This is a genomic window from Chitinophaga polysaccharea, from assembly GCF_902150045.1.
GTDB lineage: Bacteria > Bacteroidota > Bacteroidia > Chitinophagales > Chitinophagaceae > Chitinophaga > Chitinophaga polysaccharea_A.
The window spans coordinates 2306862-2364388 of record NZ_CABFVU010000001.1 but is presented as its reverse complement, the minus strand read 5'-3'; the positions used below and the strand labels follow the sequence as shown (position 1 = coordinate 2364388).

57 protein-coding genes (2 of these 57 cut by a window edge) are annotated in these 57527 nt (G+C 46.3%); 21 read left to right on the top strand and 36 right to left on the bottom strand.

Features of this window, described 5'->3' with window-relative positions:
- Positions 1-408, bottom strand: partial view of a GNAT family N-acetyltransferase gene (locus tag FN124_RS09625; protein ID WP_142684516.1) — the 5' portion only. It extends 117 nt beyond the left edge of the window; only the first 408 of its 525 coding nucleotides appear in the window; the start codon lies at positions 406-408; its stop codon lies beyond the left edge, outside the window.
- Between the two features lie 144 nt (positions 409-552).
- Positions 553-3372 (bottom strand): DNA polymerase I, encoded by a 2820-nt coding sequence (gene polA / locus FN124_RS09620; protein ID WP_142684515.1) that lies wholly within the window; start codon positions 3370-3372, stop codon positions 553-555.
- Between the two features lie 98 nt (positions 3373-3470).
- Between polA and FN124_RS09615 the strand changes: the two genes are divergently transcribed.
- Positions 3471-3800: an arsenate reductase family protein gene (locus FN124_RS09615; protein ID WP_142684514.1), complete on the top strand. Its 330-nt coding sequence runs from the start codon at positions 3471-3473 to the stop codon at positions 3798-3800.
- 72 nt (positions 3801-3872) lie between these two features.
- Here FN124_RS09615 and FN124_RS09610 read toward each other — a convergent pair whose 3' ends face one another.
- Entirely contained in the window at positions 3873-4820 is a 948-nt protein-coding gene (locus tag FN124_RS09610) for a glycosyltransferase (RefSeq protein ID WP_221887750.1), read from the bottom strand.
- A gap of 513 nt (positions 4821-5333) precedes the next feature.
- Between FN124_RS09610 and FN124_RS09605 the strand changes: the two genes are divergently transcribed.
- On the top strand, positions 5334-5582 hold the full coding sequence (locus FN124_RS09605) for a hypothetical protein (RefSeq protein ID WP_142684512.1): 249 nt from the start codon (positions 5334-5336) through the stop codon (positions 5580-5582).
- 118 nt (positions 5583-5700) lie between these two features.
- Positions 5701-6840: a formimidoylglutamase gene (locus FN124_RS09600; RefSeq protein ID WP_142684511.1), complete on the top strand. Its 1140-nt coding sequence runs from the start codon at positions 5701-5703 to the stop codon at positions 6838-6840.
- A 49-nt stretch (positions 6841-6889) separates the two neighbouring features.
- On the opposite strand, the gene FN124_RS09595 is transcribed toward FN124_RS09600, so the two are convergent.
- From FN124_RS09595 to FN124_RS09565, 7 genes are all read right to left on the bottom strand, one after another.
- Positions 6890-7294, bottom strand: a complete 405-nt coding sequence (locus FN124_RS09595; protein ID WP_142684510.1) for a lysozyme inhibitor LprI family protein — start codon at positions 7292-7294, stop codon at positions 6890-6892.
- Between the two features lie 65 nt (positions 7295-7359).
- Positions 7360-7764 carry a lysozyme inhibitor LprI family protein gene (locus FN124_RS09590; RefSeq protein WP_142684509.1) on the bottom strand — a complete coding sequence of 135 codons (405 nt, stop codon included), beginning with the start codon at positions 7762-7764 and terminating at the stop codon, positions 7360-7362.
- A gap of 1 nt (position 7765) precedes the next feature.
- The gene (locus tag FN124_RS09585; RefSeq protein ID WP_142684508.1) at positions 7766-8572 is read right to left on the bottom strand and encodes a class I SAM-dependent methyltransferase; all 807 of its coding nucleotides are present in this window, start codon (positions 8570-8572) and stop codon (positions 7766-7768) included.
- Positions 8573-8670: 98 nt separating this feature from the next.
- On the bottom strand, positions 8671-9951 hold the full coding sequence (locus FN124_RS09580) for a M16 family metallopeptidase (protein WP_260607384.1): 1281 nt from the start codon (positions 9949-9951) through the stop codon (positions 8671-8673).
- A 42-nt stretch (positions 9952-9993) separates the two neighbouring features.
- Entirely contained in the window at positions 9994-11232 is a 1239-nt protein-coding gene (locus FN124_RS09575) for a M16 family metallopeptidase (protein WP_142684506.1), read from the bottom strand.
- 69 nt (positions 11233-11301) lie between these two features.
- The gene (locus tag FN124_RS09570; RefSeq protein ID WP_185937144.1) at positions 11302-12171 is read right to left on the bottom strand and encodes a retropepsin-like aspartic protease; all 870 of its coding nucleotides are present in this window, start codon (positions 12169-12171) and stop codon (positions 11302-11304) included.
- Positions 12172-12232: 61 nt separating this feature from the next.
- Positions 12233-13462: an aspartyl protease family protein gene (locus tag FN124_RS09565; RefSeq protein ID WP_260607383.1), complete on the bottom strand. Its 1230-nt coding sequence runs from the start codon at positions 13460-13462 to the stop codon at positions 12233-12235.
- 134 nt (positions 13463-13596) lie between these two features.
- On the opposite strand from FN124_RS09565, the gene mqnC reads away from it, so the two are divergent.
- The 3 genes from mqnC (at position 13597) to FN124_RS09550 (ending at position 16206) form a co-directional block, all read left to right on the top strand.
- Positions 13597-14721 (top strand): cyclic dehypoxanthinyl futalosine synthase, encoded by a 1125-nt coding sequence (gene mqnC / locus FN124_RS09560; RefSeq protein WP_142684504.1) that lies wholly within the window; start codon positions 13597-13599, stop codon positions 14719-14721.
- Positions 14722-14902: 181 nt separating this feature from the next.
- The gene (locus FN124_RS09555) at positions 14903-15526 is read left to right on the top strand and encodes a hypothetical protein (RefSeq protein ID WP_142684503.1); all 624 of its coding nucleotides are present in this window, start codon (positions 14903-14905) and stop codon (positions 15524-15526) included.
- A gap of 137 nt (positions 15527-15663) precedes the next feature.
- Positions 15664-16206 (top strand): GNAT family N-acetyltransferase, encoded by a 543-nt coding sequence (locus FN124_RS09550; RefSeq protein ID WP_142684502.1) that lies wholly within the window; start codon positions 15664-15666, stop codon positions 16204-16206.
- Here the strand turns inward: FN124_RS09550 and FN124_RS09545 are convergent.
- Both FN124_RS09545 and FN124_RS09540 read right to left on the bottom strand, forming a co-directional pair.
- Positions 16203-17657 (bottom strand): amino acid permease, encoded by a 1455-nt coding sequence (locus FN124_RS09545; RefSeq protein ID WP_142684501.1) that lies wholly within the window; start codon positions 17655-17657, stop codon positions 16203-16205. The two genes, FN124_RS09550 and FN124_RS09545, sit on opposite strands and share 4 nt — an antisense overlap.
- Before the next feature lie 58 nt (positions 17658-17715).
- Positions 17716-18561, bottom strand: coding sequence for a hydroxypyruvate isomerase family protein (locus FN124_RS09540; RefSeq protein ID WP_260607382.1), 846 nt, complete (start codon positions 18559-18561; stop codon positions 17716-17718).
- 262 nt (positions 18562-18823) lie between these two features.
- On the opposite strand from FN124_RS09540, the gene FN124_RS09535 reads away from it, so the two are divergent.
- Positions 18824-19105 (top strand): hypothetical protein, encoded by a 282-nt coding sequence (locus FN124_RS09535; protein ID WP_142684499.1) that lies wholly within the window; start codon positions 18824-18826, stop codon positions 19103-19105.
- A 72-nt stretch (positions 19106-19177) separates the two neighbouring features.
- Here FN124_RS09535 and FN124_RS09530 read toward each other — a convergent pair whose 3' ends face one another.
- Both FN124_RS09530 and FN124_RS09525 read right to left on the bottom strand, forming a co-directional pair.
- Positions 19178-22042, bottom strand: a complete 2865-nt coding sequence (locus FN124_RS09530) for a TonB-dependent receptor domain-containing protein (RefSeq protein ID WP_142684498.1) — start codon at positions 22040-22042, stop codon at positions 19178-19180.
- 42 nt (positions 22043-22084) lie between these two features.
- Positions 22085-22873: a GLPGLI family protein gene (locus FN124_RS09525; RefSeq protein WP_142684497.1), complete on the bottom strand. Its 789-nt coding sequence runs from the start codon at positions 22871-22873 to the stop codon at positions 22085-22087.
- 194 nt (positions 22874-23067) lie between these two features.
- Here FN124_RS09525 and FN124_RS09520 point away from each other — a divergent pair, with 194 nt between their 5' ends.
- Positions 23068-24507, top strand: a complete 1440-nt coding sequence (locus FN124_RS09520) for a sensor histidine kinase (protein WP_185937143.1) — start codon at positions 23068-23070, stop codon at positions 24505-24507.
- Between the two features lie 17 nt (positions 24508-24524).
- Complete coding sequence (locus FN124_RS09515) at positions 24525-25211, top strand: response regulator transcription factor (protein WP_142684495.1); 687 nt, start codon at positions 24525-24527, stop codon at positions 25209-25211.
- On the opposite strand, the gene FN124_RS09510 is transcribed toward FN124_RS09515, so the two are convergent.
- Positions 25208-26044 (bottom strand): sensor histidine kinase, encoded by an 837-nt coding sequence (locus FN124_RS09510; protein ID WP_142684494.1) that lies wholly within the window; start codon positions 26042-26044, stop codon positions 25208-25210. The two genes, FN124_RS09515 and FN124_RS09510, sit on opposite strands and share 4 nt — an antisense overlap.
- Positions 26045-26146: 102 nt before the next feature.
- Here FN124_RS09510 and pheS point away from each other — a divergent pair, with 102 nt between their 5' ends.
- The 3 genes from pheS to FN124_RS09495 all read left to right on the top strand — a co-directional run bounded on the left by pheS (position 26147) and on the right by FN124_RS09495 (position 29163).
- Positions 26147-27175 carry a phenylalanine--tRNA ligase subunit alpha gene (gene pheS, locus FN124_RS09505; protein WP_142684493.1) on the top strand — a complete coding sequence of 343 codons (1029 nt, stop codon included), beginning with the start codon at positions 26147-26149 and terminating at the stop codon, positions 27173-27175.
- A 90-nt stretch (positions 27176-27265) separates the two neighbouring features.
- Complete coding sequence (locus FN124_RS09500) at positions 27266-28117, top strand: 3-hydroxyacyl-CoA dehydrogenase NAD-binding domain-containing protein (RefSeq protein WP_260607381.1); 852 nt, start codon at positions 27266-27268, stop codon at positions 28115-28117.
- Positions 28118-28167: 50 nt separating this feature from the next.
- Complete coding sequence (locus tag FN124_RS09495) at positions 28168-29163, top strand: NAD-dependent epimerase/dehydratase family protein (RefSeq protein WP_142684492.1); 996 nt, start codon at positions 28168-28170, stop codon at positions 29161-29163.
- Between the two features lie 162 nt (positions 29164-29325).
- Here FN124_RS09495 and FN124_RS09490 read toward each other — a convergent pair whose 3' ends face one another.
- The 13 genes from FN124_RS09490 to FN124_RS09430 all read right to left on the bottom strand — a co-directional run bounded on the left by FN124_RS09490 (position 29326) and on the right by FN124_RS09430 (position 42921).
- Positions 29326-29997, bottom strand: a complete 672-nt coding sequence (locus FN124_RS09490; RefSeq protein WP_142684491.1) for a hypothetical protein — start codon at positions 29995-29997, stop codon at positions 29326-29328.
- Positions 29998-30057: 60 nt separating this feature from the next.
- Positions 30058-31005 (bottom strand): UDP-3-O-(3-hydroxymyristoyl)glucosamine N-acyltransferase, encoded by a 948-nt coding sequence (locus FN124_RS09485; RefSeq protein WP_142684490.1) that lies wholly within the window; start codon positions 31003-31005, stop codon positions 30058-30060.
- Between the two features lie 565 nt (positions 31006-31570).
- Positions 31571-32929 carry an oxygen-independent coproporphyrinogen III oxidase gene (gene hemN / locus FN124_RS09480; RefSeq protein WP_142684489.1) on the bottom strand — a complete coding sequence of 453 codons (1359 nt, stop codon included), beginning with the start codon at positions 32927-32929 and terminating at the stop codon, positions 31571-31573.
- Positions 32913-33644, bottom strand: coding sequence for a sulfite exporter TauE/SafE family protein (locus tag FN124_RS09475; RefSeq protein WP_142684488.1), 732 nt, complete (start codon positions 33642-33644; stop codon positions 32913-32915). The genes hemN and FN124_RS09475 overlap by 17 nt, the downstream gene beginning before the upstream one ends.
- 42 nt (positions 33645-33686) lie before the next feature.
- The gene (locus FN124_RS09470; protein WP_142684487.1) at positions 33687-34124 is read right to left on the bottom strand and encodes a FixH family protein; all 438 of its coding nucleotides are present in this window, start codon (positions 34122-34124) and stop codon (positions 33687-33689) included.
- Between the two features lie 40 nt (positions 34125-34164).
- Entirely contained in the window at positions 34165-35550 is a 1386-nt protein-coding gene (ccoG, locus tag FN124_RS09465; RefSeq protein ID WP_142684486.1) for a cytochrome c oxidase accessory protein CcoG, read from the bottom strand.
- A 33-nt stretch (positions 35551-35583) separates the two neighbouring features.
- Positions 35584-36651, bottom strand: coding sequence for a cbb3-type cytochrome c oxidase N-terminal domain-containing protein (locus tag FN124_RS09460; RefSeq protein WP_185937142.1), 1068 nt, complete (start codon positions 36649-36651; stop codon positions 35584-35586).
- Positions 36652-36661: 10 nt separating this feature from the next.
- On the bottom strand, positions 36662-36841 hold the full coding sequence (locus tag FN124_RS09455; RefSeq protein ID WP_142684484.1) for a CcoQ/FixQ family Cbb3-type cytochrome c oxidase assembly chaperone: 180 nt from the start codon (positions 36839-36841) through the stop codon (positions 36662-36664).
- An 11-nt stretch (positions 36842-36852) separates the two neighbouring features.
- Positions 36853-38997 (bottom strand): cytochrome-c oxidase, cbb3-type subunit I, encoded by a 2145-nt coding sequence (gene ccoN / locus FN124_RS09450; RefSeq protein ID WP_142684483.1) that lies wholly within the window; start codon positions 38995-38997, stop codon positions 36853-36855.
- Positions 38998-39027: 30 nt separating this feature from the next.
- Positions 39028-39186, bottom strand: a complete 159-nt coding sequence (gene ccoS / locus FN124_RS09445; RefSeq protein ID WP_142684482.1) for a cbb3-type cytochrome oxidase assembly protein CcoS — start codon at positions 39184-39186, stop codon at positions 39028-39030.
- Between the two features lie 6 nt (positions 39187-39192).
- Complete coding sequence (locus FN124_RS09440; RefSeq protein WP_142684481.1) at positions 39193-39483, bottom strand: cupin domain-containing protein; 291 nt, start codon at positions 39481-39483, stop codon at positions 39193-39195.
- A 192-nt stretch (positions 39484-39675) separates the two neighbouring features.
- Complete coding sequence (locus FN124_RS09435) at positions 39676-42111, bottom strand: heavy metal translocating P-type ATPase (protein ID WP_142684480.1); 2436 nt, start codon at positions 42109-42111, stop codon at positions 39676-39678.
- A 99-nt stretch (positions 42112-42210) separates the two neighbouring features.
- Entirely contained in the window at positions 42211-42921 is a 711-nt protein-coding gene (locus tag FN124_RS09430) for a Crp/Fnr family transcriptional regulator (RefSeq protein WP_142684479.1), read from the bottom strand.
- Between the two features lie 54 nt (positions 42922-42975).
- Here FN124_RS09430 and FN124_RS09425 point away from each other — a divergent pair, with 54 nt between their 5' ends.
- The 7 genes from FN124_RS09425 (at position 42976) to FN124_RS09395 (ending at position 48747) form a co-directional block, all read left to right on the top strand.
- Entirely contained in the window at positions 42976-43572 is a 597-nt protein-coding gene (locus tag FN124_RS09425) for a pseudouridine synthase (RefSeq protein WP_142684478.1), read from the top strand.
- Positions 43573-43686: 114 nt separating this feature from the next.
- Complete coding sequence (locus FN124_RS09420; protein ID WP_142684477.1) at positions 43687-44562, top strand: YicC/YloC family endoribonuclease; 876 nt, start codon at positions 43687-43689, stop codon at positions 44560-44562.
- 15 nt (positions 44563-44577) lie between these two features.
- Positions 44578-45066, top strand: coding sequence for a gliding motility lipoprotein GldH (locus tag FN124_RS09415; RefSeq protein WP_142684476.1), 489 nt, complete (start codon positions 44578-44580; stop codon positions 45064-45066).
- Positions 45063-46082 carry a sensor histidine kinase gene (locus FN124_RS09410; RefSeq protein WP_142684475.1) on the top strand — a complete coding sequence of 340 codons (1020 nt, stop codon included), beginning with the start codon at positions 45063-45065 and terminating at the stop codon, positions 46080-46082. Before FN124_RS09415 ends, FN124_RS09410 begins: the two co-directional genes overlap by 4 nt.
- Positions 46083-46143: 61 nt before the next feature.
- Entirely contained in the window at positions 46144-46854 is a 711-nt protein-coding gene (locus FN124_RS09405; protein ID WP_079471554.1) for a response regulator transcription factor, read from the top strand.
- A gap of 223 nt (positions 46855-47077) precedes the next feature.
- Positions 47078-47884: a sensor histidine kinase gene (locus FN124_RS09400; RefSeq protein ID WP_142684474.1), complete on the top strand. Its 807-nt coding sequence runs from the start codon at positions 47078-47080 to the stop codon at positions 47882-47884.
- A 116-nt stretch (positions 47885-48000) separates the two neighbouring features.
- A complete protein-coding gene (locus FN124_RS09395) occupies positions 48001-48747 on the top strand; it encodes a LytR/AlgR family response regulator transcription factor (protein WP_142684473.1) in 747 nt (248 codons plus the stop codon).
- Here the strand turns inward: FN124_RS09395 and FN124_RS09390 are convergent.
- The 3 genes from FN124_RS09390 to FN124_RS09380 all read right to left on the bottom strand — a co-directional run bounded on the left by FN124_RS09390 (position 48742) and on the right by FN124_RS09380 (position 52334).
- Positions 48742-49491: a tetratricopeptide repeat protein gene (locus FN124_RS09390; RefSeq protein WP_185937141.1), complete on the bottom strand. Its 750-nt coding sequence runs from the start codon at positions 49489-49491 to the stop codon at positions 48742-48744. The two genes, FN124_RS09395 and FN124_RS09390, sit on opposite strands and share 6 nt — an antisense overlap.
- A gap of 52 nt (positions 49492-49543) precedes the next feature.
- On the bottom strand, positions 49544-51484 hold the full coding sequence (locus FN124_RS09385; protein ID WP_142684471.1) for a BatD family protein: 1941 nt from the start codon (positions 51482-51484) through the stop codon (positions 49544-49546).
- 148 nt (positions 51485-51632) lie between these two features.
- Complete coding sequence (locus tag FN124_RS09380; RefSeq protein ID WP_142684470.1) at positions 51633-52334, bottom strand: SDR family oxidoreductase; 702 nt, start codon at positions 52332-52334, stop codon at positions 51633-51635.
- A 96-nt stretch (positions 52335-52430) separates the two neighbouring features.
- Between FN124_RS09380 and FN124_RS09375 the strand changes: the two genes are divergently transcribed.
- Entirely contained in the window at positions 52431-53126 is a 696-nt protein-coding gene (locus tag FN124_RS09375; RefSeq protein WP_142684469.1) for a YjjG family noncanonical pyrimidine nucleotidase, read from the top strand.
- 81 nt (positions 53127-53207) lie between these two features.
- Here FN124_RS09375 and FN124_RS09370 read toward each other — a convergent pair whose 3' ends face one another.
- From FN124_RS09370 to FN124_RS09350, 5 genes are all read right to left on the bottom strand, one after another.
- Positions 53208-53426, bottom strand: a complete 219-nt coding sequence (locus tag FN124_RS09370) for a hypothetical protein (RefSeq protein WP_142684468.1) — start codon at positions 53424-53426, stop codon at positions 53208-53210.
- 28 nt (positions 53427-53454) lie between these two features.
- Positions 53455-54108, bottom strand: coding sequence for a phosphatidylserine decarboxylase family protein (locus FN124_RS09365; RefSeq protein ID WP_142684467.1), 654 nt, complete (start codon positions 54106-54108; stop codon positions 53455-53457).
- An 86-nt stretch (positions 54109-54194) separates the two neighbouring features.
- Positions 54195-55079, bottom strand: coding sequence for a phosphatidate cytidylyltransferase (locus FN124_RS09360; protein ID WP_142684466.1), 885 nt, complete (start codon positions 55077-55079; stop codon positions 54195-54197).
- A 108-nt stretch (positions 55080-55187) separates the two neighbouring features.
- Entirely contained in the window at positions 55188-55439 is a 252-nt protein-coding gene (locus FN124_RS09355; protein ID WP_142684465.1) for a putative signal transducing protein, read from the bottom strand.
- A gap of 28 nt (positions 55440-55467) precedes the next feature.
- Positions 55468-56415 carry a CPBP family intramembrane glutamic endopeptidase gene (locus FN124_RS09350; protein WP_142684464.1) on the bottom strand — a complete coding sequence of 316 codons (948 nt, stop codon included), beginning with the start codon at positions 56413-56415 and terminating at the stop codon, positions 55468-55470.
- 182 nt (positions 56416-56597) lie between these two features.
- Here FN124_RS09350 and dusB point away from each other — a divergent pair, with 182 nt between their 5' ends.
- Positions 56598-57527, top strand: partial view of a tRNA dihydrouridine synthase DusB gene (gene dusB, locus FN124_RS09345; RefSeq protein ID WP_142684463.1) — the 5' portion only. Its footprint extends 138 nt past the window's final position; only the first 930 of its 1068 coding nucleotides appear in the window; its start codon is at positions 56598-56600; its stop codon lies off the right edge, out of view.

Below are 57527 nucleotides of genomic sequence, written 5' to 3'. Positions count from 1 at the left end.
ATTATACTCTTCTTCGGTGTGGGCAATTACCCGGTGAACGTATGAGTGTCCGAATGCAAAACGGATAAGCCCTTCCGCCATTTCGGTTCCCAGTCCTCTTTCCCGGTAATCGGCGGCTATTTCATAGCCCATTTCCACCAGGCCGTCTTCATTGGGTTTGCCTTTAAAACCGCCGGCGCCAATTAAACGCTTATCCGCGCGGTGAATCACGAGGTAAAAGAACCAGCCCAGCATGGCAGGGTCGTTGCGCAACTTATCATATGCTACCAGTACCATTTCAGGATACTCTGTCCAACCTTCCGGAATAGAAATACCAAGCAGGTCGGCCAGGTGATCGTTGCCCTGTAATAGCAATTCGAAATACTCCAGTGAGCACGGCAACAATTGTAGTCGAGGTGTTTGGATCATGTTTGAAAACTAGTAAACTGTTTTGGGAAATACAATAGTGGCTTTTTGCATTTAATTCATTAGCTTTTAGCATTTAACAACCCACCGGAAGAAAATTTCCCGGGTCAGTTATTACCTGCTAAAAGCTATTGCTACAGCCAGATTTTAATGCGCTTCCAGCCAGTTGTTACCGGTGCCCATTTCCGCTTCAACCGGAACGGCCAGGGGCAAGGCGTTGCGCATGAGATCTAATATAAGGGGTTTAATAATATCCAGTTCAGAGCGATGCGCATCAAAAACCAATTCGTCATGTACCTGCAGGAGCATGCGGGACTTGAGATTTCGTTCCTTGAATGCTTTGTGTATGGCGATCATTGCCAGTTTTATCATGTCTGCCGCCGTGCCCTGGATGGGCATATTAATAGCATTCCTTTCCGCAAAGCCACGTACCACAGCATTGGAAGAGTTAATGTCCTTTAGCCAGCGTTTGCGTCCCAGCAGGGTTTGAACATATCCTTTTTCGGAAGCAAATTTTATCTGGTCGTCCATATATTTTTTAATAGACGGATACTGTGCGAAATAGTTATCGATCAGCATTTTGGCCTCGCTGCGGGGGATGCCGAGGTTTTCAGACAATCCAAAAGCGCTTACGCCATAAATGATTCCGAAGTTGACACTCTTTGAATTACGCCTCATATCCGGGGTAACGTCTTCCAGCGCTACGTTATACACTTTGGCGGCGGTAGCAGCGTGAATATCTATTCCCTGCTGAAAGGCAGCCATCATTTCTTTGTCTTCACTGATAGCGGCAATAATACGTAATTCAATCTGCGAGTAATCAGCAGAGAGCAACACGTATTCTTCGTTGCGGGGAATAAATGCTTTCCTGATTTCACGTCCCCGGTCTGTGCGGATCGGGATGTTCTGGAGATTAGGGTTATTGGAGCTTAAACGGCCGGTTACTGCTACTGCCTGGTTATAGGAAGTATGTATCCGGTTGGTACGTTTATTCAGCAATAACGGTAACGAATCTACGTAGGTGGATTTCAGTTTGCTCAGTTCCCTGAAAATAAGAATATCCTCTACTATTTTATGTTTGTTGGAAAGCTTCTGCAGTACGTCTTCGCCAGTGGCGTACTGGCCGGTGCGTGTTTTCTTTGCTTTGGGATCCAGTTGTAATTTTTCAAACAGTACTTCACCCAGTTGTTTGGGGGATGCCAGTTTGAAACGTACGCCAGCCTGCTCGTATACACTTTCTTCCGCCCGTTTGATCTCTTTTTCCAGTTCCCTGGAGTAATCTGCCAGTGCCTGGGTATCGAGGGCAATACCTTCATACTCCATATCGGCGAGCACTTTCACGAGTGGATTTTCAATATCGTAGAAAACGTTGTCCACCGCCTTTTCAGGCAGCATCGGCGCAAATTTTTCTTTCAGCTGCAATGTGATGTCGGCATCTTCAGCAGCATATTCTTTAATTTTTTCTATCTCCACATCCCGCATGTTGCCCTGGCCTTTCCCTTTTTTGCCGATGAGCGATTCTATGGAAACCGGCTCATACTGGAGGTATTGGGCGCTGAGCGCATCCATGCTCCTGCGGCCTTCCGGTTCAATCAGGTAGTGAGCGAGCATGGTATCGAACAGGGAAGTGGTAATTTCCATGCCATACCATTTCAGGATCAGCATATCATACTTGATATTCTGCCCGATGAGCACAATACTGGGATGCTGGAAGAGAGGGGTAAATTCATGAATGATGGCGCGTGCTGCTGTGTTATCTGCCGGCATGGGAATGTAGTAGGCAGATCCTCTTTTGAAGGAAAAGCTCATGCCTACAATTTCTGCTTCATTGGCATCCGTGCCGGTTGTTTCCGTATCAAAAGAAATTTCGGATTGCTGCAGTAATTGCTGTAGCAGGGCAGTCCTTTTTTCCGGGGTATCAATAACCTCGTATTCGTGAGGTGTATTATGAATATTTTTATCCGCCTGCAGGATATTGCCGGTTTCCACTGTTTCTTCCGTGGTCACGGTAACTTCTTCTGTAACTACGGTGGTGCCGAAAAGATCTGTTTGAACTACCCGTGCTTTGGCTTCCACACTGGCGCTGCCGGCAAATCCTTCTCCCAGTATCCTTTTGCCAAGTGTTTTAAATTCCAGCTCCATAAAAATGTCGGTGAGCTTTCCTTTATCACAATCTTTGATACAAAAATCCTCTTCGTGGAAGGTAACCGGTACATTGGTAATGATAGTGGCCAGTTCCTTGGAGAGCAGGGCATTTTCACGGCCCGCTTTAATCTTCTCTCCCATTTTACCGCCTATGGTATCGGCGTTATCCAGCACATTTTCGAGGGTGTGATATTGTGCCAGCAGTTTCATTGCTGTTTTCTCGCCAATGCCGGCAATACCGGGAATATTGTCTACGGCATCGCCCATCAGGCCGAGGATATCAATTACCTGGTGCACGTCCTGGATCTGCCATTTTTCGCATACTTCCTTCGGCCCCATGATTTCTTCCTTGTTGCCCATGTATGGCGGTTTGTAGATAAACACATTATCACGAACCAGTTGCCCATAGTCTTTGTCCGGGGTTACCATATACACGGTATAGCCTGCATCTGCAGCCTGCCATGCCAGTGTGCCTATTACGTCGTCTGCTTCATAGCCATCCAGTTCTACTACAGGAATATTGAATCCTTCAATGATCCGTTTTATATCCGGCAATGCATCCAGGAGGTCTTCCGGGGCATCTTCGCGATTGGCTTTATAATCAGTATAAGTTGTATGACGTTCGGTAGGCGCATGCGTGTCAAACGCAACGGCTATATGGGTAGGCTTTTCTTTGTTGATGAGGTCCAGTAAAGTAGTGGTAAAACCAAACTGCGCATTGGTGTTTCTTCCCGCGCTGGTAATGCGGGGATTCCTGATCAGGGCGTAATAAGCCCTGTAAATCAGCGCCATGGCGTCCAGTAAAAATAATTTCTTTTCCATTGCTAAACCTACATGATTTAATTTGAATCTGCAAAATTAAGATAGTACTACCATATAAGGTGAGGATGTAACTTTACAAATAAAAAAAATAAAAAAGAATGAATAAAATTTATCATTTGTCGACCTGCAGTACCTGTAAAAAGATACTGGAAGAAACGAAGGCAAAGGAGCGGGGATTTATATTACAGGATATTAAGAAAGAGAAGATCACCCCTGCCCAGCTGGATGAAATGAAAGCGCTTTCCGGCAGTTATGAATCCTTGTTCAGTCGCAGGTCGCAGCAGTACCGGCCAATGGGGTTGCATGAAAAAAAATTAACGGAAGATGATTATCGCAGCCTGATATTACAGGAGTATTCTTTTCTGAAACGCCCGGTAGCGATTACAAACGGAAAGATTTACACCGGCGCGGATGTAAAAAATATTTAAGGGAGATGTGACAGATACCATCTTGAGGAAGGCCGTCCGATGATCCGGACGGCCTCTTTTGTTGAAATAATATCAGAGGGATTGTACGAACTGCTGTACTACCTGTTTGTACTGGTTCATATCCTGTTCATGGTGAAAAGACCGGAAGGGGAAACGGGCCGCTTCGTCCAGTGCAGTTTTCAAATGAAAACGTTCCTGCGGAAGGGAATAGAAATACCCTTTCTCCATCAGGTATTCGCCCAGGTAAACCTGCTCTGACTGACCAGGTGTAGGGATAAGGATTGCTTTTTTATTCAGTTTGGCCAGATCCATCAGGGTAGTGTACCCGGAACGGCTTAATACCATATCAGAAGCCAGCATGGCCTCGTTCAGTTCACTGGCATTGAGGTGGTTAACCTGCGTAACCCCCGGGGCTACCTGTACATGCTGCGGGGTGCCTGGTTTACCGCTTACGATAAGTGCGGTGACAGATAGCTGTTTGATCTGGTCCAGTACCAGCTTTTCCAGGTTGGAGCGCTGTGGCTCGGGGCCGGAGATCAGTACCAGCAGGTCGTACTTTTTGGCAACGCCAGGTTGGGGCTCGAACCGGCTCAGGCAGCCGATATAAGTTACATGCCCTGGCAGTTGGCCGGGATGTGCCAGCTCGCCGGAGAGGTTATTGTTGCCGGCAAAATCGGGGATCCAGCAGGCGCTGTATTTGTTAATGAAACGATAATTTATTTTCTGCAGGGTTCGCTCTATCCAACCACCAAATGGCGTTTTAATGAGAAGCTGGTGCGTAATGAAAACAGTAGGTATATTTTTATGATATAAACCAAAACGGTTGTCTGAAATCACTGCATTTATTTGATACTCAGCTACTATCTTCTTCAGCCACCGCTGTTCATAGTTCACCGAGCGGAAAATCTTGGGTATTTGCTGGATGATTTTCAGCCCGAAAAACTGCCCTTTTTGTGCATACTGAATGCGGTACCCAGGTAACGGAAGTATGGTCAGTTGTGGAAATTCCTGCTGTAACAAGGCAGCATGTTTGCCTTCGGCTGCAATAAAAACCTGACAACCTGCGTTTAGCATTTCACGAATGAGCGGAATATCCCGGGTGGCGTGTCCAAGGCCCCAATCCAGGGGAACGATTAAAATTTTTCGGGACGGAATAATTGTGGACAAATATTTTAATATTTTTTACGAATTTAGCTTAAATTACAAAAGGGCATTGTTAAGAAAAGGTAAACACTTTAAAGAAGGGATTTAAAAATAGCCAAGTATATAACTGCAGTATGAAAAGTATAAAATGGATCGTAGTTTTTTTTCTTTGCGGATGTTTAGTGATGGAAGGATGTAAAGTTTTTAAGAAAAACGATTGCGGCTGTCCTACCATGAATAAAAAAAGAATGCACTGATAAGAAGATCTGTTTGATAGCAACGACGACTTTGACAACGACTGACAACTAACAATTTTTGCCTTATCTTTTTGAACTATCCTTTGATACCTTGGCCAAACATTATTTCGGGGAACAGTCAAATTTTTTATTCATGAAACCTGTAGATAGAGATTTATTAATCCTGCTACATGAAGATAGGTACACGGAACAGCAGATACAATCTGCGGTGAGACAAATCAGCGAAATGCTTTCGTTGATTGAGACGATGGATTATCTCTGTGCAGTTATGGAAGTTATGGATTGTAACAAGAGTCGGATTACCAACAAACGAACAGTGCTGGAAAAAGCAATTTCACGTAAGTCGCATAAGCCATTCGAATTTATTATTCACAAGAACTAGTAGCCTTACCTCTACAAAATTCCCGTTATAGTAGCTTTGACCGCTGCCCTTATCTGCCTGGTTTGCTTTTTTTTAAATTCTTGTTGTACGTTTGCCATCAAATAAACGCAAATTACTGATGGCAGATTTTTCGCATCTGCAGGATTTTTTACATCCTGTTTCAAAAGCATTTTTAAACGACGACCAGGAATACGACCCGTTCCAGGTAGGAGGCGTGGTGGATGCATACGAAGATGATCACCATCCGGATATAGATGCAGCTGATATTATTCTGCTGGGAGTTGGAGAGGAAAGAGGGGATGTATCTGGTAAAACAAACACCTACGGTCCTGATGCCATACGCAGAGAGTTCTTCAGACTTTATAACTGGCACCGCGATATTAAACTGGCGGATGTAGGTAACCTGCTGCCGGGCGCTTTCCTGGCAGATGCATATGCAGCCATGAAAACAGTAGTAGCGGAGCTATTAGCCGCCAATAAAACCGTAATTATCCTCGGCGGTTCCCATGATCTTACTTACCCGCAGTATAAGGCCTATGCGTCGCAGCAACTAATTATTGAAGCTACTGTAGCAGATGCGCTGATAGACCTGAAAGAAGACTCCAGTATACGCAGCGAGCGCTTTCTGATGGATATACTCACTGAACAACCTAATTACCTGCGGCATTATAATCATATCGGGTTCCAGAGTTATTTCGTACATCCGAGAATGTTAGAAACGCTGGATAAGCTCCGGTTCGACTGCTACCGCCTTGGCCGTATCCGGGAGAATATGGAGGAGGCTGAACCGGTACTGCGCCATTCAGATCTGTTCAGTCTTGATATCAACATTATCAGGCATACAGACGCCCCTGCCAACCAGCTTTCACCCAACGGCTTCAGTGGCGAAGAAGCCTGCTCCCTGGCCAGGTATGCCGGTATGAGCAGCCGTCTCTCCTCTTTTGGCATTTATGGCTATCGCCCTGAGAAAGATAAGGAACACTTAACTGCCCGGCAGATCTCGCAGATGATGTGGTATTTTATGGATGGTCGTGCAGTGAAAAATAAAGAAGCCCTGCTGGATGACCGCGACGCTTTCTGGGAATTTCATATAGCCTTCTCCGATATAGAAACCGTTTTTCTGAAGAGCAAAAAAACCGGGCGCTGGTGGATGCAGCTACCCGACAGCGAATTTGTGCCTTGTGCATATAACGATTACCTGATGGCCAGCAACAATGAAATGCCGGAGCGCTGGCTGAGGCACCAGGAGCGGCTTTGAATATATTTTTCACTCCGTACAGTGGCATTCATTGTACGGAGTGAAAATATTAAATACTGAGCAGGGTGGTTAGTCTTTCCCTGATAAAAGCAGCTTTATTATCCGTAGAGATCATCTCATCATCCAGTCCCTCCATGGTGCGTTTGTGCATCTTTTCCACCCGCTCATCTATCTTCTTAAAATACTCTTCTTTTTTTGTTTCCCATGCCTGTTGCTCTTCCTGCAGCAGCTGTTGTTTCCCGCTGTCAAGGCTCGAGTAGAGATGTTGAAGAGTGGTATTCAGTAAACTGTCCAGTTGCTTATAGTAGGTAACTGCACAGCTATACATGTCGCGGCTACTGCCAAGGCATTGCTGGTAGCGGTTTTCAAGTGTGTCCAGCGCTGTTTGTTGCGGTGATTGTGAATACGCTTTCGAACACAGAAATACCGTAAGAAAAATTATCAGGTTTCGCATAGGTACTGTGTGATCGTCAAATATACAAATTATATTTAATAAAATATTAATATTAACAATAGTGATTATTGGTTCCCCTGCTTATCCCCGATGGAACCGGTGCATACATCTCCCTGTGGGAGCCCATTTAGCCATACCCGCAGCGCTTCGGTACGCTGATTGGTAAGTTCGGTCATGTAATTGGCCCGGCACATTGGAAACACACTGCCATAGCTTTTAGCGGCAGCCGGGTACATGGCCTGAACCTGTGCATCACGGAATTGTATCCAGATCCGCTGCGCATCTTTCAGATTTTTGATGAACGCTTTGTTGGCCGCATAGTCTTTCAGTATCAGCTGGTAAATATCATTCAGCTTTTTATCGGCGTTTTTATATTCCTGGCCGGCCTGCTTATTCAGTTCGGACTGCGATTGTGAGAAGGCCGCCATGGCGCCTGAAATCAATAAAAGAAAGATAAAAAAAGATTTCATGTTATAACGGTTTGAAGAATTTAAATGCATATACCATTGGCAGCTTTCCTTCCATTCCCCGGATATAAAAGCGCCCGTTTTTTTCAATAGTGTTACTAAAACAATTATAAGGAGAAAAATCGACCTCCCGGAATATCTGCAGCTGCAGGCCCTGAGTAATTAAAGAGGAAACGATTTCACTCAATGGATGATTCCATGAATAGGACGCATGCCGGATGTTGCTTCCACCATCTGTATACGTGCCTTCTGTTTCCTCCACTATGGTTTGAGTGTTGAAATAGCTATAGATGATTTCTTTAAAATTATTATCAAACATCCAGATGGCAGGATGAAAATCTGCCATTACAAACGAGCCGCCGGGTTTCAGAAAATGATTCACTACAGCCGCCCACTTGTCGAGGTCCGGTAGCCAGCCAATGGTGCCATAAGAAGTAAATACCGTATCAAAAGCACCATCCACATGATCCGGTGTGCTGTAAAGATCGCAGCAAACAAAGCTGGCTTTTCCTTCAAGCCCCGACTGTTTGGTGAGTTCATTTGCAAGTGTAATAGCGGCATCTGAAAAGTCCACGCCTGTTACGACGGCTCCCATCCTGGCCAGTGATAAGGAGTCTTGCCCGAAATGACATTGCAGGTGAAGCACCCTTTTATCCTGCAGTGTTCCAAGTAAAGGTAACTCTATCTCTTTGAGCGAGTTTTTCCCGGCAAGAAATCCGGGGATATCGTAAAACTCAGAACCTGCATGAACGCCAGTACGCTGATTCCACAGTTCCTTATTGATAGTAATATAATCCGGTAAGGAATCCATTATAGTTGCGTTTAAATGTCGGGGATAATATAGGTTCTCCAAAAATAAAAGGTTCCCATTAATGGAAACCTTTTATTTTTTGTTAAAAATGTATTTTTTTAAATCACTACAAGCTCGTAAAAATCACCTGGTGTAAAATATTGCTGGGCCAGTTGCTGTAATTCTTCGGCTGTAATGGTTTTAATTGTTTTGATATTGTTATAGAAATAGCTTTCATCAAGATCGTTGAGAATAAGGTTTTTCCAGCGCTGGATCAGTTGGAATGCACCATCCAGGTCGCCAAGGATAGAGCCGATCATATAATTGCGCACAAGATCCAGTTCTTCTTTTGGAACAGGTTCCTGCTGGAGACGCTGCAGTTCTTTATAAATTTCATCGATCGTTGCTTCGCAAACATCACGGCCTGCCTCTGTTTGAATGTTCAGTGCGCTGGTTTGCCGGAAGTTATATAACTGGGAATAGATACCATATGTGTAACCTTTCTCCTCCCGGATGTTGCTCATCAGGCGGGAACCGAAGTAGCCGCCAAAAATAGTGTTCAACACCAGCATCTTGGGAAAATCGGGATGGTAGCGGTTAGGGAAATGACGTGCAACGCGCACGGCGCCCTGCACACCGTTTTCATCATTAAAGATCCGGAATTTTTTTTCCTCAGCCGGTTGTATAGGCAGGTCAAGTTTTACCAGGTGCGTTTCCCCATTCCATTTGGTGGTGCCAAAGTATTGGTTCAGCAGTTGGATCATGTTGGCTGGAAGGTTACCCGCTACAAAGATCTTACAGTTGTTGTAAGTATAGTGTTTTTTATAAAAGGCCTGCAGACCTTCGGATTGTAAGGCATCATACGCCATCATAGAGCTTACCCGGCCGTAAGGATGGAACTCGCCGAACAGGTATTTATCAATAAAGCGGTTGCCTACAAAGTCGCATTTGAGCAGGTTGACGGCCAGTTTTTGTTTCTGGTTCTGTTTATACAGGTTCAGTTCTTCTTCCGGAAATACGGGGTCGAGGATCACTTCCTGCAGCACCGGCAGCAGTACTTCCGTGTGTTTGGTAAGACAATGAAGTGTATAGGTGGCATTTTCATGGTATGCATTACGGTTAAGGTAAGCGCCATGATAATCTATGTTTTCGTTGATTTGCTGGGATGTGTGTTTACTGGTGCCATTTTTCATAAGAAAGTTGGTAGCAGTGGCTTCCAGGCTTTCGCTTTCATACCAGGTACCAGCGGGAAACACCAGTTCCAGCTGTAATGTTTCCTGTTCATCAGATTTCATTACATATACCGGAATGCCGTTGTCCAGTGTGTACTGTTCATACGGTTTCAGTTTTATATCGAAATCCACCGCATCTTTGATGGGAGGGGCAATCGTTCTGTTCATAATGTGTTATTTAAAGGGTGAGGGCTGGATGAAGCCACTGTGCTAGCTGGCAGCGTAATAGTAAATCGTATTTGAATTTTTTTCATCAAAAAGAAGTGCCGCTTCTTCATGGATGGCGGCAGCAGTTACTACCTCATAATTTTCAAATTCGCGGTTCATTAGTGCGGCATCGCCAAGCAGTTCATAAAAGGCCAGGTTGTTGGCGCGGTTCAGTAAGCTCATGTCTTCGAAGGCCAGTAAACTTTCCACACGGTTTTTTACTTTTTGCAATTCCCGTTCTGAGATAACTTCCTGTTGCAGTTTTTCGAGTTCCAGCTGGATCCCTTTTTCTGCATCTTTCATTTTAACGCCTTTTACCAGCTTTCCTTCTATGGTTAGTAAGCCGGCGTCGAGGCTGCCAAAATGATAACACTCAATATTACTGAATAGTTTTTTTTCTTTTACCAGTACCTGGTGCAAACGAGAGGAACTGCCGCCGCCCAGGATGTCGGAGATCAGGTCGGCTGCATAGTAGCGTTTATCCGTACGGGCGTACATGTGATAGCATTTGTACAGCGCATCCAGCGGAACATTGGCTTTTACCTCCAGTTTGTGCGCTGCGGTCTGTGGCGGTTCCACCGGCAGGTTGCGCTGATATTTTTCCCCTGAGGGGATATCGCCAAACCATTTTTCCGCGAGGGCTTTTACCTGGTCTACCGTAACGTTGCCGCCTACCGCAAGTATGGCGTTTACCGGGCGGTAATATTTAAAGAAAAATGCTTTTACATCTTCCAGCTTCGCATTCTCTATATGGGATAGTTCCTTCCCGATGGTCATCCAGCGGTAGGGATGCGTAGTGTACGACAGCTCCCGCATTTTATGCCATACATCTCCATAAGGTTTATTGATATAATGTTCCTTAAATTCTTCCGACACCACCTTACGTTGTACATCCAGGCTTTTTTCATCGAAGGCCAGGGAAAGCATACGGTCGCTTTCCAGCCAGAAGGCTGTTTCGATATTTTCTGCAGGCAGCTGGATGTAGTAATTGGTCAGGTCGCTGGTAGTGTAGGCATTATTTTCACCGCCGGCCATCTGTAAAGGTTCATCGTAAGAGGGTATATTGATGGATCCTCCAAACATGAGGTGTTCAAACAGGTGGGCAAAGCCCGTTTGTGCCGGATTTTCATCTCTCGCTCCTACATCATAAAGTACATTTAATACCGCCATTGGCGTAGTATGGTCTTCGTGCACAATCACCCTCAGTCCGTTTGCCAGCGTAAACTTATTATAATGGATCATATCTTTTTATTGGTCAATACGGTAAAAATAGGGAATTACCGTAAGCTTTTAGCCCAATCCAGCAAAAAGCTACTCCAGGTACAGCTCCTTTTTGTCGTAATTAATGATAAGGGTATAGTCTTTCCAGATATCATAGCCAATGGAGCCGGCTACTTCAGTAAATACCCCCAGGTCGTCGATGTCCTTACTGTAGCTTACCGGTACATTGGGAATGCTGCGGCCTCCCATTTCGAGTGAAGGCACGGAACTATTGATATAGTACAATACCTTCAGCATATCCTGTACGCGGTCTGTATTGATAGTGGGAAGCAGGGTATTGAGTTTGTATTTATCTACATAGGGCCAGTTAAAAAGGATACCATAGTCGCCACCGGTGGTAATATGATAATGACCGGGTAACCGGCGCCCATCCGGCAGCTGGATAGATGCATCAATCACAGGAGTGCTGAAGTTAAGTTGAAAATGCAGTAACCGGCCGGTATTTCCAACGGGTGTTTTCCCTGATTTATAAAGTACCAGTTGTTTGGAGCGGTAGTCTATTTTTACAATATACAGTTTCAGCAAGGCGATGCCTATGATCCCGTCCACAGGGCCAAGGGTGCTGAGGTTTTCCAGGTATACTTTCAGATACGGAATGCGGAGCTCTTTCAGGTAAATGGCATTGATGGTGGCCAGTTCTGTTTTGGCCATTGCGTTGTTGGTGCCGGTTAGAAAGGCATTGCCGGCATTTTTCAGCTGTAGTTTGGCGGCCGTATTGGTGTGCAATACAGTAACTTCCGCCCCGCTGTCAAAAATAAAATGAAGGGTATCTGCGCTACCGGAAACAACTACCGGAATAACCACCTGCCGGTTGATAAGCTCAAAGGGAATAACGGCTACCGGCTTTGAATTATCTGTTGCTGGTGCTGACGAGCCTCTGCGCTGGGCATGGGCAGGCATTAGGGCAAAGCTGTATAAGATGGTTACTGTCAATAAAAAGCGCCACATGACACAAATAACGTCAAAGAATACTTTTTATTGGCAATTTTTTAATGAGAAGTTCTTTATCACGGCTTATCAGGCAGGTAGCCCGGGTGCCTATATTTTTGAGCAGTTCGCGGAACAGCTGGAGGTTGGGGCCCAGGTTGTTGTTGATGCCCATGATAATATCGCCCGTGCGGAAGCCGGCCTTTTCAGCAGGCGATCCTTTGATGATATCGGTTACTTCTACCCTTCCGTCGATCAGGTAAATGATCAGGCCTGTGTAGGAATAGTCGAACATATCACGGAAATGTGTATTGGGCAGCATGTATATTTCCTTCTTGCTGTAATTGAGCGTTATGTTAAAACGGCGTAGCAAATCGTTCCCTATCATTCCGCCAAGAAAAGGATATGCGGTAACGTTGCTTTTATCGTCAAACACGTAAGTCGGCACATTCCGGAAGCTGTAATTGCCGATCCGGAATTCATTTACGGTGGTGAGCGACATGGTCATTTTGCCACCAAGGCCCTGGGCTTCCGTTTGTATGATCTTTTTGGCGCGGCGCCTTTTGCCCTGTAATACACTGCTATCGTTCACAAACTGGGAGGACAGTAACAGGCACATACCTGCGCCGGTATCGAAATAGTAGCGGTTGGTGATGGTGCGCACGGCGTTTTTCAACGGGGCGGATATTAACGGGATCTGTGTGAGAGATGGCCGTAATAGCTGGCCTCCTTTGGGATAAGTATATTTTCCTTTAGAGTAAATGATAATTTCTTCTGTATCATAGTCGATCGTAACAATATACCGGCTCAGCAAACTGTATCCGATGATGCCATCTACCTGTATGCCGTACACCTGGCTGATCAGTTCATAGTCGTTGATATGAAAATCAAGACTATCAACCTTCAGGCCGGGGAGCTTCAGAGAATGGTGCCGTGCAAAGGAAACGGGTTTAGAGCTGCCGAGCCCTTTGATGATCCGGTCGGAAGGTTCCATGGCTATGCCCAGCCTGAGACAGGTGGTTGTATCCAGTGAAATGCCTGCACTGCCGGTATCGAGGATAAACTGAAGGGTATCGGGGTAGTTGCTTACCAGTGCCTGCACAACTACTACTCCCCCATAGTATTGCTTGAAGTGGAAGCGGGTGATCAGCATAGCTTCGCGAGTACTATCGTTATCGAACGTGGCATTTCCGGCTTTAGTGCTCATTGATGTACCGGCGGCTGCCAGAAGCAGCATGAAGCGTAACAGAATTGGTTTAAGCATACGTGGTTGATGCAGGGAATGTGTATTGCTATAAATTTAACATTAAATAGTGTTCGTATAAAATATTTTTATTACAGGCGGTAATTGCCTAAATACTACCTTTGTTAAAGTTATTCAGGGTTAGAAAAATGCATATGGAACTTCAGGATTTATACAAAAAGGCGCAGAACTTTGAGTTTCTGACAGCAGCAGAGGGCGTTTACCTGTTTGAAAATGCTCCGCTGGCCGAATTAATGGAAATAGCCAATGAGTTACGCAAGCAGCAGGTTCCGCACGGAAAGGTAACCTGGCAGATAGACAGGAACGTTAATACCACCAATGTATGTACGGCAAACTGTAAGTTTTGTAATTTTTACCGTATTCCCGGCCACAAGGAGGCCTATATTACACCCATCGAAGAGTACAAAAGGAAGATCGATGAAACCCTTAAGTATGGCGGTGATCAGCTGCTGTTACAGGGCGGGCATCACCCGGAACTGGGCCTCAGCTTTTATGTAGATCTCTTCAAACAGCTGAAGCAGCTATATCCCGAGTTAAGATTACACACACTCGGCCCCCCCGAAGTGGCACATATTACCAAGCTGGAAAAAAGTACGCATATAGAAGTGCTTCGCGCGCTGCAGGAAGCGGGAATGGACAGTCTTCCCGGCGCCGGTGCAGAGATACTGAACGACCGTGTACGCCGTCTTATCTCTAAAGGTAAATGCGGCGCCCAGGAATGGCTGGATGTAATGCGCGCAGCACATAAGCTGAACATTGCTTCTTCCGCCACCATGATGTTCGGCCACGTGGAAACAGTGCTGGAGCGATTTGAGCACCTGGTAGACATCAGGCAGGTACAAAGCGAAAAACCGGAAGGGCATTACGGGTTCACCGCTTTCATTCCCTGGACCTTCCAGGATGTAGATACCCTGCTGGCAAGGATCCGTGGCGTACATAACATGACCACGGCTGAAGAATATATCCGCATGATTGCCATGAGCCGCATCATGTTGCCGAACATTAAAAATATCCAGGCGTCCTGGTTAACCGTGGGTAAGCAGGTGGCGCAGCTTTGCCTGCATGCCGGCGCTAACGATTTTGGTTCTATCATGATCGAAGAAAACGTGGTAAGTGCCGCCGGAGCCCCTCACCGATTTACCTACCTGTCTATACAGGAGGCTATCCGTGAAGCTGGTTTTGAACCACAATTGCGTACACAACTGTACAAATTCAGGGAACTGCCTGCAGCTATAGAAGAGCAGGTAATCAATTACTGATAAGAAGCATTTATACTTAAAAGGCATGCCCACAACGGCATGCCTTTTTTATTGTGTGTAAGCCATTCATTAGCAAATTATTAACAAGTCTCAAAGAATTGTTAAAACTATCATGTGCATGTTACAAATTGCCCGGTTCTACGTCTAATAGATATAAACTAATAAAACTAAAGGAGGGAATATGAAAAAGCTGGGTCTTATCATGGCAGGATTTGCAATCATGGCCATGGCAGCCTGTTCAAGCACCAAAGTAACGTCTTCCTGGCGTTCAAATGATGCACAGCAACTGCAAAAGGATAACAAAATAATGGTAATGGCGCTGGTACCTCAGAAAGACCGTACGCTGCGCAGTCAGATGGAAAATTATACTGTAACGGAACTGAGGAAAAAAGGGTATAATGCTGTATCCGCACTGCAAACCTATGGTCCCAACGACATGGCTAAAATGACAGAAAAGCAGGTGTTGAAGCAGTTACAGGGCAGTGATGTAAACCAGATCATGACTATTGTAATGCTGGATAAAGGCAGGGAAAGAAACTTTGTTCCCAATTATTCGCCCTACGGTTATTATGGCTTCTGGCCTTATTACTCAATGTGGTCATCCAGGATGTATGCTCCCGGATACTATACCTATAACACCAAATATCAATGGGAAGCCAACCTGTATGATATGAAGAGCGGACAAATGCTGTACTCTGTACAGTCGCAGTCTTTCGATCCGCCAACAACAGAAAGAATGGCCGTATTATATGCTCAGCAGGTAGTAAGAGATATGGCAAAGCAACAGTTGTTAGCGAAACAGTAAATGGTAATAAGTAGAGAATAAACAGCCGCTGGCTCTTAGTTCCATATAACAGGACTAAAGGTCAGCGGCTATTTACTGCGTGCTAATTGGATTTTACAGGAAATCGGTGTAAGTTTAGCACCCTTTTAAATCCAGTTATGTTCGAAATAACCGTTAATGAAGATATATACCTACGGCAATTACAGGCCCCGGATGCCCCATTGGTATATAAACAGCTGGATGTATCACGCAAAAGTCTGCGCAGGTTTTTACCCTGGGTAGATTACAATACCAATGAAGAGCACTCTCTTCGTTTTATAGAACTGATGTTACGCAAAGCCGAAGAACAGGAAGCTATTGCATTAGGCGTATGGTATAAAAACCAGTTTTGCGGAGTGATTGACCTGCATGGGTGGGACCACCAGCTGCAGAAAGCAGAAATAGGCTATTGGATAGGAGAAGAATTCCAGCGGAAAGGCATCGCTACCGCCGCATGCAAAGGACTTATTTCCTTTGCCTTTAAAAAGCTGTACCTGAATAAAATAGAGATCCGCTTTGTGCTGCAGAACGAGCGTAGCGGGCAAATCCCGATCAAGCTGGGATTTGCCAGGGAAGGTACTTTACGCCATAGTGCCAAACTGCACGGGCAGTATGTGGATATGGTGGTGATGGGGGTATTGCGGCAAGACTGGAAATATTAATTTTTCAGCTGGTTGCGCACTTTACTGTGTTGCTTACCATAAAATTCATAGATCGCCATACCTATTGCCATCCATACAATGAGACGTAGCCAGGTGTCCCAGGGCAGGAAGGCCATCATAACAGCACAGGTTAAAATACCCATGATGGGTACAAATGGTACCCATGGCGTTTTAAATGCCCGCGGAGCATCCGGCATAGCATACCGCATGATCCAAACCCCAGCGCATACAATCACAAACGCCAGCAGTGTACCAATGCTGGTCATCTCCCCCACTACTCTTATAGGCACCAATGCAGCAAATAAACTTACAAACACGCAAAAAAGGATATTCGATTTCCAGGGAGTACGGTAACGGGGATGAACATCAGAAAATATCTTTGGCAGTAATCCATCTTTAGACATACTGTAAAACACCCTCGATTGTCCCCACAGATCTACCAGGATCACGGAAGTATATCCTACTATGATAGCCAGTATAATCATTTGTCCGAGCCATTTGTAGGGCGTATGTGCGATGGCGATGGCTACAGGAGCTGCACTGTTTTTGAATTCTTTATAAGGCGCCAGGCCTGTGAGCACATGTGAAAACAGGATGAAAAGGACCGTGCAAACAGCCAGCGATCCAAGTATGCCTATGGGCATATTACGCCGTGGGTTTTTGGTTTCCTGGGCGGCGGTGCTCACAATATCAAAACCCAGGTACACAAAGAAGATAACCCCGGCTCCGCGCAGAATACCTGATATGCCATATTCGCCGAAATTGCCCGTGTTTTTAGGGATGTAAGGGGTAAGATTGGCCGGCTGTATATACTTCCAGCCAAGGGCAATAAAAACGAGCACTACGCCTACTTTGAGCGACACTACCACTGCATTCCATATGGCAGAACCTTTGGTGCCCCGCATCAGGACGGCCGACATCAGTATGATTATCAGTGCGGCGGGAAGATTGAAATAGCCGTGCGTTGTTACGCCATTGGCCAGGGTGATGGTTTCAAAGGGAGAATGTGAAAACTGTGCGGGGATGTATATTTTGTAACCTGCAAGGAACGCCACCAGGTAGTTGGACCAGCTAATGGCCACTGTGGCGGCGCCTACAGAGAACTCAAGTACCAGGTCCCACCCTATGATCCAGGCCAGCCGCTCGCCCATAGTCGTATAGGCGTAAGTGTATGCACTCCCCGCTACCGGAATCATAGATGCAAATTCAGCATAGCAAAGGCCGGCAAAGGCGCAGCCAACACCAGCCACCACGAAAGAAAGGGTAACTGCCGGTCCGGCGTTATTACCGGCTGCGGGCCCTGTAAGGGAAAACAGCCCCGCACCGATAATAACACCCAGGCCCAGCATCAGCAGCTGAAAGCCATTCAGCGTACGTTTGAGGGTATCTTTGTTTTCACTGGCCGACTCGCTGAGCAGCCATGATAAAGGCTTTTTATAATATTGATTCATATTGTATACCCTACTGCTTTGGTAGACTGGTCCGCGAAAGTAGGATATATTTATGAATTTAAGCGAGATCGCAGATGCTTATGGCCTGGCGAAGAGATGCGATCTGGTCTTTATGAGCCGGAATAAACTCCTGTGCCACATGTCCTTTAAAGCCGGTTTCATAGATCGCTTTCATTATAGCCGGGTAGTACAGCTCCTGGGTTTCGTCAATTTCATGACGACCTGGTACGCCGCCGGTATGGTAATGCGCAATATATTCGTGGTATTCGCGGATGTTGCTGATTACATCTCCTTCCATGATCTGCATATGGTAAATATCATATAGCAGCTTAAAATTTGGAGAACCAACTGATTTACAGAGCTCTACGCCCCAGGCAGTATGATCGCACTGGTAGTCGTGGTGGTTTACTTTACTGTTCAGCAGCTCCATTACCAGGGTCACTTTTTTCTTCTCTGCATAGCCAACCACCCTTTGCAGGCCTTTGGTACAGTTTTCAATACCTTCCTGGTCGCTCATGCCTTCACGGTTACCTGAAAAACAGATCAGGTTAGTGAAACCGGCTTTCGCAGTTTCATCTATATAATGTTTAAAATACTCTTCCAGTTTATCGTGGTGGGCTACTTTGTTAAACCCTTTGGTGATACCCCAATCCGGCCCATTACTGGCCACCATGGCGGTGATCATGTCATTCTTCTTCAGGATGTCGAAGTCCTTCGGATCAACAAGGTCTATGGAGTTAATGCCTATCTTTTTGGCGGCCTTGCACAATTCATCCAGTGGTATATTGTAACACCAGGCGCATACCGAGTGGTTGATTTTTCCTTTCAGTTTTTCGTCTACTGCCTGGTCGTGGGCAGACACCCTGTTGGAAAGGGATGATAACGCAGTGGATGCTAATGCCATAGTGGCCACTTTTTTAATCATATCGCGACGTGAATTTTCCTGATGCATAAAAAGGTTTGCTTTAAAACTGCCATCAATGTAGTCGAAATTATGCGTACTTACAAGCGTGGTACTCCTTTTAGGAGCAAAAATAACGTGGAAATACGCATTTTATTTTTCCAGTAAAACCAACCGCACTCATCCCGCGTTAATATTGTAGATTGCAGGTAGTTTCGAAATTTGGTAAGTAATTTGTTTATGTATTGAAAAGCGGAGGTTGAAAATGGAAAAAAAATATACTCCCAGTTTGTGGATCTGCATCCTGATGGATGTTTTGGGCTGCGCCAGTTATGCGGTGCCGGTATTAGGAGATGTAAGCGATTTTATCTGGGCCCCCATTTCTGCTATTATTTTCTATCGCATGTTTGGCGGCACCATTGGTACTTTCGGCAGTGTTTTTAACTTCATGGAAGAACTGTTCCCGGGAACCGACTTTATCCCCACTTTTACCCTCTCCTGGATCCTGAAGCGGGTAAGGGCTCCCAGAAGATCAATGTCTATTTAAATAATTCACCGATAAAAAAAGGGGTTACTAATCTGTGATGATTAATAACCCCTTTTTATTATAAATGGTTAACTAGAATCCTCTTGGTCTCATTCCTCCACGACCGCCTCCGGGTGGGAATCCCATGCGGTTGCCTCTTTCGCCCCTGCCTGTATTGCCACCAAACTTGTTCAGGAAATAAGTGAAGCTTACCATGAAGTATTGTTGCAATACATTGCTCTGAACATCCTGGATGTAGTTGTCTGCTACGGTGCGGGATACACTGATATATTGTCTCAGCAGATCAAAACCCTGCACCTTGATCATCCCCTGCTTTTTAGGAAATACATACTTTGAAATGTTGGCGTTCCACATGGTGGAGGTAAGATTATACCCTGCCTGCCTGCCCCGGCTCATGGTACAGGTGATATCGCTGCCTATCATGAAACCCAGTGGCAGATTGATGTTGAAGTCTGTATTGATGTTATAATCCAGGTAACGGGTATCGCTTGCACCGGCGCTAGCCTGTGAATAATTGGTGGCGTTGTAGTTGATGCTGCCACCCAGTGAAATATCAAAAAGCTCTTTGTACATATAGCTCACATTGGCCGATTGCGACAGCTGAAATGTATTGGTGCTGCTGTTTCTGCCATTGCTTACAATCACATCTTTACTGTAACCCACAGAAGTTCCGGTGTTCAGGTTTTGTCCTGGTGTTTTAGACAAAGGGATGGAGTTATGCACCATGCCAGATACATTGAAATTGCCGTTCACGTTTACCGGTTTTACGGTTTGTTTACCGGTTTCAGGATCCAGTGTGGTGGCATTGATAATTTTATTTACTGTGTACCCACCGTTCAAGCGGGCAAACAGTCCCCTGAAAGTGATATTGTTAAACGAGTTGTAATTAACGCTCAGGTTGTTGTTGAACGACGGCTTCAGGTCGGGATTACCTAATTGAATATACAGCGGGTTACTGTTGTCGGGAACCGGCGCCAGTTGCTGTACAGAGGGCTGCTGGGTGCTTCCGTTATAGTTTACCCGTAACCGTTTGTTCTTTGAAAATGTGTAATTGAAAGATGCCTGCGGAGAGAAGTTAACCGTGTGTTGTGTGATCAGACTGTCTTTCCCCGTGAGGAAGGAATGGGTGTTGTTGTCCAGGTTATTGAACAATACATTCAACCCGATGGAGTAATCGTACTTCAGTTTATTGGTACGTATGGCAAAGCCGGCCTGCTGGTTCAATGTGCTGTTGGTAAAAGCATTACTCAGCGAGTCGTTCATGATATTATACTCTCCTTTCCCATCATCGTAATCGTAGGTGTATTTAGTGCTGTTGCTGTTGTATTTGGTGATGCCATAATTGGCTTCCAGGAAACGATCCCTGCCCAGCGGTTCTGTATAAGTAAGGTTCACACCTTCGTTGCGGCTGTTGGTGTTTATCTGGTTACGCTGATTAAAGTTAACGAGGCTATCAACAGAAACGTAGTTAATGCTGGACTTTACATAATTCTCCTGGTCGTTATCACTGTTGTTGTAATTGAAATTAACGCTGAGTGTGCGGCCTGGTTTTCTGAACCGTTTGCGGAACAACAGGGAGCCGCCATAGTTTTCATTATGGCCCTGACCATCGTTATAGGTAAGTCCCCTGTTCAGTGTATCCTTATTGGTATTCAGCGACAGGTTATCTGTAACGCTATAGCTGTTGCCGTTTGTAAGGGAATATGTCGGGGAAAATATCAATGAATGAAGGGAGTCGATTGTATATTCCACCCTGGCAGAAAAGCGGTTGTTGCTGTTGTCTGTTTGCGAAGTGGAACTGGTGTTATCGTAATTGGTAGTGGCGTTATCTTGTTTATCGGTACTGAATGTTTGCTTCGCTGTTTTTTGTTCTACGTTGTTTTTGGTATCATTGAAGAAGTAGCTGCCATTAACGATCAGGTTTTTGCTGAAGTCCTGGTTGAAATTGAGACCGGTGTTCCAGTTACGGGTGATACCGCTGTTGTTGCCTGCGCCAAGGGCCATTTGCATACCACGTCCGCCCCCGCCACGTCCTCCGCCTCTTCCGCCGCCGGCAGAGCTGAAGCTCATGGCATCCTGTTGGGTATAGCCCATATTGTTAACATTATTACCTCCGCCGAGCAACGACATTTGCTGGTTTTCCCGGAAGCGGTTTAAACTGAGGGACACGCCATAGCGATCGTCTGTACCATAGCCGGCAGTGGCGCGGCCAAACAATCCTTTCTTCTTATCTTTTTTAATAGTGATGTTGATCGTTTTTTCTGTTTGTCCGTCGTCGATCTGCGTAAACTGTGCCTGGTCTGATTTGCGATCTATCAGCTGTACTTTGTCAATAATATTTGCAGGAAGATTTTTGGTAGCCAGTTTGGGATCGTTGCCAAAAAAGGGCTTGCCATCTACCAACACCCGGGTGACAGTTTCTCCCTGCGCAGTAATAGCGCCGTCCTTATCTACCGTAACACCGGGAAGTTTCTTCAAAAGGTCTTCCACTACTGCATTTTCACGGGTTTTAAAAGCATCGGCATTAAATTCAAGGGTATCTTTTTTTACTACAATAGGGGGCTTTTCATCCAGTATCTCCACGGCATTGAGGTTTACTCCTTTGAGCACCATCGGGATGTTGCCGAGGGATAATTCCTTATGATCCTGGTTGATCTGTAATGATCTGTTGATGGGTTTATAGCCCAGGAAACTTACATACAGCCGGTATGCGCCGTCCGCTACATTGGCGAGTTCAAAGTTGCCTTTATTGTCTGTCATGGTGGTAGTGGCAACGCTGGAATCCTTTGCATTCAACAGCACTACCGTGGCAGCGGGCATGGGGTCCCTGGAGGTTGAGTCAGTCAGTTGGCCTTTAATCTTTCCTTGTTGGGCCTGGGCCTGCACATGTACAATGCCCAAACCCAGTACCAGCAAGAGTTGTATAAGTATCTTCATAATAGAAATTAACAGGAAGGGGAAAGTTAGGATGAAATTTATTTATTGTTGTTGCCGCTTACGTAATTTCTCCATTTCCTGTTTCCTGATTTCCCTCATTTGTTCCTGGCTTACTTTTTCTGCACCGGCAGGTAAGGCAAGATCCGTATCTGTTATAGCTTTCAGGCTAACGCTTTTAGCGGTGAAAGCGCGTCTGCTGCCTTCGGCGGAAAGCACTACGGCGTTACTGTCGGGTAATAATCCGTTCACCGGGGAGAAACTGAACGGCAGTTCGGTGGTATACCAAACGGTGTAGGTATCGTCTTTCAGCTGTATGGTGGCCTTTTTGCAGGTATACCCGGCTATCTTTTTGGTTTTGTCAGACGATTTGTTATTAGCGGAAAAGATATAGTCTTCTTCTGTGTAATAAGTTTTCTTATCATCGCCGAAGGTGCTGAACACCTGCTCATACTTTTTATTGGCGAGGTCTACATACTGTGCGTTGAAGCCTCCGCCGCGTCCCATTCCCATTCCCATGCCTCCTGGCCGTGGTCCGCGCCGGGCCGAGGTATCTCCTTCGGGGCGTTGTCTTCTGCCGCCGAAACCGCCGCCTTCCGGTCGTTCCGTGGTGAGCTTGCCGATGTTGTTGTTAAAAGTAAATACCTGCTTAAAGGTGATAACATCCGGGATTCCGGGTGCATCATCACCGCCCCGCTGGAAACCGCGCATCCGCTCCGGGTCTGTTTTAGCAGTTACTTCATATTCTATAATACCTGATTGTTGTGCAAATACCGGGGTGGTGGCAGCCAGCAGCGTAGCAGCTGCAATGAATAAACGGATAGTTCGATGCATACCTGATTGATTTTATTAGCACAAAAGTGGACCTTCGTTTTCATTTTTTCGGTTAAAAACCTTTATTTACTGTTATTTACTGTTAAGGGCTGTCTGTAAGCGTTAATATTCCTTATTTACTGTTAATTACTGTTAAGGGATTGTCTTGTTTTCCCTGCGGAATGGATAGTTTTGTAAGGATCTTAAAATCTTTCATGCGACAAAGAATCAGAAATATTCTCATCCTCATGTCTGTCTGTATCCTGGGCATATTTCTGTTCCAGGGGTACTGGCTGTATAATTCTTACAAATTAAGGGAGGAGCAGTTTAATAAAGAGATCAATGAATCGCTCCGGATGGCAGTATTCAATAAACAGTTTTCTGATGTACGCCGCTATATCCGCTATTTTGGAAAGGATAAAGACTCACTGAAGCTGCCCATGCGCGGACTGGCCAACCAGCTGGAAGAAATCGGGATGCCCCGGGGCCGTCATTTCAAAAGCCAGCGCTTCGACCGTTACCCCGGCCCTCCTCCTACAGAAGCTACCCCGGGCGACTCGCCCAGCACGGTATATGTGGATACACTGGCGAGGCAGATCTCTGAATTCCTCATTACCAGCAACTTACATAACGATAGTACCAATCTTAAAAAACTGGACTCTGTATTCAAAGTGGAGCTGGCCAACCGGCAAATTGCCACGCCTTATGAACTGGATACCTTCCACCTGAACTATAGCGGCTTTGAAAGAGAAACATTCAGGGACAGTATCCGGCGCAGAGAGCCCAGGCAAACAGCCAAGATCCCTTTTAATCCTGCCAGTAACCTGTTTGTACAGGCCAGCTTCGATTCTCCCCTGCAGTTTATTTTACAGAAGATGATCTGGACCCTGCTCAGCTCACTGGTATTACTGGTACTTACTACCCTCAGTTTTATATACATGCTCAGAACCATCCTGAAACAGAAAAAGCTGTCGGAAGTAAAGAATGATTTCATCAACAATATGACGCATGAGCTGAAAACGCCTATTGCCACGGTGTCTGCAGCGGTGGAGGCATTACAGAATTTCAATGCCCTGAACGATCAGCGTAAAACACAAACCTATCTCGACATCTCAAAGAATGAGCTGCAGCGCTTGTCCGACCTCGTGGAGAAAGTATTGCATATTGCTGCCGAAGAGAAAGAAGATATAGAACTGTTCCGCGAAGAAACAGACCTGAATGAAGTAATTGACAACATACTTTCCAATCACCAGCTGAAAGCCGGAAAACAGCTCCAGGTCCGATATGATAATAACCTGGCGGGTAAAACGGTGTACGTGGATAAAACCCATTTAGCCAATGCTGTCAACAACCTGGTGGATAATGCCATTAAATATTCAGGGGAGAATGTACAATTGTACCTGCAAACCAGCCTGGAAAATGGTATCTTAAAGATCAGGGTGAAGGACAATGGTATTGGTATTCCTAAGGTATACCAGAGTAATATTTTTGATAAATTCTTCAGGGTGCCCACCGGTAACCTGCATAATGTAAAGGGGTTCGGCCTGGGATTAAGTTATGTGCAGAAAATAGTGGCTATGCATAGCGGCTCCATCCATGTGCAAAGTGAGCCTGATAAAGGCAGTGAATTTACGATTATCATCCCTTCTGCTTAACCATATAAAAGAGATTTATGCCCAAAGTATTATTGATAGAAGATGAGGTACAGCTCGGACAAATCGTGAAAGACAGCCTTGAAATGAGGGGGTTCGAAATGTTGTATGCAGCCGATGGTAAAGAAGGACTGCGCATATATCAGCAGGAACGCCCTGATGTGGTGGTGTTGGACATCATGATGCCTAATATGGATGGCTTTTCTGTGACCGCGGAAATCCGTAAGCAGGATAAATTCACCCCCATCATTTTCCTGACTGCCAAGTCGCAAACGGCCGATGTGGTGAAAGGATTTGAACTGGGCGGAAACGATTACCTGAAAAAGCCCTTCAGTATGGATGAGCTGATAGTGCGTATTACAGCACTGCTGAAACGCTTTGGCGACAATCCCGGCGCCCGCCAGATGGAAGAAGGCGCAGTGACCATTGGCCAGTACATCTTTAACTATACCAAGCAAACCCTTACCAGGAATAATTCCATTGAATTCCTGTCGCACCGCGAAGCTGCTATTTTACGCCGTTTATACGACAACAAGAATGAAGTGATGGAGCGTAAAGCTGTGTTACTGGATCTTTGGGGAGATGATAACTTTTTTAATGCCCGCAGTATGGACGTATTTATTACGAAGCTCCGCCGGTACCTGAAAGATGACTCCCGTGTTCAGATTGTAAATATCCGTGGGGTGGGATATAAGCTGATCTTTTAATGGTTCATTGCCGGGTCGGATTCGAAGGTGATGCATACCCGGGTGCCTTCCACGGTATTCCCTGCGCCAGGCAGATCGGAGATTTCAATATTGAATTGTTTATGGTACATGTCGCGGTAAAGGGTGGCCCTTTCCATGCATATTTCCATGCCCCTGGAGTGATGGTTGCCGCTTTTCAGCCCGTCATGATGATATTGCAGGGCCTGCACTCTTCCTATGCCGTTGTCTGTTATTTCGCAGGTATATACGTTAGGCGCCAGCTGTATCCACTGAACCTGTAAGTGCCGGTTTTTATCCTTATGCATCAGCCCATGCCAGATGGCATTTTCCACGAAAGGCTGTACCAGCATACAGGGTACATACAGCTGCATTGCAGCGATCCGGGGATCGATAAAGAGCGTATACTCAAACCCGTTATTGGTGCGTAATTGTTCCAGTTTCAGGTAAAGTTCCAGCATGTCCGTTTCTTCCTGTAACGGGATAAAATTCTTATCTGCCAGCATTAATACTTTTCTCAGCAAGCCGGCAAACCGGGCAATATATTCCTGTGCCAGAGCGGTTTCCCCCATCATTAGCGTGGTATAGATACCGTTGAGGCAATTGAACTGGAAATGGGGGTTTACCTGCGACTTCAGATTTACGAGCTTAAGCTCTGTCAGCTGCTGGCTTAAAAGATGGGTTGCTTCTTCCTGTTGGTGGTTTTTCCGGATCAGAGCTTCGCTACTGCCTTTGAGAAGAAGGTAACGGGAACGGTAATGGAGGGAGAGGAGAAAAAGAATGATAATGCCGGCTGCAGCCAGTAACAGCATAACAGTGTTTATAGTGACAGGCATAACCCTCTTGATTTGCTCACGAAAATATACGTCATTTCCGGCAAAAAAGGAGCAGGGGGGAAACCTCGCCAGTTTACGCCTAAACGCTTATCTTTGTTGTTTATGGAACAGTTAGTACAGCAAATAGCAGCCTACAAAGAAGAAATAGCGGCTTTTATGCCTGCCGGCGCAGCGGATCTGGAACAGTACCGCATAAAATTCCTGGGTACAAAAGGTATTGTGAAAGCTCTTTTCGGGGAGATGAAACAGGTGCCAAACGACCGTAAGAAAGAGTTTGGCCAGATATTAAACGAATTTAAGCAACTCGCAGAGGCCCGCTATGAGCAGTTCAGTGACCTGAAAGAAGCTGATGGCGCCGATGCCGGCGATATAGATTATACTTTGCCGGCAGCTCCTCACCGCCTGGGCACCAGGCATCCTATCAGCCTGGTTAGGAATAAGATCATCCGCATTTTTGAGCGGCTGGGCTTTACCATTGCCGAGGGCCCGGAAATTGAGGACGACTGGCACAACTTCACTGCGTTGAACCTGCCGGAAAACCATCCGGCCCGTGATATGCAGGATACGTTCTTTATCAGTAAGAATCCCGACTGGCTGCTGCGTACCCAAACTTCTTCCGCCCAGGTAAGGGTAATGGAAGAGGGTAAATTGCCTATCCGCATTATCAGCCCGGGAAGGGTATATCGTAACGAAACAATTTCCGCCCGCGCGCACTGCTTCTTCCACCAGGTAGAAGGATTGTATATAGACGAGAATGTTTCTTTTGCAGATCTCAAACAAACACTGTATCACTTTGTTCAGGAAATGTTTGGCGAAAACACGGGTATCCGTTTCCGCCCTTCTTATTTCCCATTCACGGAGCCAAGCGCAGAAATGGATATTGTATGCTTTATCTGCGGGGGTACCGGTTGTAATGTATGTAAACAAACCGGCTGGGTGGAAATCCTCGGTTGCGGAATGGTACATCCAAAGGTACTGGCCAACTGTGGGATAGATCCTGAAAAATATTCCGGCTTCGCTTTTGGGATGGGAATAGAAAGGATCACCATGCTGAAATACCAGATCAAAGACCTGCGCCTGTTCTCTGAGAATGACACCCGTTTCCTGGAGCAGTTTGAAGGGGCAGTATAAATATTATTACCAGGCTATTTGGTTTTCACATAAATGCAGCGGAATTTCTCCGCTGCATTCATGTGAAAACCGGATGAAAAACCTCAAAAAGTGATTCAAACTATTGCCGTATGCGGCGCCGGTACTATGGGTGCCGGGATAGCACAGATAGCAGCCTATAGCGGATTTACTACTTTGTTGTTTGATATACGGCAGGATGGTCTAGACAAGGCCAGTGCACAGATTGAGAAGAGCCTGACAGCAGCCGTAGAAAAAGGTAAACTGACCCCTGCAGATAAAGCCGGCGTGCTGCAGCGGCTTCGTTTTACCAGTAATATCAACGAATGCGTAGCCGATGTGATCATAGAGGCTATTGTAGAAAGGATAACCGCCAAAACCGCACTCTTCAACCAGCTCACAGCTATCAATTCCGCCGAAACTATTTTTGCCTCCAACACATCTTCCCTGTCTGTTTCTGAAATTGCTTCCGCCGTTAATGTTCGCCCATCGAGGGTGGTAGGAATGCACTTCTTTAATCCTGCACACCTGATGAAACTGGTAGAAGTAGTAAGCGGAAAAGAAACAGCCCCGGAAGTGGCCGAAGCCATCTATGAGCTGGCGCAGAAAATGGGAAAAGTACCGGTAAGGGTGAAAGACTCCCCCGGCTTCATTGTGAACAGGGTGGCCAGGCATTATTACCTGGAGGCCATGCATATCGCAGAACAAGGTTTGGCCGACTTCAGCACTATTGACCAGTTGCTGGAAGCTGCCGGGTTTAAAATGGGCCCGTTTGCATTAATGGACCTTATAGGTAACGATATCAACCTGGCAGTAACACAGTCGCTGTACGATGCCTTTGAGCAAGCGCCCCGTTTTAAACCGAATGCACTGCAGGAACAAAGGGTGAAGGAAGGAAAGCTGGGACGTAAAACAGGATTGGGTTTTTACAGGTACGAACAATAACAGGTTTTAGTTATTTTTGAACCTTCTTTAGAAAAAGAATTTTAGTCTTCATGATTTTAGTAACCGGCGGTACAGGTTTTTTGGGTAGTCATTTAATAAGGGCATTGGTTGCTGCAGGGAAACCTGTGAGAGCATTGTACCGCAAACAACCTTCTCCCCGGTTGCAGGATATTTCAGATAAAATAGAATGGCTACCGGGTGATATCCTGGATGTGTGCGCCCTGGAAGATGCCATGCAAGGTGTAACACAGGTATATCACTGTGCTGCCGTAGTTTCTTTTCAGGCCGCAGACAAAGACCGGCTCCTGAAAATTAACGTTGAAGGCACCGCCAATGTAGTGAACATGGCATTGGATGCAGGGGTTAAAAAGTTGTTGTATGTAAGCTCTGTAGCGGCTATTGGGAGGGCAAAGCCCGGGGCTGCTGTAAATGAGGAATGCGAGTGGGAAGACAGTAAAAACAATTCCCGCTACAGCATCAGTAAGTTCCAGGGAGAAATGGAAGTCTGGAGAGGTATTGCAGAAGGGCTTGAAGCTGTGGTGGTAAATCCTTCCATTATCCTGGGCGCCGGATTCTGGGACGATGGTTCCGGCTCCCTGCTCAAAAACGCCTGGAAGGAATTCCCTTATTATACACAGGGTGTAAACGGTTTTGTAGATGTAGAAGACGTGGTAACTGCCATGATCCGGTTGATGGACAGCAATATTAGTGAGCAACGGTTCATCCTGTCGGCCGACAACTGGAGCTACCTGCAATTATTTACCACGATGGCACAGGCGCTTGGTAAAAAACCGCCCCATATTGCTGCAAAACCATGGATGGCAGAAGTTGTATGGCGGCTTGAAAAGGTGAAAGGGCTATTTACCGGCAAGCAACCACTGATTACCAGGGAAACTGCCCATACAGCACAGCTTAAGGTGTACTATGAAAACAAAAAGATCTTAGCCGCCTTACCGGGGTTTCAGTTCCGCCCACTGGAGGAAACCATCCGTAATATTTCGGCTGCCTACCTTCGCGAACGGGGTGTGGCCTCTTCTCAGGATTAAAGCGGATTTTGTCTTGGAACACTGATTTCACTGATTTCGCTGATATTTTTTTAAGCGGTTAAAAATTAAGGGAGACAGAAGCAAGTTATTTGCTTTTGTCTCCCTTAAATATTTCAAAAATATCAGCGAAATCAGTGTTCCAAGACAAAACCCGCGTGTTACTCAAAACAGGAAAGCAGCTATTGCAGCGGCTAATGTTTTGGCTATTTCAGGAGGCACCTCTTTACCCATCCATACCCTGGGTTTTTCACCGGGGATCACTGCCGCCACGGGTTGCCCGCGGTACTGAAATTCATAGCACACATTTTCATAAGAATTTACCTTACCATACCGGTTATTGGCAGTAATACGTATATCTGTATCCGTAGATCTCAGCACACCTGCCGGTTTGTTTTCATTCAACTCCAGGTAATGAGGGCTCTTAACAATCATTTCCCAGCGTTTTAAAGGCTCATTCCTGGTACCGTTGATCAGTGCGTAGCGAAGCTCTGTACCGGCCGGTAACCCGCTTAAATAGGCAGGTAAATCACGGTTCGAGAACACAATGGCGGCAGTATTCATAGTTTGAATCAACAGGTGCTCCTCATTACCGTTCAGATAAAAATTAAAGGCGTTTTTAGGGTCTTTGATGAAGGTTGCTTCCGCTACCCCATTTTTACGGGAAGTAGTGGAATAAAGGCCAAAAGAAATGGTTTTAGCGGTAAGCCAGCCGTCTTTCACCTTCACTGGCCACTCCTGGTCGCTGGTGTATAAGGATGATTTGGCAATGGTGGGCTTGGTGGTGGTACAGCTCCAGAACAGCAGGGGGAGTAAAGCAATAGAGAGATATTTCATGAAACGGGTGGTTTGACTATTAAAACGCCGGGTGCTTGTTAGTGCTCCCGGCGTTAATGATTATCTGGATTCTTTCAGTTTTGCCCACATCTCAGGGATACGTTTTACCCAGGCGAGTTCTTTCTTTTTTACCCTGGCATCTTCTGCGGGGGTACCGAAATATACTTTGCCTCCTTCCAGGGATGAGGGTACGCCGCTTTGTGCAAGTACAACGGCGCCTTTACCGATAGTAAGATCTTTATTTACTCCTACCTGGCCCCAGAGGATTACATTGTCTTCGATTTTAGCTTTGCCGGCCACACCTACCTGTGCGGCAATAAGGCAGTTCCTGCCTATCACGGTACCATGACCTACATGGATCATGTTATCCAGCTTAGTACCCTGGCCAATGATGGTATCACCACTTACGCCTTTGTCGATAGTACAGCCGGCGCCCAGTTCCACATCGCTTTCAATGATCACTCTTCCGCAGCTCTCCAGTTTATCGTACATCACTTCCCGCTCAGCTCTTTTCTTGAAGTAAAAAGCGTCTGCACCAAGCACAGTACCTGCATGAATAATTACGTTGTCGCCAATTTCACAGTAGTCGTAAATGGTAACGTTGGGATGAATGAGGCAGTTCCGGCCGATGCGCACATGGTTGCCAATGAATACGTTGGGCTGAATAATAGTGCCCTCTCCTATCACGGCGCTGTCGCTGATGGCTTTGGTTGCTGCCTCAAATGGCCTGAATCTTTTAACCAGTTTTACATATGCACTGAACGGGTCGTCCAGTACCAGGATTGCCTTACCTTCAGGACAAGGCACTTTTTTGTTAATGATAATGATAGTTGCTGCCGATTGCAGACTGGCGTTATAGTATTTCTCAAAGTCAACAAACGAAATATCCCCCGGTGTAACCTTATGTATTTCATTGATGCCTGTGGCCATCAGTTGGCTGTTGCCAACCAGCTCTGCGCCTATATATGCTGCTATCTCCGTTACTGCAACAGGTACTTCGAACTTCATATACTCTGAATTATTGAATGATGTTTAAGAAGCAACAAAGGTAGTAAATCGGCAATTGCAACAATCAAAATATGAAGGCATGATAACCGGGATTGGAAAGTTTCAATCTACTGTTATCCACAATTATTTTAGTAGTGTGAATAAAATTTTTTGTAAATTTTTTCTTTTGTGATGAAATTCTTTTTAATATTGTGTAGGGAATTTTGTTTCCCTGTACTTACTAACCCATTCACATAACAAGAAAGTCTGATTGTTCCAACGGTCAGACTTTTTTTATTGCCTTTGAAACCCGCATGAATAAAGCGTTACAGCAGATTGTATTTTCATCTTACCAAAATTCACACTTCTCTGATCCTCTTTTTTATACCCTTTTCCCGGTAAATGCATAAACCGGTTGACGTCCTCTTTTTTTCAGATTTTGGGTTTTTCTACCCCAAAAGCAGGGAATTGTCTTATCCGGGATTATGATGATTATGATGATTTGAGTTTTTATTTGTTTTTGCATTTATCCGCTCAATTAAAAAAGTAATCATCATAATCCCGGATAAGGCAAAAGCAAGAGGCTTTATATAGCTGTGCTAAATAATTGTGAATGTGGTACTTGTCGCCACAGTCTTGCATCAAAGGCCATACAAATGTTACGGATAAACGGCCTTCCACCAGGCGTTACCAACACCTTCTGAGGCAGTACCTGTACCAGGCCATCCTTCTCCAGCTCCTGTAATCGCTGCAGCCCTTCAGTTACCGCATCGCACTGTGTATCTGCATTGTTCCAGGTAGTTTCAAACCTGCACATCAGCTCATGAATATGCTTACGCAGCAATCCGTCTTCTTCATTCAGGATATGGCCCCGCACAACCGGAAACCAGCCTTTGTTCACCAGCTCCTGGTACTTATCTACCTTCTTCTCATTTTGAGCATAGGCATACCAGCTGTCGCCAATAGAAGATGCTCCCAAACCAACCAGCAGTGACGTATGGGATGCCGTGTATCCCATGAAGTTACGGTGCAACCTGCCTTGAAGGAAAGCATTATGCAATGCCTCTCCGGGCAGTGCAAAATGATCCATACCAATCTCTGTATAACCATTGCCGTCGAACAGTAATTTACCCAGCTCATACAGCTGTCTTTTTTCTTCATCTTTAGGAAGATCCGCTTCAGTATAGCGTCGCTGACCGGTCCCTTTTATCCAGGGAACATGTGCGTAACTGTAAAAAGAGATCCTGTCGGGGCGCAACCGGACAACCTTATCAATAGTGTCCTGCATACTCTTCAGTGTTTGTAACGGCAGCCCGTAAATAAGGTCGAAATTAACAGAGGTAAAGCCGATCTTCCTGGCGTTCTCTACTACGGAAGCCACCATCCCGAATGGTTGCAAACGGTTTATGATTTCCTGTACCCGCATATCAAAATCCTGTATACCTAAACTGATTCTCCTGAAGCCCAGGTTGTACAACTGCTGGAGATGCTCCGGCGTGGTATTGCCCGGGTGCCCTTCAAAGCTCAGGCTGGCATCGGGCAGCAGTTCTGCTGTTTGATAAATCCCGTTCAGCAACATCGCTAAATTTGCTGCACTGAAAAAGGTGGGAGTACCTCCGCCAAGATGTATTTCCCGGATATGCGGGCGCCCGCCGAAAGTATCAATGTACAGCTGCCACTCCTTCAGCAATGTTTCAATGTATGGCACCTCTACCCCATGGTTAACGGTAATATGCTTATTACAACCACAGTAAGTACACATACTTTCACAAAAAGGCAGGTGAATGTATAAACTGATCCCGTCTTTACCGTTCGACTCCCGGAAGGAACGCTGCAGTAACGTTTCCCATTTTTCAGGATGAAAGGTATGCTCGTCCCAGTACGGAACAGTAGGATAACTGGTGTACCGCGGTGCGGCCACATTATATTTACTGATGAGGCTCATGTTGATTGGATGGTTTATGACAACAATTTTCAACTACATGTTCAGTACCGGATGTGAGCACTGGGCTGATGTAGGGAATGCCCAGGTTCAGGCCACGGAGGATCAGCAACACACCCATGATACTGACTGCTACCGGCATCATGCGGCGTATCCGGTTGCGTACCGGTAAGCTAACCAGGTAACTGAAGTAAGTAACACCGGCCATTGCGGGTAAGGTACCGGCGCCAAAGGCTGCCATGAACAGCATTCCTTTCAGCACGTCGCCGGAGGCAATGGCACCGGTAATGCCCAGGTATACCAGGCCACAAGGCAGAAGCCCGTTCAGGAAGCCAATGGCATACAAAGTGCTGAAACGCTGCTCCCGTAACAGGCTTCCCAAAAGGGATTTTATCTTTGAAGTAAAAACTCCGGGGAGATGCCTGCCTTTTGTTAATCTTACGCCCGCACTTTTCAATATCACCAGCAACAGGAGTAAACTACCGGTAATGATCGATAGCCACTGCTGCAACCCACCCAGGTATAACTGCCTGCCCAGCCAGCCAAAGAACAATCCAAGAACAGAATAGGCGCTGATACGGCCCGCATTGTATAACCCAATGCCCGCCAGCTTCCTGGCGCCCGTAAGATGCTGTACAGGTAGTGTTAACGCAATGGGGCCGCACATGCCTATACAGTGAAAGCTGCCCATAAAACCCAGTATGAAAGAGGCGATCATAATGCGTATATCTTTTGTAATTTTTTAAATAACTAACATGGCTCAATTAATATTTACCAATTGTTCCTGGTAGTAAGGCAAATTGTTCATGGTCCACGCCACTTTCACTTTATACGGTCCGCGGATAAACAATCCCTTATCAATAAACTGTTGCCCCTGCAGATCAGGTTGAAGTGGAAGCAATACATCTTTACCGGAATCAGAAGGCCGGTAAAAAATGAGTTTGCCGGTGATGGACCGGTTACGCAGCTCAGGCGGAAAAGAGATCCGTATTCCGGTATCTTCCTGCGATATATTTACCGGGGCCGACAGCCTGCCCGCGTTTTCTTTTCCATCAATTACCTGTTGGTATTTCAGTTCTTCGCTGTAGTAGTCTGGTGTTACCATGTCAATCCTGGTACGCATGCTTTTGGTGACGAGCGCTAAAATACCGGCTGCAAATACTGCGAATACTATGATGATCTTATGTCCCCAGTTCATGGTAATATTTTTTTAAGATGATATAAATGACCTATCCTGTTTATTGCACCGGTCCTAAAAACGTGGTGCGTATACGGCTGATCCTTTCTTCTTTCTCATAAAGGCCGACGTACAAAGCAGATTTACGTCGATGCACGGATACTTTTGGTAACACGATAAAGAAGGTGCCTTCTCCCTGTCCCTCTGCCTTTACATGGATCACAGCATTACCGATCATGGAAACAACCCCGCTCTCATCTTCCAGTTTCAGCTCCACAGGGATGTCCCTGCCTGTTTTATTCACGAGCTTTATACGGTACAGGTTCGATAAGCTATCCGCCCCCCTTTCCTGGTACAGCATACCCGCAGTGCGCATAATAGTGCCGCTAACCGGTTTCCGGCTTCCCAGCATAAAACTGATAGCGGTGAGCAAAATTGCCAGCACAGCGGAGTATACTTTAAGACGGGGTGTGAAACGTAGCTTTTGTTTGCTGGCAATGCCGTTTTCAGAAGCATACCGGATCAGTCCTTTCGGCCGGCCGGTTTGTTCCATCATGAAATCGCATGCATCAATACAGGCAGTGCAGTTCACACATTCCAGCTGGGTGCCGTTCCGTATATCTATCCCCGTAGGGCATACCTTCACGCACTGCATGCAGTCGATACAATCGCCATGTGCCCGGGACTCATTTTTGCGGAATTTTCCCCGGGGCTCCCCTCTTACGTAATCATATGCCACCAGGATAGAGTTCCTGTCCAGCAACACGCCCTGTAAGCGGCCGTAAGGGCATACAATCGTACAGATCTGTTCCCGCATAAAGGCAAACACGCCATAGAATACCCCGGAGAACACCATGATGGCGATAAAACCTCCGGCATGTGATGACAATGGCTCGTTGATAATTTTTTCCAGTGCTCCGGCCCCGATAATATAAGCGAGGAATATGTTGGCAATAAGGAAAGACAGGGCATAAAAAGCAATATGTTTCCCTGTTTTCCGGATAATCTTGTTAGTGTTCCATGGTGATTGCCGTAACATTTTCTGCGCAGCGGCGTCCCCTTCTATCCAGTATTCCAGGCGGCGGAACAACATTTCCATAAAAATGGTTTGGGGGCACATCCATCCGCAGAAAAGCCTTCCGAATGCCATTGTAAACACTACTATAAACAGAATGAAGGCCAGCATTGCCAATCCGAAAATGAAAAAATCCTGCGGCCAGAAAATAGCGCCAAAAAGGATGAACTTCCCTTCCACCACATTCAGCAAAAACAAAGGCCTGCCATTTATGGAAATAAACGGCAGGCTGAAGAAAACACTAAAATACAGGAGGCTAACCAGGCTACGGATATTATACCAGCGGCCTTTAGGCTGCTTTGCGTATATCCAGCTGCGTTTGCCCTGCCTGTCAACGGTAGCTATTGTATCTCTGAATGTGCTGTTGGTCATAACCGATGCTTTATTCTTTTTGTCCCTGATGCTTTATTCTTTTTGTCCCTGCGGTTCTTTGGCATTCGGTGGGTTGGTGCCATATAAAGTTTTGATGTAGCAGGCTACCTGCGCCAGTTGCTTAGGTGAAAAATCTTCCTTCCAGGATTTCATTCCTTTGTCGGCCACACCGTACTTGATTGTTTTAAATACTTCATTGAGCTTACCGCCATGCAGCCAGTAATCGTCTGTAAGATTGGGCCCCACCACTCCTTGTCCCTGCGGGCCATGACAGGGTGCACAGTTGGAGATAAATATCTTCTGACCTGCGGCTATATCGGCTGGGTCGGTAAGCATGGTTACATTGTTTTCATCGATGTTATTGGCGGTTTTCTTCAGGTATTCCTGTTTGGCAATAGCAGCCATCTTTTCTGCTGCGGCCAGTTCTTCCAGCTGGCTGGGCGCTGAGTGGGAAATTTCCGTACGCCAGAAGTATACCACACCAAAACAAACGGTGAATATAAATCCCCATTTCCACCAGGGAGGCGTAGGGTTATTAAGCTCATGGATGCCGTCGAAGTTGTGCCCCATGTCTTCTTCTGCTTCTGCGGCGGCGTCCACCGTTTTGGTTTTATTGATCTTTTCCAACCAGGTCACCCGTGGTTTATCCGGAGCGGGTTTTTTTGCCGGTTTGGATCTTCTTTTGATGCCCACCAGGTAACGTAGCAGGAATAAAAGGCTGATGATCACAGACAGCTCCAGTATAATAACGGATACCAGCAGGTAGAAAGATGTTTGCGACAGCCTGGTAACCTCCGGGTTGCTGGCGTAGCAGGCCTCCTGTGCGAAGGCGCTGTTCCCGATGAGCGTCAGCACAACAATCCCCCCGGTTACCAGCATCTTGCCGGCATCTTTCTTCATCTTTTCCCGGAAAATATCCATAGCGCCCAGTACCGCGTTGGCAAGGATGCCAATGGCCAGTAATAATCCTCCGGCTACTGCTAGTAATACAAGGGCTATCGGATCGGATAGCCCGGAAGACCCCTGGGTTCCGCTATCTGCGAAGGCGTGGATACTGCATAATAAACTGCCGGTCAATAGCTGTATAAACTGCTTATTCATGATGTTTCTTTTATTGGGGATTTGCATCGTCATTTTCTAATGGAATACGGCTGATATGATCCACCATTTTTTTATCGGCTTTCAAAGCCCAAAGTGAAGCGGCTACAAAAAAGGCAGTAAATAACAGCAACGATGCCATCGGGTAAACACTGATGCCGGATATAGATTCCAGGTAGTTAATGAACTTCATGGTATTGTATTTTAAAATTCAGTTTTATCCGCTACCGGTGAAGGTTGGGGAGCTGATTTAATATCTCTTCCCATCCTTTGCAGGTAGGCGATTAGCGCGATAATTTCACGATCGGCTTTGATCGGTACCTTATCCTTTTGCAGGGATGCAGTAATTTCTTGTGCCTGTTTTTCAAGATCGACATTGGCCTGTTGTTCATAACCGCTGGCATAGGGAACACCCAGTTTTCGCATCACGTTGATCATAGCAGGCGTTTTGCTTTTATCTACCCTTTGTTCAAACAACCACGGATAAGCAGGCATAATAGAGCCTGGCGACATAGAAGTGGGATCGAGCATATGGTTGAAGTGCCAGGAGTCAGGATATTTGCCGCCAATCCGCGCCAGGTCCGGGCCGGTACGCTTGGAGCCCCATTGGAAAGGATGATCGTATACAAACTCGCCAGCCTTGGAGTATTCGCCATAACGGGCTACTTCATCACGGAAAGGACGGATCATCTGTGAGTGACAGGTATAACAGCCTTCCCGGAGGTAAATATCCCGGCCATGTAGTTCCAGTGGCGTATAAGGTTTTACGCTGCTGATGGTTGGGATGTTACTGCGGATAAGAAAGGTTGGCATCATTTCCAGTAGTCCGCCAATAGCTACCACCACCAAACTGAATACCACCAATTGTATGGGCCGGCGCTCTATCCAGTTGTGCCAGTGCGTTTTACCGTGCGTAACAATTTCTTTAGGTAATGCCGGGGCTTCTGCTGCTTCGTTGGCAATAAATGCACCTTTCCGGATCGTTTTGGAGAGGTTTACCACCATAAGTACCAGGCCGCTGATGTATAATATGCCTCCTAGTGCGCGCAGCGCATACATAGGCACTATGGTGGTTACTGTTTCCAGGAGCTGGTATTTCAGTTGCCCTTCTTCCGTAAACTGTTTCCACATCATACTCTGTGTAAAGGCTGCCCAGTAAAGAGGAATTACATAAAAGATGATGCCCAGTGTGCCAATCCAGAAATGGGTATTGGCCCATTTGCGGGAATAAAGCCGGGTGCCGAAAATGCGGGGGATCATCCAGTAAAGGATACCAAATGTAAGGAAGCCATTCCAGCCGAGTGCACCTACGTGAACATGCGCAATAGTCCAGTCGGTATAGTGACTGATGGCATTCACGTTTTTCAGTGACAGCATCGGTCCTTCAAAAGTGGCCATACCATAGCAGGTAAGTGCCACCACAAAAAATTTCAGGATGGCATCTTCCCGCACGCGGTCCCATGCGCCGCGCAGGGTGAGCAGGCCGTTGAGCATACCTCCCCAGGAAGGAGCAATAAGCATAATACTAAAAGCAGTTCCCAATGATTGCGCCCATTCGGGCAAAGCGGTGTACAGCAGGTGATGCGGGCCGGCCCAGATATAGATAAAGATCAGCGACCAGAAATGGATGATAGACCAGCGATAGGAATACACAGGCCTGTTGGCCGCCTTTGGCACAAAGTAGTACATCAGTCCAAGGTAAGGGGTGGTGAGAAAAAATGCCACTGCATTATGCCCGTACCACCACTGTACCAGCGCATCCTGTACGCCCGCATACCAGCTGTAGCTTTTGAACAGGGATAAAGGAAATTCAAAGGAGTTAATAATATGCAGCATAGCAATGGCTACCCATGTGCCAATGTAAAACCATATGGCTACGTATAAGTGTGATTCGCGCCTGCGAAGGATAGTGCCCAGCATATTGGCGCCGAACACCAGCCATATAAGCGTAATGGCAATATCGAAAGGCCACTCCAGTTCTGCATATTCCTTGCCCGTGGTATAACCCAGGAACAGCGTAAGGGCGCCTCCTGCAATAATGGCCTGCCATCCCCAGAAATGGATCTTACTCAGAAGATCGTTGAACATACGCGCTTTACAAAGCCGTTGCAGCGAATAATATACGCCCATGAAAATACCATTGCCCACAAATGCAAAAATGACGGCGTTGGTATGTACGGGCCTCAGCCTGCCGAACGTGATGGGTGCAAACCCCATGTTAAGACCTGGAAGCACCAGTTCCAGCGCTGCCCACAACCCGGCCAGCATGCCTATCAGCCCCCAGAACATACAGGCATAGGCAAACCATTTCACCGTGCGGTTGTCGTAATAAAATTTTTCGAGTGACATAGCGGTATTTGAAGGTGTTGATAAATGCGTTTATTCGTTCACGTTATCAGTCTTATCGTCAAAAAGAATGCGGTGCGCCGGTGAGAAATCATCTTCGAACTGACCATTTTTTACCGACCAGATAAAGGCGCCAAGGAAGCCCATTGCTACAAGTAAACTAACACCCAGTAAAATGATGATAACGCTCATGGTTATTTATTTAATGAGGATAAATCGTGCTGTTTCCAGTGCCTGCAGTGCATGTATTTCGTTGGCGCCAAAGGAGAAAACATCACCGGATCCGAGGATAGTCACTTCTTCATTGAGCATAAACGCTACCCTTCCTTCCAGTATAAGTATCATAGCATGAGCAGCCGATGTATGCGGCGGAATCTGGTGCCCCTGCTGCATAATGAGCAGCGTGGCGTCAAAGCGTTTTGTTTTCAGTATAGCACAACTCTTCACTTTTTCATTTCCCGCTACCTGCATTACGTTCATTCCTTTCATGGCTGTTGTGTTGTGATGTAATTACCATGCTTCTTTTTGCGGCATGCCTCACCCGTTGCGTGTAAACAGCCTTTTCAGCGGCTGTTTACACGCCCATTTCGCACGGGCTTATTTGAGGTGTTGCTTAGATTCTACTATGTATCGTATAATAGCAAAGGTAAAAGGGGCTTATCGTTACCACAATGATTTTACTCAACCTGGAATATGACTTTTATCATTCAATTGCGCTAACGCTTTACTGTAAAGTATTTTACCCTGCCATTCGCTGCATGCAAAAGTGATCAGGATAATGCTGACAGAACTGGCAGGCATCAGTATGGCAGCTACCAGCGGCGATAAGATCCCCTGCACAGCAAAGTATAAACCGGTAATATTATATAGCAGCGACAATGCAAAACTGACCAGGATAATCCGTTTGTTTGCTTTGCATAAACGGATGAAAGACAGCAGCAGGGGTAATTGCTGTGCATGTAATATACCGTCGCTTGCCGGTGTAAAATTGTTGCTGTCTTCTGTTAATGAAATACCGATATCGCTTTGTTTCAGCGCACCGGCATCATTTAATCCATCGCCGATCATCATTACCTTTTCTCCTTTTTTTTGCAGGGAGATGATATAAGCGAGTTTATCGGCTGGTTGTTGTTCAAACATGAGCGTGGCGTCACTGTCCATCAGCTGCTGCAGCTGCCTGATAGTATGGTTGTTGTCGCCGGAAAGTACAGTCAGCATATACCTGGTTTGCAGTTGCTGTATCAGCGGCCGCAAGCCGCTGCGGTAGCTGTTGCGGATCGTAAATAAACCGTAAAGCTTTTCGTTGATAGATACATAGACTACACTTCCCGTTTGTTCATTTTTACGGTGGGCGCCGGTGAAATCCGCATTGCCCAGCCGGATAAAGTGTCCTTCCACCCAGCCGCATACGCCTTTGCCGGGGAACAACCGGAAATCGTTTGTTTGTTGTGGTAATGGATCACCGCAATACTGAACTATTGCCCTGCTTAAGGGATGCGTGGATTGCGCTGCCAGCGTGGCTATTCTTACTTCCTGCGCAGGGGTAAGCGGGTTGCCGTAATAGATAACGGAACTACCTGTTTTGCCGGTGAGAGTACCTGTTTTATCGAATACAATATGGGTAACGGCAGCCATATTTTCAATGGCCTGGGCATTGCGCAGGTAAAGCTTATGCCGGCTCAGGATCCGCAGGATATGCCCGTTGGTAAAGGATGAGGCCAGAAGCAATGCACAGGGGCAGGCAATGATGAGGATAGCTGTAACCGCAGGCCATATACGGCCGGGCTCATACAACCACCAGTAGCAGGCAGTGAGTGCGGCAATCAATAGTACTATCCAGGTAAAATAACGGCTCAGCAGATGTACAAACGATACCTGTTTCTCTTCTCTGTTTTTTAGCTCATCGCGGTTCCATAAACTGGTCAGGTAACTTTGCGCCACCTCCTTTATGACCAGTATTTCCAGGTTACCATCCAGTTGCCTGCCACCGGCATAAATAATTTCCCCGATAGCCTTGCTTACAGGAGCGCTTTCCCCTGTAACAAAGCTGTAATCTATCAGCGCTTTGCCTCTTACAATAATGCCATCCGCAGGCACCAGCTCGTTGTTATGGATGCGAATGGTATCGCCGGATCTGAGTTCCGGCAGCGCTACAGGAATTTCCTTTTCTTCTTTTATAACGCTAACGGCTATAGGAAAATAGGCGGTGTAGTCCCGGTCAAATGAAAGCCCGCGATAGGTTTTATCCTGTAACACTCTTCCTGTAAGCATAAAAAAAACAATACCCGTCATAGAATCAAAGTATCCCGGCAGGCCATTGAATACTTCCGAGAGGCTACGCACAAAAGTGACGAAGATAGCGAGTACAATAGGTATGTCGATATTGAGGAAGCCATGCTTTAAGCCGCTCCAGGCCGACTTATAAAATGCCTGTGCGCTATACAGCAATACAGGCAATGCCAATACCAGGTTCATATACCGGAACAGCTGGTTAAATGTAGCATCAAGGCCACCCGCGCCGGCAAAATAGTCGGGGAAGCTCAGCAGCATAATATTGCCAAAGCAAAATCCTGCAACGCCCAACTGGTACACCAGCTGCCGGTTAACAGCAGGTTTTTTGTGTTGCAGGTCCTGCAGGCTGATATAAGGCTCATACCCGATAGCCGTTAAAACTTCGGCGATCTTTCTTAAAGAAGTAAGAGTGTGGTTATAAATGACCAGCACTTCTTTCTTACTGAAATTAACAGTTACCCGCTGTACTCCCTCCTCTAAACGATGCAGGTTTTCCAGCAGCCATAAACAGGAGCTGCAGTGGATCTGTGGTATATAAAAGGAAATATGTGTTTGGGTATCATCTTTGAAAAGATGGAGTTGTTGTGCAATTTTCTCATCATCGAGGAAGGCAAACTTCTCGCTTCGCACCGCTACCCGCCGGCTGATACCTGGTTTGGAATTAAGGTCATAATATTCACAAAGATTGTGCTGGTGCAGTATTTCATATACTGTTTTACATCCTGTACAACAGAATACCTTATCCTGTAAACTAATATCGTTATCAGTACAGTTTTCCCCGCAGTGATAGCAGGCAGTATGGGTATTGGCGGAACAAGCGGGCATGAGGATGGTCTTTTGAACTGTTACAAAAGTACCGGTAGCTGCAGAGGGCGGCAATGATATGCGTCAAGGGGGAATATGATATTTGTCAGGAACGCGGTATTAATCCTGAAGATTGGCGGTTCTGATGATCTCGTCCATATCCAGCAGGCGGATCTTTTTACCTTCCAGCTCTATCATGCCGTCTTTTTTGAATTCAGAAAGCAGACGGATAGCGGATTCTGTGGCGGTGCCTACCAGGTTGGCGATCTCTTCACGGGAGAGGCGGACGCTGAGGGTATGGCCGTCTTCTTCAAGCCCGTAAGTTTCCTTTATAAAGAGCAGTGTTTCGGCAAGGCGCTCTCTTACCGGTTTTTGCGCAAGGTGGGTGATTTTCAGTTCAGCTTTGCGCAGCTCGCTTGATAAAATGCGCATCATTTCAAAAGAAAGGGATGCGTCTTTTTGCAGAATATTGAGAAACAGATCTTTAGGTATAAAACAGATGGAAGAGTCTTCCAGGGCAGTAGCAGTAGCCGTATATCTCTCGTTACTCAGCAGGGCTTTGTAACCCATGATATCCCCGGCTTTGACCAGGCGTATAATCTGTTCCCGGCCGTCATCTCCACTGTGCGACAGTTTTATTTTGCCATCGTTTACGCAGTATACGCCAAAAGGATAGGCGCCTTCGTGGAAAATCACCTGGCCTTTCCTGTATACTGAGCATACTTTGGCATCCGCAATCTGATCGAGATTGCATTGTTCCGCCTTGCAGAATATTGACGAGAAACGATCCTTGCAATGATGACATGAAGGATTGTGGAACGGTGTAGCCATAATCAATTTGCAAAAGTACTAAATTACGGCTCCTTAACCAAAGCAAAAGCATTCGTGGCGCTTTATTATTATATTATTTATAAACCATATGAGGTGTTAACCCGGTTTACACCGGAAGGAAACAAGGCCTGCCTGGCAGACTATTTTAAAGTGCCTCCGGATGTATACCCGGTGGGGCGTTTGGACTACGACAGTGAGGGGTTGCTGATTCTTACAAACGACAAAGCGTTGAATCAGCAATTGCTGTTACCGCAACATGCCCATGAGCGGGAGTACTGGGTGCAGGTGGATGGCGCTGTTACGCGGGAAGCTGTACAGCAGCTCGAGGCTGGTGTGGAGATCAATGTGGATGGTAAGCTATACCGCACCAAAAGGTGCCGGGCAGAGATATTTGATGAAGAACCGTTATTACCGCCACGTAACCCACCCATCCGTTTCCGTAAATCTATTCCCGCACCCTGGATCAAAATGGTACTGCAGGAAGGTAAAAACAGGCAGGTGCGGCGTATGACAGCCGCTGTTGGTTTTCCTACGTTGAGGCTTGTCCGTTACCGTATGGAGCTTATCACGGTTGCAGGCATGCAGTCGGGCGACATTATAGAACTGGGCAGGGAAGAGATCTACCGGAAATTGAAATTGAAGGCACGCTGACTATTGTATGCCTGGCGCAAAGAGATCCCCCGGTTGACTGCGGCTCCTGCTTTTTGCTTTAAGCTTTATGCTTTCAGCTTTTTTAACTAGGTTTGTCACCTACAAATTTGTATTATGCTGAAATCAATGACCGGCTTCGGAAGGGCAGAAAGCGCAAGAGGCGAAACTAGTATCGTAGTGGAGATCAAATCGCTGAATGGAAAGCAGTTTGAGGTGAATCTGAAGTTTTCTCCTTTGTTAAGACCCTATGAATTTGACATCCGTACCCTTATGCAGCAAACCTTGCAGCGCGGAACCCTGGATGCAACAATCAATATCCGCCAAAATGGCGCCACCCGCCCGGTTGTGATTAATACAGACCTTGCAAAATATTACTATCAATCTATTACCATGCTGGCCAACCAGCTGGAGCTCCCCCAGGGGGATATGCTCAATGTACTGATGAAACTGCCCGAAGTGGTAAGTCCCGCTACAGAACAAATGACCGAAGAAGAATGGAAAGATGTGGAAGATACATTGCGGGAAGCACTGATAGACCTTGATACGCATCGCCAGGATGAAGGGCTGATGCTGGAAGCCGATCTGCAGCAACGCATCGATAATATAGACGTATATATGCAGAAGGTCCGTGAACTGGACCCGCTCCGCAAAGACCGTATCCGTCAGCGTCTTGAGGGGTTGCTGGCTGAGCATGTTGGAAAGGAGAATGTAGATGCCAACCGCCTGGAACAGGAACTGATCTTCTACCTGGAAAAACTGGATATCTCGGAAGAACTGTCACGCCTGGAAAACCACCTCCGGTATTTCAGGGAAATTCTGAAAGACAGCGATTCTGCCAAAGGAAAGAAACTGGGCTTTGTATTACAGGAGATAGGCCGTGAAATCAATACTACCGGCTCCAAAGCCAATGATGCCGGTATACAGCAATGGGTGGTGCTGATGAAAGATGAACTGGAAAAAGCCAAAGAACAAGTATTAAACGTTTTATAGTAAGGCGAACACCGTATGAACAAACTTTTCATGGTCACAGCAGGCTTGTTTCTTTTGGCTGCAGCCTGTAAGCCACCTAAAATGGACACTTACGAAAAGAACCTGGAAATTCCCGGGCATGAGTGGACATATGATTATAAACCATCTTTTGAAGTAAAAATACAACCGGAAGATACTGCGTACCTTTACAATATCTGTGTAAACGTCAGGCATACAGACGCCTATCCTTACAGCAATATATGGATGTTAATAGGCACACAGTATCCTGGCGACAGTATAGCAAAGGAACAACGGGTAGAACTGCCGCTTGCTGATGTAACCGGCAAATGGTCCGGTTCCGGCCTGGATGATATTTATGAGCATCGTATCTTCATCCAGCAACGTGCTATTTTTAATAAACCGGGTACCTACAAGTTTACTTTTGAACAAAATATGCGGCAAAATCCGCTCCCCTATGTGATGAATGTTGGCTTGCGGATTGAGAAAGCCGGCACAAGGCCATGATGAAAAGAATTTTCAATAAAATGCAGGAAGGAAAGTCCGTTTCCTTCGTTTATTTTTTAGTAATGGCGTATACAATTGCCGCACTGGTATGGTGGGGCATTTTGCTGTTCAGACAAAGTGAACAGATCCGCGCCTTCGAACAACAAAACCTTTCCCTCAGGGTAGATAGTCTTGCCCAACCGGTGGAGCACCAGCTGGAACTACAGCGGATCAATAAAGAAGAGCGGATGCGCGCTTTCAAATACCTCGGTGAAGGCCTTATCTTTTTAGGGATCATTTTACTCGGCGCGCTCTTTGTATACAGGGCGGTGTGGAAATATATGAAGCTCAGCAGGCAACAGCAGAATTTTATGATGGCAGTTACACATGAACTGAAATCGCCTATCGCTGCAGCCAAGCTGAATCTCGAAACTATCCGCAAACACAGGCTCGATGAAGAAAAGCAACTGAAGCTGATCAATAACACCATCCGGGAAACCAACCGTCTCGACCAGCTATGTAATAACATCCTGCTGGCAGCGCAGCTGGAAACACACAAGTACCAGGTGTTTAAAGAGCCCCTGGATTTTTCAGCCCTGGTGGAAAACAGTATCAAAGATCTCGGCGGCCGCATTGGCACCCACCAGATCATAGCAGACATATTACCGCATGTGTGGATGGAAGGTGATAAGCTGACCTTACAAATTGTGCTGAGCAACCTGGTGGAGAATGCAGCAAAATATGCCCCTAAAAATACCACCATCTTTGTAAAACTCTTTGAAAACAACCGGCAGCTGAAATTACAGGTGATCGATGAAGGCCCGGGAATCCCGGAAGAAGAAAAACTCAGGATCTTCCTGAAATTTTACCGGGTAGGCAATGAAAATACCCGGAGAGCAAAAGGCTCCGGCCTCGGCCTGTTCCTCACGGCCAAGATAGTGGAACAGCACCGTGGCAACATTGAAGTGAAAGACAATGTACCCACCGGCAGCTGTTTTGAAATATCATGGCCTGAATATTCCGTGCAAACGGCGTAAATTAGATAACGGATTGATGAATACCGGGATCCGGATTCGATGTAAAATCAAACAATAACACATGAAGGAAGCGACAAAGGCATCAATACTGCTGGTGGAAGACGAGGAAAATCTCCAGGAAGCCCTGAAGCTGAACCTGGAGCTGGAAGGTTACGAGGTTACCGCAGTGGACAACGGCACAGCTGCACTGAAAGCAGTTAAAAACGAATATTTTGATCTCATTATACTGGACATTATGCTGCCTGAAATGGATGGTATCGCCGTATGCGAAAACATCCGTATTCAGAATAATGAAATCCCCATTCTTTTCCTGAGCGCCAAAAACAGTAGCGCCGACCGCGTACTGGGCCTCAAAAAAGGAGGCGATGACTACATGACCAAACCCTTTAACCTGGAAGAACTCCTTTTAAGGGTGGAAAAACTCATCGTAAAAAATAAAAAGATCCAGGACAAAGACAGTGTACCCAATGTATACCGCTTTGGTGATAACGTAATAGATTTTGCCGCACAGGAATGTGTAGGTAAAGATGGTAAACATTATGAACTGAGTAAGAAAGAAGCCATGCTGCTGAAGCTGCTCATCGAAAATAAAGGGGAAGTGGTTACCCGTGAGAAGATCCTCCAGGTGGTTTGGGGTTACAACGTGTATCCTACCACGAGGACCATCGATAACTTTATCCTCAATTTCCGTAAATATTTTGAAGAAGACAGCCGGAACTCCCGCTACTTCCACTCCGTAAGAGGTGTGGGCTATAAGTTTACGGAAGCCTGATACCAGCGCTGGGCAAATGCAGCAGTAGATAAGTATAGTCATCTCCGCTGTATTTGCTTAAAGCTGAGGGCCCATTTTCCCAACAGCCACTTTTCACCCCATTCTCCCCAGTTTCCGGTAAAAACCCGCCTCATAGTAAATCCCACTTTCTATTGGAAATTAATTAGCCGATATTTATTGCGCTTATAAGAGTAGAGAAGTATACTTCCTATAAACCTAGTTAGTGGCACATTATACTGATATCGTCTTTGCTGCGGAGTGGCCCTTCTGGCTGTTTTTTTTGTTAAGTCTCGTTACCCTAATAGTATTTTTTACCCTGCGGGAAAGAAAAATCAGGAGAGCCTCAGCGAAAGAAATCAGCAAAACCCATGCGTTGATTAACCTGGAACTTCATGCTTTCCAGGCGCAGATGGACCCGCATTTCATATTCAACAGCCTTAATGCCATCCACCATTATATTCTTACCACCAGTACAGACATGGCGTCCCTGTATCTTACCCGGTTCTCCCGGCTCATGCGGTTAATGATCGGCAATTTCAATAAGGAATGGATTTCCCTCCAGGACGAGCTGGATGCCCTGGAACTGTATATCCAGCTGGAACAGCTGCGTTTTGATGAACAGTTCAACTACCAGCTGATTGTAAGCCCGGAAGTGAACCTGCAGTTCACCCTCATCCCTCCCCTGATCATCCAGCCCTATGTGCAATATGCCATCTGGCACCGGATCCTGCTACGGCCCGAAAAATCTGGCGGGCAACTCAGGATCACCCTCTCAAAAGAAAACGACCGGCTCCAGATCCAGCTGGAAGACAACGGCATCCTGATCACCGAAATGCTTGATGGCACCGGCGAGCGGCAGGCCTCAGGGATAGATATCGCCTCGGAGCGACTATATATGATGAGCGAAAAATACCAGATGAAAGCCAGTATAAAGTCATTACAGGTATATAATGGAGAACGGGAACCTTCCGGTAACCGCCTTATTATCAGCATGCAACATGTAGCCGCCCGTCAATCCCTGGCAGGCTAGGCTTTAATTGGTAATGTCCTGTAAATTGCTTAATTTCTACATGGATAATGGAATCAAAGACCATATACTTTACCCGCAACATAAAATCTGAACTACCTTTCATAATCTGATCCTACATGCGTACCATTATCGTGGACGACGAGAAGCACAGCCGGGATGCACTGCATATGATGTTGGAGAGGTATTGCCCGCACGTTGCCGTACAGGCTCTTTGCAGCAGTGGCCCCGAAGCCCTGGCTGCCATTGAACAGCTACATCCCGATCTGGTATTCCTCGATATCGAAATGCCGGGAATGGATGGGTTCCAGGTACTGGAAACCTGTAATTACCGCTCCTTCGTTGTTATTTTCATTACTGCTTATGATCAGTACGCCCTCCAGGCTATCCATCACAGTGCATTGGATTACCTCCTTAAGCCTATAGACAGCAGTGAGCTGAAAGATGCAGTAGAGAAAGCCGGTACCCAATCCACCATCATAACAGCAGGGAAAGTAGACAATCTTCTTCATTTCCTGCAGGAACACCTGAGCCAGGACGAACGGTTGGCGCTGCCCACCTCAGACGGTTTGCGCATGGTTACAGCCAGAAATATCATTTATTGCAAAGGTGCTGGCACGCAAACCCGGCTGCAGTTACAGGAGCCGGAAAAGCCGGTGATGGTATGCCGTACCCTGATGGAAATGGAGCAATGGCTGGCAGATAAAGGATTCTTCCGCGTTCATAGCAGTTTCCTCATCAATCTGTCTTTTATGGAAAAATATATTAAGGGAGATGGCGGGGAGATCATTATGAGCGATGGTTACAGCGTACCACTGGCGCGGGATAAGAAAGAGGATTTCCTGCAGCGTATCGAAAGACTATAACCGTTTGATATAGTTACAACTGATCCATCCGCTTTTACCATCTGCCAGCTCAATTTTACAGAACTCGCGGGTAGCATCTGTAATCCGCACTTTCATGCCCTCTCCCACTTCAAAGGCATCCCTGCTGTTTTCATCAGGGGAGGTTTTTGCCCTGATATTACCGTTCATTACAATACCCGCTTCATGGTTGTTGGACCACAGGTAAGTATCTACAGACATGATGAGGTACAACGCACATAGCACGCCCAGTACATAAGCGCCCCAGCGTAAAAATTTATTCCTCCACCCGGGAAGGTATACATTGAGCACAATAGCGGCAACAAACAACCAGAAAAGGATAACCGTACCTGTTGCCCAGCCGTTGGCTTTATGGAGATGTTGCAGTTGTAACCACCACTGCTGGAAAAACACCATCGGCAGTTCCTCCACAAAGCCATTTACTTTCTGGTTGGCTATGGCAAGGTTATGTTTCACTGCCCCATCGTTGGGTGATAGCTGCAATGCCTTCTCGTAGTTATAAACCGCCTGCCCGGTTTTCCCTGCTTTGTACCAGGCATTACCTGCGTTGAAGTAAAGCGCTTTCTGCATATGGCCTTCATCCAGTAATTGCTGGTAAACCCTGGCCGCTTCCGTGAACTTGCTTTGATTAAAGAGTTTGTTCGCTTCTTCAAACCGTTGCTGCTGGTTCTGCGATGGCGTTTGCGCATGGCTTACTGTAAACGCCAGCACGCATATTGCAGTCAATAGTACCGGTTTAATTTTTCTGTAGTTCAGCATTTCGCCTTTCGTTAAGTAATTAATTCTTTAACGCGTCTTCCAGGTTGGTGATAATGCTCACCGCCTGTTCATAAGTTCCCTGCATTTTCCGGTTATCCTGCCCCGGTGCATACAAGGCCACTTCACAGTTATCGATCAGGTTAAACAGGTCGTGTGTATTACTGCCATTAATATGGCGGGCGCTCAGTTTATCCTGTATCAGTTGTTTGCTCAGATCGGCCATTGGTATTTTCAGTTTGGAACTGAGGTAACCCCAAACAGCACGTGATGTTTCTTCATAAAAAGCTTTATCCTTGCCTTCTTTCAGGTAACGGGCAGCCAGTTCCAGCCGTTTCAGCGCTACTTTGTTAGCATAGCGGTGTTTCAATACTGCGGCGTTGGTAGTATTGTAGTCTTTGCGGCGCTTGTAGAAAATGATACCAGCAGCTATCAGCAATGGTAATAACAGCAATACATAGAACCACGGACTGAGGATAAACCAGCTGTGATTTTTTGTCCAGTCGAGGATACCGGTTTCATTTTTTACCAGCTCATTTTTGCCGGCGCTGAAATCCTGTTTATCCTGCTTAATATGTTTGCCCTGTTCAATCTGGATGTTGAAAGGCTGGGAGCGCAATGTTTTATAGCTGTTGGCTGCGGGGTCGAAGTAGGAGAATTCCACAGCCGGTATGGTATGGCCGCCTGCTTCCTGTGGCATCAGCACATATTCAAATGTACGGCTGCCGGAAAGGGGATTGCTGTTTTTCTCTATATCGTCTGTTACTTTCGGATCATATTTTTCGAAGCCGGTAGGCGTTTCCACTTTAGGGGAGTTCAGCAGGTTCACATTACCCTGGCCGCTGACGGTTACTTTTAATGTGAGTGCGTCATCGGTGGAGAGTTTCTTTTTATCCACCACGGCAGTCATGTTAAAGTAGCCAACAGCGCCATTATAGCTGAGGGGGCGTCCATCTACCGGAACTGGTTTAACTGTGATCTTTATCGGGTTGCTCTGGATTTTGTAAGGAACATCCTGGTATTCCACTTCCGGGCGATTGAAGAAATCGTCGAAGAATGGGTCTCTGAATGCAGGATCGTTGAAGAAATCTTCGAAAGGATCCCTGGCCCTGTTGTTACCCTTTTTACTCACCATTTTTACCAGGCGCACCTGGTTGTCTACTTCCACGGGATCCAGTTCCAGGGTGCCCGATTGCAACGGGAAAAGCAATGTTTTCCGGATGGTGAATACTTTATAGGGAACGCCATTCACCCTTTCCTCGGTGGCCTGCGGCGGGTTGGGCAACTCAATATCTTTGGCGGAAAATCCTTTGAAAGCAGGTACTTTGGTAACGCTCGAATTTGTAGGGAGACGGGTAAAAAGTTTATACGTGGCCGTTAGCTGCTCTCCTTCGTATAAATTGGTTTTATCCACTTCTACTTTCAGGAAAATATTCTTCTTCAGTTTTTCATTGATGTCTTCTCCTTTCTTCAGGATACCTTCCATATCTTCATTGCCACCGGGTGATCCGCGGTGTGGCGGAAACCCGGACGATGGAGGCGCGGCCTGCTGCTGTTGCTGTCCACTGCCTTTCCTCACTTCAATTAAAACCGGGTTTGATTTAACGAGGTTGCCGTTTACACGCGCCTGGGCGCCGGCAATAGTGAAGCTGCCCACATGTTTGGGTTGCAGCAGGTAACTTAATGCAATATATTCAGAACGTTTTCCATTGAAAATGGATTGCCCCTGCATTTGAGAAGGGCCCTGCAACACTTCAAAATCTTTAAAACTGGGTGGAGTAAAACTTGTAATATTCACGCCATTCTCCAGCATAAACTGGATCTGGAATGGTTCATCCAACGTCACGGCATTATTGCTCACAGTGGTAGTAAAGCGGAACTCCTGTGCCTGGGCACAGGCTACCGATCCTATACAAATCAAAATGGCGTAAATACACTTCCTTATGCAAAATCTGTACATCATAAATTATGTCAACAAATTTAACCAAAGCCGCGCCGGAAGCGCTGTAAGACCCCGTTAAAAGTTAGTTAAATCATTCTAATATGTTCTTATTGTTATCCTGAGAAAAGAACATTTTCTGCCCGCTGAAGCATCCAATATAATAAGATGTTTAAATATCTCCCAACATGGGTCTCAGTATAATCTCCTCCACTACAGTTTGCTTTGCCATTGTCCAGGCAGCCCATATTACAGCGGCAATATCTTCGGGGGGCATCATTCTGTCGGGAGGGGCCTCAAAGCCCTCCCAGGAAGCTGTTAAGGTAGGTCCGGGACTAACTGCTGAAACCCCGATATAGTGTTGTTTCAGTTCTTCCCGCAGGTTCTTTGTAAAACCGAGCAGGGCGTATTTGGTGATGCTGTAAGCGCCGCCATTGGGATAGGCCCGGTAGCTGGCGGTGGAGCACATGTTAAAAATATATCCCTTACGCCGGGTGATCATAGCGGGTAGTAATGCGCGGGTGAGATGATAAGCGCTGTATACATTTATAGCCATCATCTTTTCAAGTAATCCCTCTTCTTCCTGGTGAAGCGCTCCGGGTACGAAAATACCGGCATTGTTCACCAGGATATCCACCTGCGGGAATGCAGCAGTCACTTTATTGGCAAATGCCAGTACCTGCGATTGATCTCCCATATCCACCACTTCTGCCAATACTGTTACGGCAGGGTTTTTCCGCTGGATATCCGCTTTGGCCAAAGCCAGCGTGTCTGCATGTCTCGCACAAATCGCCACATTGAATCCTTCCAGCGCCAGTTTTTCTGCTATAGCCTTTCCGATGCCCTTGCTGGCGCCCGTAATTACTGCATTCATAGTTTCTTTCATTAATGCAGTAAAATAAGGAATTTACTTTGGAATACACCAGCGCCATCCTCCCATCTCTGCGGTATTTTGTACCTTTGCGGCGTCATGAAATACAAACATCTTTTCTTTGACCTGGACCATACACTCTGGGACTTTGAAACAAATGAACAGGAAACACTGCTGGAGCTGTACAACAGCCATGGCCTGGAAAGCAGGGGGATACCATCTTTTGAAGCATTCTCCGTTTCTTACGTGGAACATAACGAACGCCTGTGGGACCGCTTCCGCAAAGGATTCATTACCCGCCGTGAGCTACGCGACAAACGCTTTCGTCTTACGCTGATCGATTTCAAAATAGGAGATGAAAAACTGACCCAGAAGATCAGCGATGAATTCCTGGAAATACTACCTTATAAAAAAGCATTGTTCCCTGAAACGAAGGAAACGCTGGAATACCTGGCAGCAAAGGATTATCCCATGCACATGATCACTAACGGCTTCGAGGAAACGCAGTTGCTGAAAATGAAGAACGCGGGGATTGATCACTACTTCACGCACGTGGTTACGTCGGAAGCGGCAGGCAGCTTAAAGCCCTACCGGGAAATCTTTGACTACGCTATCACGAAAGCCAATACCAACGCAACAGAGAGCATTATGATAGGAGATGCCATGGAGCTGGATATCAAAGGGGCCCATGGTGCGGGAATGGACCAGGTATATTTCAACCCGGGCAAACCGCCGGTCGACTTTCAACCTACTTATGTGATCGGGCATCTGAGGGAGCTGAGAAATATTTTGTAAGAAAAAAGGAGATGTGGTAGTCCACATCTCCTTTTTTCTTTATACCGGAACAAGTGAGGCTCCTGTATTAACAGGCATTCATCACTGTGCTTTCGCTTTTGTTTTGTTTGCCGCAGCCATTCTCAGGCCGGCAGTTTTCGACGGCTGCTGACAGCAGCTTTTACCTTTTGCGGTGGTTTTACAGGTGGCAGCGGAACAATCTTTTTTGGATTTGGGAGCTGCTTTGGTTTTCTCCTGTGCCAATGCTACGCCAGCTATTAACAGTAATGCGGCTGCGCCGGTAAAAGCTTTCTTTATCATGATAAATGCCGTTTAGCTTTTAAAGATACTAGATTTTGGCAACAACTGTAACACCGCCCTGTACCACCTGTTCCAGCTGAACGGTCATTTCTGTACCAATAGGCAGGTAAAGGTCTACCCGGGAGCCGAACTTGATAAAGCCCATTTCCTCGTTCTGGCTTACTTCCATGCCTGGTTTCAGGTAGTTTACAATCCTGCGGGCCAGTGCGCCGGCAATTTGTCTTACCAGGATATCTGTTTTGCCGTTGCCGATTACCACGGAATGCCTTTCGTTTTCTGTGGATGATTTCGGATGCCAGGCTACCAGGTATTTGCCGGCGTGGTATTGCGACAGCTTCACGTTACCGCTGATAGGGTTACGGTTTACATGCACATTGGCAGGGCTCATAAAAATAGACACCTGCAGGCGTTTATCCTTGAAATACTCCGGCTCATATACTTCTTCAATTACCACTACTTTACCATCGCAGGGAGAAATCACCAGCGAGTCACCAGTTGTATATTGCCGGGAGGGAATACGGAAGAATGAAACGATGAACAGGAAGAACGCAAGGGAAATAATGGATACTGTCCAGCACAGTGCCGGCGCGTTACCGAACCAATAAAATACTGCTCCGTTTATTAACGCCAGTACCAGGAATACAAGGGAAATAGTAGCAAATCCTTCACGATGGATCTTCATTGTTTTTTTATTAGATGATTGATGTATGTGTTTAATCTGGGTGCAAAGTTACTTTAATTCAATTTTTTTCGAATACGAATGTTTTGTTAACGCATCATAAAAAACTGAACATAAATCCAAGCGAAAGGAGCTGCCAGCAGTAAAGAATCGAACCGGTCCATAAAACCGCCATGACCGGGCATGATCTTACCGGAATCTTTTACGCCGGCCATCCGTTTCAGCTTCGACTCTATCAGGTCCCCGATGGTGCCGAATATAGCGGCAATGAGAGCCAGTACAATCCAATGCTGCAGGGCCAGGTACCGATAGCCCCAGAAATGTCCGTAAACGCCGGCCGTGGCCACCGCGAGGATCATTCCACCTACTGTGCCTTCAATGGTTTTCTTGGGCGATATAGCCGGGGCAAACGGGGTGCGCCCGATCAGGGAGCCTACAATATAGGCCATGGTATCATTGATCCAGATGAATATAATAAGCAGCAGGGGAATCAGCCAGCCGGGTGCAGTACCCACATTTTCGGGGGTGTAATGAATATTGATGGCATTTACCCGGATATGGATCAGCAATCCAAAGGGAATGATCACATATAGTAACCCGATGGCCGAGTAACCGATATTCTTTAAAGAAAAGTCCTTACTCATCAGCACTTCTCCCAAAGGCATCACGAGCAGGAAAATTACGGCTGTCCACCAGCCCAGCAGGCCTGTGGGAATACCGCCTATTGCAAAATTATCTCCGGTAAAAGTAAGCAGGATAGCTGCTCCCGCTATGGTAGCGCCCCATTTGTGCCAGGATGAAACACCGGTATAGTCAGGGTCAATCCCGCGAAGCAGCCTGAAATATTCCTGGAGGGCAAAACAGCCGATCAGGAAAAAAAGCAGGAAAAAGGTATAGTCGGCCCATAGGATCCCTCCCAGCATTACTGCCACAAACACAAGCGCCGAGGCAGTGCGGGTGAAAAATGTCTTCATTATGGTTGTATCTGTTGATTAAATTCTACCCGCAAAAGTGGATAAAAATACCCTACAGAGCAAATTCCCTTCAGGGAAGCCACCTGGAGGTACATCTGCGGGATCTTACTATTCTTCCTCCTCCAGCTGGTTCGGATCGCCGGTAGGAAGATTATTGTGATTATGCACCAGGTCTTTGGCTACTTTTTCCTGTGACTCATGCACATATAATTCCACCTGTCCGGGCAGGGTGATATTATAAGACGAGGATTGCCGGTTGAGTAAAACCGCTTCAATATCATTATCCAGTAACATTCCCTTTACTATTTCGGCTTCAAATGGCCGGTCGCTTGAGAAAATTTTCACCCAGTCTTTTTCCATAATATTTGCTTTTATGTCTTTATAAAGATTAAAAATTTTCGTCTGCTCCAATTTCTTCAACCTCTTCCCCGTCTTTTCTCTTCTCCGGATCTGTCATCACCATAGGGACCGATTTCCTGCTTAATGCCCAGAACAGCCCAATGATTACAGGAATGCTCAATGCTACATAATACCATTCCACAGGCGTATTTTTCATCGGGTCTTCTTTTACCATGCCATGCTGGAACAGGTAAAGCATTGTTACCTGCAGCCCGTTGTTCAGGATATGCGCCAGGATGCTCAACCAGAGATTGCCGCTGAGAACATAAATAGCACCCAGGGTGAATCCCATTACCACGCGGGGCAGAAAGCCCAGCATTTCACCATGGATAGCGCTGAACAGGATAGATGTAATAAATACGCTCAGCCATACCTTCCCTGTAGCTTTGATGATAAGCCGCTGAAAAATACCGCGGAAAAAAAGTTCTTCTGCTATGGCCGGTACAATGGCCACCAGTACCAGGTTGATGAACAGATCCTGCAGGGTAGGCATTTTCAACATAACGCCCAGCAGCTTTTCAGCCATATTCTGCAGGTCGCGGGCCGATTGTGAAATTGGCCAGGTTTCGTTCCACTGGCCCAGCAGATTGGCAAAAGGTAAACAGCCGTACATGACCAGTAATGCCAGTATTACCTGCAAACCGGAAGGCGTTTTCAGGCCCAGGTATTTTACCGGATAAGGCTGCCACAGGTAGGCAAAAAGTGCCGCCGGCACAAAGAAGGCTATGATAGTGTAAAGGAATTGTGTTATTTTCAGATAGCCGATCGAGTTAGGATCGGTAAGTGTGCCCGACTGAAGCGCTTCCAGCGTCTGACCGGTTACACCCGGCGTAATCGCCTGAAGCCCATAAAGGTACAGGGCAAAGAACCCAAAGGCAAAGCCCAGGAATGTTACAAACTGCAATGAAACGGGTGACTGCTTCAGATAACCGGACATAAAAAGATACTGTATTTTTTGCGTAAATTTACAGCGCGAAATTAAGTTTTTGCAGATGCTTACCGCTTACCGCAGCTGCTGAACGATAGCCGTTACTGCAAAGAAATCCTGCTTGTAAAAGAAATAGTATATAAAACATTAAAATAATAACTCCGGCAAAAGCTGCTCTGGTTATATAAATTATGGTGAAGATAGGAAATATTGAACTGGGAGAATTCCCTTTATTACTGGCGCCCATGGAAGATGTGAGCGACCCGCCTTTTCGCGCGGTGTGCAAAGATAATGGGGCTGATCTCATGTATACAGAGTTCATATCTTCTGAAGGATTGATACGGGATGCTATCAAAAGCAGGAAAAAACTGGACATCTTCGATTACGAACGACCGGTAGGTATCCAGATTTTCGGGGGAGATGAAGAATCCCTGTCGCTGGCCGCACAAATTGTGGAAGCCACCAATCCCGATCTGCTGGATATCAATTTTGGCTGCCCCGTGAAAAAGGTAGCATGTAAAGGCGCCGGCGCCGGTATCCTGAAAGACATTCCTAAAATGGTTAAACTTACCGCCGCTGTGGTAAAGGCCACCAGGTTGCCGGTAACCATTAAAACCCGTTTGGGCTGGGATGAGGAAACCAAAAATATTGAGGATGTAGCCGAAAGGCTCCAGGATGTAGGCATTAAAGCCCTTACCATTCATGGCCGGACACGGACCCAGATGTATAAAGGCAGCGCCAACTGGACCCTTATCGGAAAAGTAAAGAACAATCCACGCATACAAATCCCTATCTTTGGTAACGGTGATATATGTACGCCGGAACAGGCAATCGCCGCCAGGCAGAAATATGGCGTGGATGGCGTAATGATCGGAAGAGCCGCCATCGGGTATCCGTGGATTTTCAGGGAGATCAAGCATTTTATGAAGACCGGCGAACATTTAGCCCTGCCAACTGTTTTGGAGAGAGTGGAAGTCTGCAAAAAACACCTTCACCAGTCAGTTGCCTGGAAAGGAGAAGTGGTAGGCATACTGGAAATGCGCCGGCATTATACAAATTACCTCAAAGGTTTACCGCATATAAAAGAATTCAGACAACAATTAGTAACTTACAATACATTA

Coding starts and splice junctions, on each gene's coding strand:
- polA (WP_142684515.1), bottom strand. CDS start 3,372: ATGGAAAAGAAATTATTTTTACTGGACGCCATGGCGCTGATTTACAGG.
- FN124_RS09615 (WP_142684514.1), top strand. CDS start 3,471: ATGAATAAAATTTATCATTTGTCGACCTGCAGTACCTGTAAAAAGATA.
- FN124_RS09605 (WP_142684512.1), top strand. CDS start 5,334: ATGAAACCTGTAGATAGAGATTTATTAATCCTGCTACATGAAGATAGG.
- FN124_RS09600 (WP_142684511.1), top strand. CDS start 5,701: ATGGCAGATTTTTCGCATCTGCAGGATTTTTTACATCCTGTTTCAAAA.
- FN124_RS09595 (WP_142684510.1), bottom strand. CDS start 7,294: ATGCGAAACCTGATAATTTTTCTTACGGTATTTCTGTGTTCGAAAGCG.
- FN124_RS09590 (WP_142684509.1), bottom strand. CDS start 7,764: ATGAAATCTTTTTTTATCTTTCTTTTATTGATTTCAGGCGCCATGGCG.
- FN124_RS09585 (WP_142684508.1), bottom strand. CDS start 8,572: ATGGATTCCTTACCGGATTATATTACTATCAATAAGGAACTGTGGAAT.
- FN124_RS09580 (WP_260607384.1), bottom strand. CDS start 9,951: ATGAACAGAACGATTGCCCCTCCCATCAAAGATGCGGTGGATTTCGAT.
- FN124_RS09575 (WP_142684506.1), bottom strand. CDS start 11,232: ATGATCCATTATAATAAGTTTACGCTGGCAAACGGACTGAGGGTGATT.
- FN124_RS09570 (WP_185937144.1), bottom strand. CDS start 12,171: ATGCCTGCCCATGCCCAGCGCAGAGGCTCGTCAGCACCAGCAACAGAT.
- FN124_RS09565 (WP_260607383.1), bottom strand. CDS start 13,462: ATGCTTAAACCAATTCTGTTACGCTTCATGCTGCTTCTGGCAGCCGCC.
- mqnC (WP_142684504.1), top strand. CDS start 13,597: ATGGAACTTCAGGATTTATACAAAAAGGCGCAGAACTTTGAGTTTCTG.
- FN124_RS09555 (WP_142684503.1), top strand. CDS start 14,903: ATGAAAAAGCTGGGTCTTATCATGGCAGGATTTGCAATCATGGCCATG.
- FN124_RS09550 (WP_142684502.1), top strand. CDS start 15,664: ATGTTCGAAATAACCGTTAATGAAGATATATACCTACGGCAATTACAG.
- FN124_RS09545 (WP_142684501.1), bottom strand. CDS start 17,657: ATGAATCAATATTATAAAAAGCCTTTATCATGGCTGCTCAGCGAGTCG.
- FN124_RS09540 (WP_260607382.1), bottom strand. CDS start 18,561: ATGGCATTAGCATCCACTGCGTTATCATCCCTTTCCAACAGGGTGTCT.
- FN124_RS09535 (WP_142684499.1), top strand. CDS start 18,824: ATGGAAAAAAAATATACTCCCAGTTTGTGGATCTGCATCCTGATGGAT.
- FN124_RS09530 (WP_142684498.1), bottom strand. CDS start 22,042: ATGAAGATACTTATACAACTCTTGCTGGTACTGGGTTTGGGCATTGTA.
- FN124_RS09525 (WP_142684497.1), bottom strand. CDS start 22,873: ATGCATCGAACTATCCGTTTATTCATTGCAGCTGCTACGCTGCTGGCT.
- FN124_RS09520 (WP_185937143.1), top strand. CDS start 23,068: ATGCGACAAAGAATCAGAAATATTCTCATCCTCATGTCTGTCTGTATC.
- FN124_RS09515 (WP_142684495.1), top strand. CDS start 24,525: ATGCCCAAAGTATTATTGATAGAAGATGAGGTACAGCTCGGACAAATC.
- FN124_RS09510 (WP_142684494.1), bottom strand. CDS start 26,044: ATGCCTGTCACTATAAACACTGTTATGCTGTTACTGGCTGCAGCCGGC.
- pheS (WP_142684493.1), top strand. CDS start 26,147: ATGGAACAGTTAGTACAGCAAATAGCAGCCTACAAAGAAGAAATAGCG.
- FN124_RS09495 (WP_142684492.1), top strand. CDS start 28,168: ATGATTTTAGTAACCGGCGGTACAGGTTTTTTGGGTAGTCATTTAATA.
- FN124_RS09490 (WP_142684491.1), bottom strand. CDS start 29,997: ATGAAATATCTCTCTATTGCTTTACTCCCCCTGCTGTTCTGGAGCTGT.
- FN124_RS09485 (WP_142684490.1), bottom strand. CDS start 31,005: ATGAAGTTCGAAGTACCTGTTGCAGTAACGGAGATAGCAGCATATATA.
- hemN (WP_142684489.1), bottom strand. CDS start 32,929: ATGAGCCTCATCAGTAAATATAATGTGGCCGCACCGCGGTACACCAGT.
- FN124_RS09475 (WP_142684488.1), bottom strand. CDS start 33,644: ATGATCGCCTCTTTCATACTGGGTTTTATGGGCAGCTTTCACTGTATA.
- FN124_RS09470 (WP_142684487.1), bottom strand. CDS start 34,124: ATGAACTGGGGACATAAGATCATCATAGTATTCGCAGTATTTGCAGCC.
- ccoG (WP_142684486.1), bottom strand. CDS start 35,550: ATGACCAACAGCACATTCAGAGATACAATAGCTACCGTTGACAGGCAG.
- FN124_RS09460 (WP_185937142.1), bottom strand. CDS start 36,651: ATGAATAAGCAGTTTATACAGCTATTGACCGGCAGTTTATTATGCAGT.
- FN124_RS09455 (WP_142684484.1), bottom strand. CDS start 36,841: ATGAAGTTCATTAACTACCTGGAATCTATATCCGGCATCAGTGTTTAC.
- ccoN (WP_142684483.1), bottom strand. CDS start 38,997: ATGTCACTCGAAAAATTTTATTACGACAACCGCACGGTGAAATGGTTT.
- ccoS (WP_142684482.1), bottom strand. CDS start 39,186: ATGAGCGTTATCATCATTTTACTGGGTGTTAGTTTACTTGTAGCAATG.
- FN124_RS09440 (WP_142684481.1), bottom strand. CDS start 39,483: ATGAAAGGAATGAACGTAATGCAGGTAGCGGGAAATGAAAAAGTGAAG.
- FN124_RS09435 (WP_142684480.1), bottom strand. CDS start 42,111: ATGCCCGCTTGTTCCGCCAATACCCATACTGCCTGCTATCACTGCGGG.
- FN124_RS09430 (WP_142684479.1), bottom strand. CDS start 42,921: ATGGCTACACCGTTCCACAATCCTTCATGTCATCATTGCAAGGATCGT.
- FN124_RS09420 (WP_142684477.1), top strand. CDS start 43,687: ATGCTGAAATCAATGACCGGCTTCGGAAGGGCAGAAAGCGCAAGAGGC.
- FN124_RS09415 (WP_142684476.1), top strand. CDS start 44,578: ATGAACAAACTTTTCATGGTCACAGCAGGCTTGTTTCTTTTGGCTGCA.
- FN124_RS09410 (WP_142684475.1), top strand. CDS start 45,063: ATGATGAAAAGAATTTTCAATAAAATGCAGGAAGGAAAGTCCGTTTCC.
- FN124_RS09405 (WP_079471554.1), top strand. CDS start 46,144: ATGAAGGAAGCGACAAAGGCATCAATACTGCTGGTGGAAGACGAGGAA.
- FN124_RS09395 (WP_142684473.1), top strand. CDS start 48,001: ATGCGTACCATTATCGTGGACGACGAGAAGCACAGCCGGGATGCACTG.
- FN124_RS09385 (WP_142684471.1), bottom strand. CDS start 51,484: ATGATGTACAGATTTTGCATAAGGAAGTGTATTTACGCCATTTTGATT.
- FN124_RS09380 (WP_142684470.1), bottom strand. CDS start 52,334: ATGAATGCAGTAATTACGGGCGCCAGCAAGGGCATCGGAAAGGCTATA.
- FN124_RS09375 (WP_142684469.1), top strand. CDS start 52,431: ATGAAATACAAACATCTTTTCTTTGACCTGGACCATACACTCTGGGAC.
- FN124_RS09370 (WP_142684468.1), bottom strand. CDS start 53,426: ATGATAAAGAAAGCTTTTACCGGCGCAGCCGCATTACTGTTAATAGCT.
- FN124_RS09365 (WP_142684467.1), bottom strand. CDS start 54,108: ATGAAGATCCATCGTGAAGGATTTGCTACTATTTCCCTTGTATTCCTG.
- FN124_RS09360 (WP_142684466.1), bottom strand. CDS start 55,079: ATGAAGACATTTTTCACCCGCACTGCCTCGGCGCTTGTGTTTGTGGCA.
- FN124_RS09355 (WP_142684465.1), bottom strand. CDS start 55,439: ATGGAAAAAGACTGGGTGAAAATTTTCTCAAGCGACCGGCCATTTGAA.
- FN124_RS09350 (WP_142684464.1), bottom strand. CDS start 56,415: ATGTCCGGTTATCTGAAGCAGTCACCCGTTTCATTGCAGTTTGTAACA.